This window comes from Phenylobacterium sp. (assembly GCF_004297125.1).
In the GTDB taxonomy this organism is placed as follows: domain Bacteria; phylum Pseudomonadota; class Alphaproteobacteria; order Caulobacterales; family Caulobacteraceae; genus Phenylobacterium.
Map to the genome: position 1 here is coordinate 1 of NZ_SCVD01000005.1, position 44,628 is coordinate 44,628.

A 44,628-nucleotide genomic window follows, 5' to 3' on the forward strand; every position below is an offset into this window, starting at 1 on the left:
GGCCGGCCGGCTGCGCAACTTGATCAGCTCCACCGCCCGGCCGCTACCGCCGGCGCTTGAGATCAGCTACCAACCCCCTGGGCTCTCATAATGATCGAGGGACCAAAGGGGGGCAGGTCAATCGGCAGGCGGGTAACTTGCGGCTAAGCTATGGCAGTCGCTCTCAGAGAGTCCGATGAACCTGCTGATCCCAGCGCTCCTCCTTGCCGTCAGCGCTCTGTGCCTTTGGAAGGCAGAGGCCATAGGCCGTGGACTGAAGCGGATGGATGGTGGCCGGCTCCAGCGTGACAACTACGACCTTGGCGGAGACGCGCGCAGCTACCCCTTCTTCGTTCGGATGGGCAGCCTCATGTTCGGGGCGATCAGCCTCGCTGGCTTGATCGGCCAGCTGGTGCACCGCTCGTAGTCAGGCCCTTTTTCAACACCATCGACTCATAGCTGACGTTGGGAAGGTCTGCTTTCTGGCGCTGGGTCGAGCGGGACCGCCGAGGGCCGGCTTCTGACTCGTCGCGAACATTGGTGGTGGCTGCTCCAAGGGGGCGAGCTGGTCAGGTTGTTGAGTGCAGTGCGGCTATCGCAAAACGGCCCGACGCAGTCCCGGCCAGGGCACCGAAGTTGCAAAGGAAATTGGAGCAGATCTGCCGCAGACGCGAGTGGCGGCCTGACGGTGTGGCGGTGGGCGCAGTCGGTACGTCACTTGTCTCCCATGGCCTGGGATGGTGGTCGCAGCGCGATCTGGATCTCGACGGTGCTGACGTTCCCGCGGACGCCGGTGACCAGCGCTTCAGCTGCAGATTCTGCGCTGACCTCAGAGGCCCGCGATGCGACTGGCCAGCGAGGGGAGGGTGCGATGGGCAAGGCGGACGTCCCTCGCGCGGTCCACGCCGATCACCGTCTCGACTTCGCCCCCTCGGCCGTAGCGCCAGAGCGGCTTCTCGCCGGCTTCCGCCTCGATCAGCTCAAGGTCGGGTGTCGGAAGGCCAGCGATCTGAATAAGGCGACCGAACTGGTCCGACCAGAACCAGGCTGGCTCGTCGTAGCCCAGGGGCTGCCCGACGATCGCCGCCGCAGCCAGCCTCGCCTGGGTCTCGGCGTGGCGCCAGGACTCGAGGCGCAGGCCTGCCCCGTCAGAGGACGCGCAGAGGCGCGCCACATCACCGATCGCGAAGATGTCGGGATCGGCCGTCGCCCCGCTGCAGTCGGTCAGCACGCCGTCGGCCGTGGCCAGTCCGGCGGCGGCGGCGAGCTCGTCGCGGGCGGCCAGGCCGATCGCCACGACGGCGAGGTCATAGGGCTGGGCGTCCGGCGCAAGGGTCAGGCCGTCTTCGCCGAGCGCGGGCAAGGCGCAGGCTCCGAGGCGCACGTCGACGCCGTGATCCCGGTGCAGCGCAAGCAGGTATTCAGAGAGCTCCGGCGGCGCTGAGCGCGCGCAGAGTCGCGACGCGGCCTCGGCAAGGGTCACCTCGCAGCCCTGCTGGCGGACCGCGGCGGCCACCTCCAGGCCGAGCCAGCCGCCGCCGATCACCAGCACGCGACACGCGCCGCGCAAGGCGGTGTGCAGCGCCAGGGCGTCCGACAGCGTGCGCAGCTCGAACACGCGGCGACCGTCGACGGCAAGGCCCGGCAGCCGCCGCGCTACCCCCCCAGTCGCGAGGACCAGGGTCTCGTAGGGGATCGCCTCGCCGGCGTCGGTCAGGACCTCGCGGGCCGCCCGGTCGATTTGCCTCACGCGGGTGGAAGTGGAGAGGGTCACGCCCTGCGCCAGTCGGGCGTCGTCGTCGAGAAGCCAAAGGGCGTCCGGGGCGCGACCCTCCAGCAGCACCTGCTTGGAGAGGGGCGGACGCTCGTAAGGCGGCTCCAGCTCCTCGCCGAGCATCCGTATGTCCCCGGAGAACCCCTGCTCACGAAGCGCACGGGCAAGAGCGGCCGCGGCCTGGCCGGCCCCGACGATGACCAAGGGGCCTGTCCTCGTTTTCACCGCCGCTGTCCTTGGAGGGTCAGGCGGGAAGGCGCGCGATGAAGTCCAGGGTCTGCCGGACGAACTGGTCCTTGCGCTCGATCTGCACCCAGTGGCCGCATCGGCCGAACACGTGGAGCTCCGCGTTCGGCACGTGCTGGGCGATCCGCAGGCTGCATTCCAGTGGGATCATCTTGTCCTCGCGCCCATGGAGTGCGAGCACCGGCGTCGTGACCTGGGCCAGGGTGGCCTCGGGCAGGCCGCGGACGGTTCTCTGCTCGCCAGCGGGACCCGGCTCGGGGAAGAGGGCGCGATAGGCGTCGAGGCCACCCGCCAGCACGGTGACTTCGTGGCGCGACGTGATCATCTCATCGGTGACCAGCGACTTGTCGTAGGGGAACTCGCGGAGCAGCGCGCCCATGTTTTCCACCGACGGTTCATAATACCAGGCGCTCGACCCGGAGGTGCGCGTGAAATCCCCCGCGGGCGTGCCCATCAGCACCATGCCCGACAGCTTGTCGGACTGGCGCGCGGCGTAGGCCAGGGACAGGCTGCCGCCAAAGGAGTTGCCGACCAGCACCGGCTTTTCGAGCTCCAGCGCGTCGATGAAGCCGCTCAGGTGCTTGACCCACAGCTTGATGTTGTATTCCGCCTCCTGGGGCCGCTCGGTGAAGCCGAACCCGACGATGTCGGGCGCCAGGACCCGGTGATGCTTGGCCAGGTCCGGCATGACCCCGCGCCAGTTCTCCCAGCCGGAGACGCCCATGCCCGAACCATGCAGCAGGATCACCGGACGGCCGGACCCCATCTCGTGATAGTTGGTCTTAAGGCCAGCGGCGACGACCGACTTGCCGATTGCGGGATGACTCAAGGTCTCGTTTCCTTCCAGGTTTCGGATCACGCCGCGGCGTGGATTTCGGCGAAGCCGAGGCCCGCCACCCAGTCCGGCTGGTCGTGGTAGGCGATCAGGTCGCCGGTCCGCCCGGGCATCGCGCCCATGGCGCAGACCAGGTTGCGGATCTCTAGGCCGCCGTTGCCGGCTTGGTGGACGATCTCGGTGTCGGACAGGGCGAGCAGGGGCGCGGGGTCGCCGCGGACGACGCAGTCGAGGACCATACGGTCGAACGCCTCGTTGTGATCGCCCATGCGCGACATGCCCACCCAGTGGCTGATGCCGCCCGACCCGATGACCACGACTCGCTCATCCGTCCCGGAGGCCTCTACCGCCGCGCGAATGGCGCCGCCGAGTTCATAGGCCCGCCGGATCGGGATCAGCGGCTCCACGCCGCTCGCCAGATAGACCGGGATGACGCCGGTGACCGAAGGGTTCGGCAGGGCGCAGATCCGCGCCGGCAGACCGACGGAATGATCGACCCGCAGCGACTTGGCCGCCGCCCAATCGAAGCCGTTCGCGCGGCCGTGGTCCAGGATGTGGCGGGCGAGCTCGCGGTTGTTGGGGATCTCGTCCTGGCCGATGCCCGGAAACCGCTCGTAGGGACCGGTCACGTCCCCGACGCCGATCAGGAAGTTGGGCAGGCACTGCGGCCCGAACAGCACATAGTGGTCGGCGCCGACCACGATGACCGTGGTGGCCCCAAGCTCGCCGATGCGGTCGCGGACCTTGTCGTACGCGCCGTGCACCTCGAGCAGCTCGGGCTTGGCGGCCTCCCGCGGCGTAAAGAACAGTCCGGGTTCATGCGGCAGGACGAAGCCGCCCACGATCGTGCCCATCGTTCGGCTCCTATTGTCCGGCAGCGCGTAGCTGGTCGAGGTAGTCGGTCCGGGATTTCCCCGGATGGTTCATCATCCAGAAGCCCATGGTCAGCAGCGGGCTGACGTTGCGCGCCTGCAGACCCGCGACGTCGAACTCGCGGATCATGGCGGCCTCCTCCGGGGCAAGGGCGTAGCGGGCGAGGAAGGCGTCTGGATCGCTGGCGAACCCGGTCCGCGCCTCGCGCTTAACGCCGAGGTCGTACAGGGCGACCTCCACGGCCTCTGAGCTCATCGGATTTCCTCCCGCGTCGCCGGACGGCTCGTTGCGCCGCGGGGCGCATCGGCAAGCTCGTCGGCGGCGTCTTGAACATGCAGTACTGTATGGATATGTCTACCGCGCGGGCTTGTCAAACCAACCTTCCGCTCGACGGAGGGGGCGCGACGGGAGAGCGGACCCGCGTGTCCTGGTTCAGAGGTTCGGACGATGCCGCATCCCCCCTGGTTCGAAGATCGTCCGCCGAGCGCCGAGTCATGCGTGGTCGCGACGCTGCTTGCGCGCCGCGCCGCGGAGAGCCCGGAGGCCATCTGCGCCACCTTCGCCGATGGGTCGCGCTGGACCTACGGCGAGGCGTGGACCATCGCGCGCCAAGCCGCGGCGGGGCTCGCGCAAGCGGGTGTCAGCGAAGGCGACCGGGTTCTGCTGTTCCTGCCGAACGGGCCGAGCTTCCTGCGCGCCTGGTTCGGGGCCAGCGCCCTGGGCGCGGTGATCGCGCCGCTGAACGTTGCGCTGCGCGGCGAGACCCTGCGGCACGCCGTGGTCACCGCCGACGCGGCCGTCATGGTGTGCCACGCGGAACTCGCCGAGCGGCTCGGCGAGTTCGACGCCGGGCGCCTCGACACCGTGATCCTGGCCGGCCCGGGCGCGGCGCCGGAACCCCTGCGCACCCTCGCCGAGAACCTTCTGCGCGGCGAGCCGGCCTTGGCGACGGCCTCGCCGCAGCCCTGGGACATCGGGGCGGTGCTGTTCACGTCCGGCACGACGGGCCGGTCGAAGGGCGTGCTCTGCCCCTATGCGCACCTGGCCGCCGCGGGGGCCGCCTCGCACGGCTATCTTGGACCGCACAACAGGATCTACATCTACACGCCCATGTTCCATACATTGGCGCTTGGCGCGGCGCTGTCGGCGCTGGCCGGCGGCGCGTCTATGCACCTGGCGCCGAGCTTCAGCGCCAAGACCCTCTGGGCCGACGTGCAGGCGGCCGGCTGCAATCGGCTCGTGGGGTTGCTGAGCTCGATCACGAGCTACCTGGCGGCCTCGGTCGACCCGGACGGCAAGGCGCCCTTCGACTTCACGATGATGTCGCCGATCACCCCGGAGACCGCCGCCTTCGCCAAGCGGCAGGGCTTCTCCTATTTCGCGGCCTTCAGCATGACCGAAGTTTCGGTTCCGATCCTCACCGCCGTCGACAGCCAGGCCTACGGGAGCTGCGGCCGTCCCCGCGACGGGATCGAGGCGCGCATCGTCGACGCTCACGACCAGGAGGTCGAGGTGGGCGCCGTGGGCGAACTGATCCTGCGCGCCAGCCAACCCTGGACCATGAACGCTGGATATCTGAACGACCCGGCCGCGACGGCGGCGGCCTGGCGCAACGGCTGGTTCCATACCGGGGACGCGTTCCGGCGCGACGCGGCCGGCGATTATTACTTCGTCGACCGGATGAAGGACGCGATCCGGCGGCGAGGCGAGAACATCTCGTCCCAGGAGGTGGAGCGCGAGATCGCCGCCTATCCGGGGGTGCTGGAGGTGGCGGTGATCGGGGTGCCTTCGCCGCACGGCGACCAGGAGGTCATGGCGGTGATCGCGCCGGAGGAGGGGGCGATCCTGTCTCCGGAGGCGCTGACGGAGTTCCTGGCGGCGCGGTGCGCGCACTTCATGGTGCCGCGGTTCTTCCGCTTCATGCCGGTCCTGCCCAAGACCAGCACCAACAAGGTCACCAAGGAACAGCTGCGCCGTGACGCCGTCACGGGCGACAGCTGGGACCGGGAGGCGCAGGGCCTGCGCCTGCGCGCGCGCACCCTGACGTCCTGAGCTAGCCGCCGTCCTTCAGCGCGCCGATCTGCTGATCGAGGATGTGCCCGCGACACTGGGCGATCTGCTCCTGGGTGATGACGTCCTGAAGCAGGGACTCGCCGATGGTGTAGGCGTAGCCGAGCAGCGCGAGGGACTGGGCGTCGGCCTCGCCCGCGCCGCCTTCAACCATCAGGCTGATCGTGAACTCCAACCGCTCGCGATCGACTTCGGAGACGATCCGCTTGGCGAGCTTGTCGCGGCGCGCCCAGGCGCGGATCGCCAGCTCCAGGGCCGCCGCGTCGTCTGCGCGCCGGTTGCCGCGCAGCGTTCTAAGCTGGGAGAGCTGCTCGCGGGCGCCCAGCCGGCGGTCCTGCTTGATCCGCTCGACGATCCGCCGGGTCTGGTTCTCCCGCCAGCGGCCCAGGATCGCCTCGAGCAGGTCCTTCCGGCTCTTGAAGTGCCAGTAGAAGCTGCCGCGGCTGACGCCGATCTCGGCCGCCAGGGGTTCGACCCGAACGGCTTCGACGCTCATGTTCACGAGGCGCTTCGTGGCCGCGTCGATCCAATCCTCGCGCGTCAGCTGACGCTTCGGCTCGCTAGTCGTGACGACCGCCGCCTTCTTCTTGATGGCGCCCAACTGCCCACCTCTTTGCCGGACCCGGGTCGGATCACATGATCGCCCACCACTGTTCATAGGATGGGACCACGCCCGGTGCGACCCCTCCGGGATCCGGAAGACCACATAACGCGATGCATGCAAAGCACGGCGTCGCGGCCGGGCGGGATTGCTCGATTGCGCGCGGCGGGCTGAGTCGATACGACAGACAGAACTGTATGTTCCGGCCAGCCGGGCGAGCTCGAGGGAACCCGCGATGGCGGACGACACTGCGCGAATGGCGCCGCCGGCGCACGAGACCGCCACGCCCGGAACCATGACCGCGGGCGAGCGGCGCTACGCGATGCTCCTGCTGCTGTTGATCTACACCTTCAATTTCCTGGACCGCCAGGTGGTCAACATCCTGGCTGAGCCGATCAAGCTCGAACTGGGCCTGGCCGACTGGCAGATCGGCATGATGACGGGCCTGGCCTTCGCCCTCCTGTACAGCGTGCTCGGCATCCCGATCGCGAGATATGCGGAGCATGGAGACCGTCCGCGGATCATCGCCGCCTCGGTGATGATCTGGAGCAGCTTCACCATCGCCTGCGGAATGGTGGTGAACTTCCCCCAGCTAATCCTGGCCCGCTTCGGCGTCGGGATCGGAGAGGCGGGTTGCACCCCGCCGGCCCACTCCCTGATCTCGGACTACATGCCGCGGGAGAAGCGCGCCTCAGGCCTGGCCTTCTATGCCATGGGGACGCCGCTCGGGACGCTGATGGGCATGGCCCTCGGCGGGATCGTGGGTGACGCCTACGGCTGGCGCGCGGCCTTCATTGTGGCCGGAGCCCCGGGCCTGCTGCTCGCGGCGCTTGCGGCCCTGACCCTGCATGAGCCCCGGCGCCGGCTCCGCGCCGCCCTGGCCGCCAAGGCGGCGGACCGGCCGACGTTCGCCGACGCCGCACGCGAGCTCGCCGGCAAGCGGACCTTCTGGCTGATCGCCTTCGCGGCCGCCGGGCAGGCCTTCGTCACCTACGGCCAGACGGCGTTCACCGCGTCCTTCTTCCTTCGCAACCACCCGGCGGAACTGGCTTCCCTGGCCGCCGGGCTTGGGCTGCAGCCGGCCGGCTTCCTCGGCCTGACCATCGGCCTGACGAGCGGCGCGGCGGGGATCCTCGGCGCCCTGCTCGGCGGCCGCCTCTCCGACAGGCTGATCGCCCGGGACCTGCGGGCGCACGTCTATCTGCCGGCGGTCTTCGCGAGCCTGGCGCTGCCCTTCGTCGTCTGGGCGATGCTGACCCCGTCCGCGCTGCTCGGCATCCTGTTGCTGGCGATCCCGGCCTTCCTCAACACGGCATGGTTCGGTCCGGTCTACGCCTCGATCCAGGGCCTGGTGCGACCTGGGACCCGGGCGACCGCGGCGGCGGTGCTGCTGTTCATCATCAACCTGATCGGCCTGGGCTTCGGCCCGCTCGCCGTGGGCGCGATTAGCGACGTGCTGGCGGCGGGCGGCCTGGGCTCCGCCGAAGGCCTGCGCTGGGCGAAGATCATCGGTGAATGCGCCGTGGTGATCTCCATCGGCCTGTTCCTCGTGGCGGCGAAGACGATCCGCGAAGAGACAGTCAGCTAGCCCGGCGAGGGCGGCGAACGGAGGACGATGTGGGACCTCTCGAGGGCTTGAAGGTCATCGACCTGGCGCGCTTCGTCGCCGGTCCCTACTGCGCCATGATCCTCGCGGACATGGGCGCGGAGGTCATCAAGGTCGAGAGCGGCGGCGGGGACAGCCTGCGCCTCTACCCGCCGGACCTGGGCGGCACGAGCCTGAATTTCCACGTCATGAATCGCGGAAAGAAGGGCTTGTCCCTCGATCTGCGCAAGCCCGAAGGCCAGGCGATCCTCAAGGCGCTGGTGGCCGAGGCCGACGTGCTGGTGGAGAATTTCGTGCCGGGCACGATGGAGAAGATGGGCTGCGGCTGGGACGAGCTCAGAGCCATCAATCCACGGCTGATCATGTCGCGCATCAGCGGCTTCGGTCAGGATGGGCCCTACGCCGCGCGCCCATGCTTTGACTCCGCGGCGCAGGCCATGAGCGGGCTGATGGACCTGACCGGCCCCGCCGACGGTCCGCCGGTGCTGATGGGGGTATTTGTCTGCGACCATGTGGCCGGCCTGTATTCGACGATCGGCGTCCTGGCCGCGCTGCAGGCGCGCGAACGCACCGGCCAGGGCCAGATGGTGGATATCTCGCTGCTGGAAAGCGGCGCGTCGCTGCTCATGACCGCGATTCCGAACCAGATCCTCAACGGGGTGACCATGGGCCGGAACGGGGCCCGCGGACGGACCGTCGCGCCGAGCAACGCCTTCCAGGCTGGCGACGGCCGCTGGGTGCTGATCCTCTGCGGCGGCGACGACATGTTCGCGCGGTTCCTCAAGGCGATCGACCGCCTCGAGCTGCTCGAGGATCCGCGGTTCGCCAGCAATGCGGCCCGGGTCGCCAACCTGGCGGCCACCGAGGCGATCGTCGCCGACTGGTGCGCCAGGCACGACAGCGCCGAGATCGAGGCGGCGATGGGCCGGGCGGGCGTCCCCAGCGCAAAGATCGCCAGCGTCGCGGAGATGGTCGACAATCCGCAACTCCGCCACCGGGGCTTCATCGTCGAGATACCCCAGGGCGGCGGGGTGAGCCTGCCGATGCAGGGCCCGGTCACCCGCCTGTCCGAGACGCCGGTGACGCCCCGCGGCCCGACCCCGCGAGCGGGCGAACACACCGAGGCGGTCCTCGAAAGCTGGCTTGGATACGACCCGGGGCGAATCGCAGAACTGCGTCGTGACGGCGTCGTTTGACGCTCAGCGGGCGAGCCGATTGACAGCTTGGGGCGCGGGGCATAGACCGTACAGAACTGTATGGATGAGAGTGTTGAGGCGTGCCCATGACGAGGCGTTGGCGGTGAGCGTCCATGACGAGGCGCCCGAAGGCATGACGCGGCTGATCGGGGCGGACGAGGTCCGCGAAGGCGACGTCCGCAAGGTGCGACTGGCCGGCGTCGAACCGATCGCGGTCTGCCGGATCGACGGGGGGTACTTCGCCACCCAGGACGGGTGCAGCCACGCGAAGGCTTCGCTGAGCGAAGGCTGGATCGAGGGCCACGACATTTGCTGCCCCGTCCATGACGGCCGCTTCGACGTCAGGGACGGCCGTCCCATGTGTTTCCCGGCGACCGATCCCATCCGGACCTTTCCGGTGCAGGTCATCGACGGAACGGTCTTTGCCGATCTGCGTGGCGCGCGGACGGACCAGGAGGTGTCGGCATGAGCGAGCAACTGGAAGAGGAGGTGTGGGCGCGTCCGTCTGCGGAATCGCTGCGCCAACTGGTCGACCTCCAGAAGGGGCGAATTTCTCCCCGGATTTTCTGGGACGACGCGATCTATCGGCTGGAGCTAGAGCGTATTTTCGCGCGCTGCTGGATCTTCGTGGCCCACGAGAGCCAGGTCGCCAGCCCCGGGGACTTCCTGACTACGACGATCGGCGAGGACGGCGTGATCGTCGCCCGCGGCAACGACGGGCAGGTCCGGGTGTTCCTCAACGCCTGCCCGCACCGAGGCAACCGGGTGTGCTTCGCTGAGGCCGGCAACGCCCGACGTTTCACGTGCAACTACCACGGCTGGGCGTTCGGCCGGGACGGCGCCCTGCTCGGCCTGCCGGCGGAGGAGATCTACGAGAAGACCTGTCCGGACTTCGACAAGTCGGAACTCGGGCTCATGCAGGCCCGGGTCGCCAGCTACAAGGGTCTGCTGTTCGCCACCTTCGATCCGGCGGCGCCGAGCCTCGACGACTATCTCGGCGACTATCGCTGGTACCTCGACGTCATCCTCGACACCGACGAGGGCGGGACGGAGTTCCTCACCGGCAACATCAAGTCCTGGATCGACTGCAACTGGAAGGTCCCGGCGGAGAACTTCGTCGGCGACGCCCTGCACGCCCAGTGGACCCACAACTCGGGCGCCGTGGCGATGCTGGGCAGTGGGGTCGGCAAGGCCAAGCAGGACAGCGTCTACCAGGCCAACACCAACGGGCACGGGATGCAGTTCGGCTTCGACATGGTGGGCAACATCATGACCCTCGGAGAGCCGGAGCTGGTCCAGTACATCCGCGAGCGCGAGACGCTGGTCGCCGAGCGGCTGGGAAAGGTGCGGTCGCGGATGGTCGCCGCGATGGGATCGGCGACGCTGTTTCCGCACTTCTCCTTCCTGGCGGGCCTCAACACCATTCGCACCTGGAACCCGCGGGGGCCGCATCGCACGGAGCTGCACACCTGGGTGCTGGTCAACAAGGACGCCCCGGCGTCACTGAAGGCCAAGTACCGGCGTGGCGTGATGCGCACCTTCTCCCCGTCCGGCACTCTTGAAATGGACGACGGCGAGAACTGGGAGAACGCCACGCGCACCGCCGCCGGCGTCGTGGCGCGCCGCCAGAAGCTGCACTACGGCCTCGGCCTGAACAGCAAGGTCGAGCACGAGGAGCTGCCCGGCAACGTCCACCTGCGCAAGTTCAACGATTCCAACCAGCGGGCCTTCTACGGCCGCTGGCTGGACCTGCTTTGCGCCGAGGACTGGTCGCAAGTTCCGGGGGGGCGTTGAGCGTGAGCCAGGTGCAAGAGCCACATCCCGCCGATGCGATTCGCTCGCCCAGGCCGCCGCAGTTTCCGGCCCTTCCCGACCCCCGTCTGGTCTTTGAGATCGAGCAGTTCCTGTACCGCGAGGCCAGGCTTCTGGACGAGGAGCGCTACGAGGAGTGGCTCGGACTTCTGACGGAAGATGTCCACTATTGGATGCCCGGGATCCAGGCCCGTTATCGCAACGACACCTCGGGCGGACCGATCAGCGAGCGCATGGCGTTCTATGACGACGATCTGCTGAACCTGCGCCGGCGGGTCACCCGGTTCATGCACGCCACGGCGTGGGCCGAGGACCCGGCGACCCGGGCCTGCCACATCATCAACAACGTCGAGGTGGAGCTCACCGACACGGAGGGCGATTACCGCGTGTATTCGACGTTCGTGAACTGCCGGGGTCGCAACGAGGCGGAGGAAAGCTGGCTGGCGGGCCGGCGCACGGATCTGCTTCGCCGCGACGCGGAAGGCGCGCTGCGGCTCGCCCGGCGCGAGATCTACATCACGCAGACGGTGCTGCTCGCCAAGAACCTCAACGTCTTCCTGTGATGGGGGCCTCATGAGCGGCTGGCTGACCGACCAGGTGGCGATTGTCACCGGCGCTTCAACGGGGATCGGACGGGCGGTGGTCGACCGCTACATGGCCGAGGGGGTCCGCGGCGTGGTCGCTCTGGACCGTGACGCTGAGGGACTCCAGGCCCTTGGAGAGGCCCATGGCGACCGCCTCAAGACCGTGGTCGGAGACGTGCGCGAATGGACGGCGCACGAGACGGCGGTAAGGACGGCCGTTTCCGCCTTCGGTCGGCTGGATATCGCGGTCGGCAACGCCGGTGTGTTCGACTTCCACCGCCCGCTGTCGAAGTACACGCCCGAGAGTCTCGTCGCGGCGATGGATGAGCTCTTCGCGATCAATGTGCGGGGCTATCTGCTCCTCGCCCTCGCCGCACGGGAGGCGCTGGTCGAGACCCGCGGGAGCCTGGTGTTCACCGCCTCGGTCGCGAGCCATGAGGCCGGAGGCGGCGGCGTCCTCTACGTGAGCTCCAAGCACGCGGTGCTCGGGCTGATCCGTCGGCTGGCGCTGGAGTTCGCGCCCGACGTCCGCGTCAATGGCGTCGGACCGGGAGCGACGCTCACGCAGTTGCGCGGAACGGAGAGCCTCGGACAGGCGCAGCGTTCCCTCGGCGCGGATCGGGAGGCCTCGGCGGCGCGCATCGTCCCGACGAACCCGCTGCGCCTGGCGCAGGAGGCCGAAGACCATGCTGGCCTGTATGTTCTTCTGGCCAGCCGCCGAGACTCCCGCGCGGTCACCGGGCAGGTGATCCTGAGCGACGGCGGCGTTGGTGTGCGTCCCATCGCGCCGTTCTAGGGCGCCAATTGACACCCCAATGGCTGTCGACTAACCAAACATAACTGTATGGAAATGTCGCGGTGGCGTTGACCGCGGATCGGCGTGGGAAGCGACCCGCCGCCAAGGGAGCGGGATCGATCATGGAGCAGGCGCAGATCGGCGAAGTCGCCCGGCGGCTCGACGAGGCCGAGAAGACCGGTCGGCCGATGCGTCAGCTCTCGTTGGAATATCCCGACATCACCTTCGACCAAGCCTATGCCGTTCAGGAGCAGTGGGTCGCGCTGAAGATCGCGGCGGGCCGGCAGGTGCGGGGCCATAAGATCGGGCTCACCTCGAAGGCGATGCAGCAGCTCGCCCGCATCGACGAACCTGACCACGGCGTCCTTCTGGACGACATGATGCTGGAGAGCGGCGCGCAGATTCCGATGTCGCGGTTCATCGAGCCGCGGCTGGAGGTCGAGCTGGCCTTCATGCTCAAGAAGCCCCTGGTGGGCCCGAACTGCACCCTCTTCGACGTCCTCGACGCGACGGCCTATGTGACCCCGGCCCTCGAGATCATCGACGCGCGCATACAGCGGGTCGACCCCGAGACCGGTGCGATGCGCCGGGTGTTCGACACGATCGCCGACAACGCCGCGAACGGCGCCGTGGTCCTCGGAGGGCAGCCGAAGCGGCCGGACGATCTCGATCTGCGCTGGGTCTCCGCGCTGATGTTCCGCAACGGGGAGATCGAGGAATCCGGCGTCGCTGCGGCGGTGTTGAACCATCCGGCGAACGGCATCGTCTGGCTGGCCAACAAGCTGGCGCGCTTTGGCGGGCGCCTGGAGGCCGGCGAGGTCGTGCTGGCCGGGTCCTTCACCCGCGCCGTTCCGGTCGCCGCCGGGGACACGTTCCACGTCGAGTACGGCCCGCTCGGGTCGATCTCCTGCCGGTTCGTCTGAGATGGACGACCTGCTCACCAACCGGTTCAAGGCGCGGCTGGCGCGCGGCGAGCTGCTGGTCGGCCTCTGGTCGGTCATGGCCGACCCGCTGGCGGCGGAGGTCTGCGCCGGCGCGGCTTTCGACTGGATGCTGCTGGATCTGGAGCATGGGCCGAACGACCTGCGCACCATCCTCAGCCAGCTGCAGGTTCTCGCGGCCTACGACACCCATCCGGTCGTCCGCCCGCGATCGGACGATCCGAACCTGATCAAGCAGCTGCTCGACATCGGCGTGCAGACCATGCTCGTCCCCATGGTGGAGAGCGGCGACCAGGCCGAGCGGCTGGTCAAGGCCGTGCGATACCCCCCGAACGGGATGCGTGGCGTCGGCGCCGGACTGGCCCGCGCTTCTCGCTGGAGCCGGATCCGGTCCTACCTGGGACGGGCCGACGCGGAGATCTGCCTCCTGGTGCAGATCGAGTCCCGTCGCGGCCTGGCGAACCTGGAAGAGATCGCCACGGCGCCCGGTGTGGATGGCGTGTTCATCGGCGCGGCCGATCTCGCCGCCGACATGGGCCACCTGGGCCAGCCCGGGCACCCTGACGTCGTCGCGGCGATGGAGACGGCGATCGAAAGGCTGCGGAAGCTCGGCCAGCGGGTCGGCGCCCTCTCCGTCGACGAGACCGTTGCGCGCGGGCTGATCGACAAGGGCTGCAGCTTCGTCGCCGTCGGAGCGGACGTGCATCTGCTCGCCCGCAGTGTGGAGCGGCTGGCGCAGGCGTTCCGGCCTGCCGCGCCGGACGCCGGCGCGGCGCCTGGCAGATAAGTCGGAATGCTCCGAGAAATTCCGAGGAAGTGTTGCAGGTCGAACACCCCCGATGCCGCCGCGATCGGCGAGCGGCGGGGTAGCTGCACAAAAACAATGGCTTAGGGGGAGCGTCGTGCGTTCCCAGCGGGCCTCGGGCCGAAATCATATGATTGCAAGATACGATAGCGTATGTTGTATATCGCGTAATCCCGCGAGCCCGGAACAGGGCCGCACAAACCGAGGGGGGATCTGATGAAGCTCCGACAGCAAGCCTATTTCTCGAGCGCGGCGGTCTGCGCCATGCTCCTCGCCAGCGTGCCCACCGGCGCGGCGGCGCAAACCTCTGGGGCGGGCGGCGAAAGCGTCGCGCTTGAGGAACTGGTCGTCACCGCGCGCAAGCGGGAGGAGACGCTGCAGGACGTCCCGGTGTCGGTTGCGGCCGTCACCGGCCAGGCCCTGCGCGACGAGAAGATCGTCAACCAGGTGGACCTGGCGATGCGGGTCCCGGCGTTCAAGCAGACCACCGCGGGCGTCAACACCTACACCTTCATCCGCGGCGTCGGTTCGGGCGGCAACCCCTCGTTCGAACAGTCCGTGGCGAGCTTCGTCGATGGCGTGTACGCGGGTCGCGGGCAACAGTCCCGGTTTCCCTATTATGACCTCGAGCGCGTGGAGGTCCTGCGCGGCCCGCAGGTCGCGCTCTATGGCAACAGCGCTATCGCCGGCGCGATCAGCGTGATCACCCGCAAGCCTGGCGACACCTTCGAGGGGGACCTGTCGGTCAGCTACGAGACCCAGCACCAGGAGACGGTCGTCCAGGGGGGCGTGACGCTGCCGGTGAGCGACCGTTTCCGTATCCGCGCCGCCGGGTACTACGCGGACCTGAACAAGGGCTGGCTGAAGACCCTTCGGCCGACGGGCGTCACGCATGACCCGCGGCGCCGCGACCGCGCCGGCCGCATCTCCGCCGAACTCGAACCGACCGAGGACCTGTCGATCGAGCTGAAGTACGACTCGTACTCTCTACTCGGCCTTGGCGGCACGAACCAGGCGACGGCCAATATCGGCAACGGCGCCGTGACGGAATTCCGTTTCGACCGCGTGCGGTCCTTCGGCAGCGGTCCGCCGCAGAACGGGAAGACCCAAGACACTGCGCGGATGAACAACCAGACCCTGCAGGCGACCGTGAACTACGACGTCGGTCTCGGGACCATCACTTCGGTCACGGCCTACACCTGGTACGGCTTCTCACAGGACACCGAGGGCGACATGAGCCCTCTGCCGATCTTCGATTACGATCACCATGAGCACTACAACCAGTTCAGCCAGGAAGTCCGGCTCACCTCCAGCGGCGATCAACGGCTGAACTACATCCTCGGCGCCTACTTCCAGAAGGACAACCTCAACCCTTCGGCGCAGAACAAGCTCAACCTGGCGGCCCAGCCTGCGCCGTTCGGATCGCCCCTCCCGCCGATCGCACGCCTCAGCTACCTGGATCAGCAGACGAAGAACTACTCGGTGTTCTTCGACACCAACTACCAGCTGACCGACAGCCTGAAGGTGAACTTCGCGGCCCGCTATATGCGCGTTGAAAAGGATGCTGAGCAGGGCTCCTATTCGGTGCGCATCAACACGACCACGCCCGATCCCTCGATCGAGCAGTCGCCCGCGCCGGGGGTGCCCTCGATCTACTCTCGGGTGTACGGCGTGCCGCACATCTTCCGGGACCTCGAGCTGTCGGAGTCCCACTTCATGCCGGAATTGGGCCTCCAGTACAAAGTCGAGAACGGCATGTTCTACGCCAAGGTGGTGCGTGGCGCGAAGGCCGGCGGGTTCGACTGGGTCTATGCCGGGGCGGACCGGAATGCGCTGAAGTTCCTCCCGGAAAAGGCGACCTCCTACGAGGCCGGCTACCGCGGCACGCTGGTGGACGGGCGGCTGTTCTTCGGCGCCACCATCTACCGGACGGACATCGAGGACCTGCAGGTCAGCGTCTTTGACGGCCGCACCAGTTATGTCGTGGGCAATGCCGCCAAGCAGCGGGCGCAAGGCGTCGAGACCGACTTCACCTGGCGTCCCACGTCGGCGCTGCGGATCAACGGGGCGCTCGCCTACAGCGACGCCTACTGGGTCAGCTATCCGAACTCCGCGTGCTACGTGGAGCAGCGTCTCGCGACGCCGGCGGGCACGGTCTGCCGCCAGGACCTCACCGGCAAGCCCGCGCCGGTCAATTCGAAGTGGTCCGCTTCGCTCGGCGTCAGCCACAAGGCCGACCTGGGGCCCTACGTTCTGACCACCCAGGCCAACTACAGCTACCGCACGAAGTCCAACCTGGGTCTGTCGAACGACCCGATGCAGATCCAGAAGGCCTTCGGCCTGCTCGACGCCCGCGTGGCGCTCGCCACCGCCGACGAGCGCTGGACCGTCGCGGTGTTCGGCAAGAACCTGACGGACGAACTCTACAGCGACTATGGCACCGACGCGCCAAGCGTCACGGGCGTTCGCTTCCGTGACACCCAGCGCACTCGCCAGGTGGGGGTCGAGCTCTCCACCCGCTTCTAGTCGCCACAGAAGCCCGCCCCGATCCTCCCCGGGGCGGCATAGGACTGGCCCCGGGCTCGCGCCCGGGGCCATTTTTCTGAGTGCGCAGGCGGAGCGGCAGTCTTGCCCCGGCCGCGCTGCGGCCGGGGATCGGCAGCGGCCGGCTATTCGGCGGCGATGCTGTAGGCGGTCGTGAGGGCCGCCAGCAGGTCGGCGCGGGCCTGCTGCGTTTCAGCCACCCTGGCGGCCTTGATATGGCCGTAGCCATAGATCTCGGCGGGGAGTTCGGCGAGCTTGACCGCGACGGCCAGGCTCTCGGGCGTCAATTGCTCGATCGCGCGTTCGATATCCGTGCGGTAGGTGCTGATCAGCTCCCGCTCCATGCGACGTTCCTCGGTCAGGCCAAAGGGATCGAACGGCGTCCCGCGCAAGCCCTTCAAGCGGGCGAGAACCTTGAAGGCGGTCATCATCCACGGGCCGAAGGCGAGCTTCCGCGGCCGGCCGCTGTCCGGATCACGGGGCGCGATCACCGGCGGCGACAAGTGGAAGGTGAGCTTCAGGTCTCCGTCGAACTGCGCCTTCAGCTTCTCGGCGAACGTGCGATCGGCGTAGAGGCGGGCGACCTCGTATTCGTCCTTGTACGCCATGAGCTTGAAGAGGTTGCGGGCGACGGCGGTGGTCAGGGCCGCTCCGCCGCTCGACACCGCCGCCTCCGCCCGCTGCACGCGGCCGACGAACGCCCGGTAGGCTTCCGCATAGGCGCGGTTCTGATAGGCGGACAGGAATTCCACGCGCCGTTCGACGAGCTCGTCCAGGGAACCGGACAGCGCGAGGGAACCCGTCGCCTGGGCGGCCGGCGCAGGCGCCGCAAGCCTCGCCAGCGCGTCGGGGTCGACCGCGGCCCAGCGGCCGAGGGAGAACGCCAACTGGGTCTGCTCGACCGAGACGCCGTTCAGCCGGATCGCTTCCTCGATCGAGGCCCGAGCGACGGGCAGGAGACCCAATTGGCAGGCCGCGCCGAGGATCATCATGTTGGTGGCGATGGAATCGCCGAGGAGGCGTTCCGCCAACGCGGTGGCCGGCAGGAATGCGCTGCGCTCGGGGTTGAGCACCTCGCGGAGCTTCCGCGCCGTCTGGGCTTCGTTGAAGTTGACGGTCCGGGTGAAGGTGAAGGCGGCAGTCGGCGTCACATCGCTGTTGACCACGCCCGCGGTCAGGCCGGGCTGCAGCATCTGGGCGGCCTCGCCGCCGCCGGCGGTGATCATGTCGCATGCCAGCAGCAGGTCCGCCGAGGCGACGTCCACGCGCGCGGCGTACACCTCGTCCACGCTGGGCGCGATCTTGAGGTGGCTCATCACCGCGCCGTTCTTCTGCGACAGCCCGGTCATGTCGACGATGGAGCAGCCCTTGCCCTCGAGGTGGGCGGCCATGCCGAGCACGGCGCCCACCGTGATCACCCCCGTGCCGCCGATGCCGGTGATCAGGATGGAGCTGGAGCCCTCAACCTGTGAGGGCTCCGGGAGGTCCGGGATGTTCACCCCGCCCGAAACGGGCGTGCGTGCGCGGGGCTTGCCGCCCTCCACGGTGACGAAGGACGGGCAGAACCCCTGGATGCAGCTGAAGTCCTTGTTGCAGGACGACTGATCGATCTTCCGCTTGCGACCGAACTCGGTCTCCAGCGGCTGGACGCTGACGCAGTTCGATTTCACGCCGCAGTCGCCGCATCCCTCGCAGACCAGATCGTTGACGAACACCCGGCGCGGCGGATCGGGAAACTCGCCGCGCTTGCGCCGGCGCCGCTTCTCGGCGGCGCAGACTTGGTCGTAGATGATGACGGTGACGCCGGGCACCTCACGCAACTCCTTCTGGATCGCGTCGAGGCGCTCACGGCCATAGAGGGGGATCTCGCCGAGCTGAGCCTTGAGCGTGTCGTACCGGCTCGGGTCGTCGGCGATGATCAGGACGCGCGCCGCGCCCTCCGCCTGCAGCTCGGCGGCGATCTGCAGCGGCGTGAGCGTGCCCTCCACGGGCTGGCCGCCGGTCATCGCCACGGCGTCGTTGTAGAGCAGCTTGTATGTGATGTTCACGCCGGCGGCGATCGCGGCGCGCACCGCCAGGACGCCGGAGTGGAAGTAGGTCCCGTCGCCCAGGTTCTGGAAGACGTGCTGCGTCCGCGTGAACGGGGCGGCCCCGATCCAGTTCGCGCCTTCACCCCCCATCTGCACCGGCCAGGCGTGCTTGCGGTGCGGCATCAGGGCGGCCATCACGTGGCAGCCGATGCCGGACAGGCCGACGCTGCCCTCCGGCACGACCGTCGAGGTGTTGTGCGGACAGCCGGAACAGAAGAACGGCGCCCGCGCGTGCTCGGTCATCGGGGCGGTGATCACCTGCGCCCGGCGGGCCCGGACCGCCGTGATACGGGCGCGGAGCTCGTCGTCCACGAGGTCGTGCGCATCGAGGCGGTCGGCCATGGCGTTGAGCACAGAACCGGCGGAAAGCTCGCCGAAGCCGGGCAGGAGCGGGGCGCCCTCGGGCGTCGCCTTGCCCGAAACACGCGGCCGGCGGTCCGCCGAGAGGTGGTAGAGCGCCTCCTTCACCTGCGGCTCGATGAAGGCGCGCTTTTCCTCGATCACGAGGATCTCGCGGCGGCCCTCGGCAAAGCGGCGGATCGTCTCGCCGTCCGCCGGCCATGTGAGGCCGAGCTTCAGCACAGCCACGCCCAGCTTGCGCGCGCGCCGCTCGTCGACGCCCAGGGCCGCCAGCGCCTCGCGGACATCGAGATAGGCCTTGCCGGCCGTCACGATGCCGATACCGCCCGCAGGCGCCTCGAAGATCACCCTGTCGAAGTTGTTCGCGCGCGCGAACGCCTGGGCCGCAGGCAGCCGGAACTGGACCGTGCGGCGCTCCATGCTGAGCTGGGATTCCCCAACCAGGATGTTGAGGCCCTCCGGCGGCAGGGCGACGTCGTTGGGCCTGTGGAAGCCGCGCGGCACGGTGTCCAGGCGCGCGCTCATTGTCGCGTCCGCCGTGTCGTTCACGCACTTGAAGCCCGCCCAGAGGCCGGTGAAGCGCGAGAGCGCATAGCCAAATGCGCCGAACGCCAGGAACTCCTCGACGTTGGCGGGATAGAGCACGGGGATCAGCGCTGCCGCCAGCGCTTGCTCCGACTGATGGGCGGTTGTCGAGGACTTGGCGGCGTGGTCGTCGCCGGCGAACACCAGCACGCCGCCGTTGCGGTGAGCGCCGGCCAGGTTGCCATGCTTCAGGGCGTCTCCCGCCCGGTCCACGCCCGGACCCTTGCCATACCAGGCCGCGAAGACGCCGTCGTGCTTGGCCCCCTCGAAGATGTCGAGCTGCTGGGACCCGTAGACCGCGGTGGCGGCGAGTTCCTCGTTGACGCCGGGCTGGAACACCACGCCGTGGGCCGCGAGCTGCCTGCGGGCGCGCCAAAGGGCCATGTCGAGGCCCCCGAGCGGCGAGCCGCGATAGCCGGAGATGAAGCCCGCCGTGTTCAGGCCCGCTGCGGCGTCAGCCCGCTGCTGAGCCAGCAGCACGCGCGTGAGCGCCTGGGTGCCGGAGACGAAAACGCGACCCTCTTGGAGTTCGTACTTGTCTTCGAGGGTGAGGTTCTGCAGCATCGACAAGCCCTTGCACTAGCTCTGGCGCAACCATTCGGGACCGTATGTTCTTCGCCGGGCAAACGGCCGTCGGTCTGGGAAGGGCTGGCTCCAGGTCCTGGGAGAGAGATTTCTTGAGAGTTTCGGTTTCGGCGGAGGGGGCGACCAGCGCCTCTCAGCCTGCTCGTCAGCCTAGGTCGCGCTCGGCGGCCGGTCAATACGGTGGCGTATGAACGTTGGCCTCGAACCGCGCCGCCGGTTGGATCGTGACGACTGGGTGAAGGCGGCGCTGGAGGTCCTGGTGGACCAGAGCGTCGAATCCGTCGGGGTGGAGCCGCTCGCCCGCTCGCTGAGCGTCAGCAAGGGAAGCTTCTACTGGCACTTCAAGGACCGCGAGGATCTCCTGGCGGCCGTCATCGAATATTGGCGCGACAACTCCACCCGCAACGTCATCCGCTACGTCGAGGCGAAGGGCCAGGACCCGCTGCACAAGCTGCGCCTGCTCTCCAAGATCGCCATCGACATGTCCCCAGCAAACGCCCTTGCCCGCATGGAGGTGGCGATGCGCGCCTGGGCCCGCCGCGACGCGCGGGTGCGGGCCGTCCTCACGGAGTGCGATCGCGAACGCATGGACTATCTCGCCCAGCTCTTCCGCGACTGCGGCTTGTCGGAGCGGGAGGCGGCCGCGCGCGGCGCCCTGTTGTTCGGCTTCGCCGTGGGCGAGCGCAACATCTTCCGCGATGAGCCGAAGCGGGCGCAGCACAGTCGCCTGGAGAGCCTCCTGCAGTTCCTGATCGACGAGCCGGTCCAGGCGATATCCGCAACGCCAGCGCCGCCGTCCGATCCGACGGACCAGGCGCCGGCCGCGGCCAAGCGCAGCGCGCCGGCCAAGGCGGCCTCCCGGCCAGCGCGCCGCGAGAGCTAGTCCGCCCTCTTCAGGGATGCAGCGCCGGGCGTTAGGCCCAGTCCTGCTCCCCATCAATACGCGTGCGTATTGTCATGCCAGTGGGGCTCAGCTAGCGTCGTCAGCCGGCTCCAGTTCCGCCGGGACCCACGGCCGGGCGGTCGTAGGCGCCCCCGGACGGCCGGCGGAGGAACAGGCGCATGTCCCAGGACACCCGATCGAAGGCTCCGTCCACCCCCGAGGAGGCTGTCGCGCAGTACGCTGCCGCACCCTGGCGGGCGCACTACGGCGACGCGGCGCAGCGTGCGGACCGCCTTCGGCCCTTTCCGCTGTTCGAGATGCTGGCGTGGGCTGAGCGGCACTTCCCGGACCGGCCCTATGTGACGTTTCGCGGCCATACGGTCACCTATGCGGAAGCCCTCGAACTGGTGGAGCGGCTGGCCGCCGGCCTGACCTCCCTCGGCGTGGGCAAGGGGGACAGGGTGGGCTACTGCATGGCCAACCATTCCGCCTTCGCCCTGCTGCACTACGCGCTGTGGAGGATCGGCGCGGTGGCGGTGAGCATGAACCCCCTCTATCCGGCGGACCGGCTTGCGGCCCAGGCCGCGGACGCCGGCGTGACGGCGATCCTGGTCACGGACCAGCCCGACGAAGCGGATCGGTTCCTTCCCCTCGCCGAGGTGGAGCCGCAACGGCCGCGGCTTATCCTGGCGCGGCACGACTCAGGAGACATCCGGGAGCCGGCGCGCCTCCCGGAGGCGGCGCGCGCGGTGGGGGCGGTGCGGCTGTCCGACCTCCTGGCGGAGGCCGACGCGCCCCCGGCGCACGTGGATCCGGAAGACGTCGCGGCCCTCGCCTATACCGGTGGGACCACGGGCGCACCCAAGGGCGTCGTACTCACCCACGCCAATCTGTCGATGAACTGCCAGCAGATGAAGAGCTGGTATCCGCAGCTCACCGCAGGGATGGAGGCGACCTGCGTGGGGGCCCCGATGACCCACATCGCGGGCGTGAGCCCGATCCTCAACTTCATGACCCTGATCGGGGGCGAGATCATCATCCAGCCGCGGTTCGATCCCGATGGCCTGTTGCGGGATATCGACGAGGGTCGCGCCACCGTGCTGCTGTTGACCCCGACCATGCTCGTGGGCCTGCGCGACCTGATGGAGCGGCGCCCCACGGACTGGTCCCGGGTCAAGCTGATCCAGTGCGGGGCTGCCCCGCTCACGCCAGAACTGATGCGCGCCTTCCAGGCGGTCACCGGCCAGCCCATCGTCAATCTCTTCGGGATGACGGAGACCTCGCCGGCGGTCGTCTACGGTATGCCCGAGGTTCCCGGCGGCGAACTGGCGACCGGTTGCCCGCTGCCGCTGACGCGGGTGCAGGTCCGCGCCAAGGATGATCCGGGCCGCTGCATCCCGCTTGGCGAGGCGGGGGAGCTGTGCTTCGCCGGCCCGCAGGTCACGCGCGGCTACTGGCGGCGAGAGGAGGAGAACGCAACGTTCTTCGTCGACGGCTTCTTCCGGACCGGCGACGTCGGCTTCGTCACCGAGCAGGGCTTCGTCCACGTCATCGATCGGCTGAAGGACGTGATCATCGCCGGCGGCAACAACATCTATCCCGCCCAGGTGGAGAACGTGCTGGCGGAGCACGAGGCGATCGCCGAAGCCGCCGTCATTGGTTCGCCGCATCCCTACCGCGGGGAGACCGTGAAGGCGGTGGTGCGGCTGCGCCCGGGCGCCGAGCTCACCCTGGCGCAGCTGCAGAACGACCTGGCCGGCAAGCTGTCGCCGGTGGAGATGCCGAAACTCCTGGAAATTCGCGAGGAGCTCCCGCGCACCCCGAGCATGAAGGTCTCGCGCCAGGCGCTGCGCGAACGCGAGCGCGAGCTGATGGGGGTCTCGGGGCCCGGCGCCGCCGGCTAGGCCGGCGGCGGGCGCTGCGCGCGACTCCGGCTTGACAAGGCCGACCCGCAGCGACATTCAATCCATACGGTAGCGAATGTTTTTGGGTCGAAGTGGGGACGGGCGATGAGAAGCCGGCAGGGGTCGTTCATTACGGTCGGCAATGTGCGCACGCACTTCCACGAGGCCGGCTCCGGGCCGCCCGTGATCCTGCTCCACGGCTCGGGTCCCGGCGTCAGCGCCTGGGAGAACTGGAGCGGCGTGTTCGAGCGGCTCGCCGACAGCTACCGGGTGATCGCTCCCGACATGGCGGGCTTCGGACTGACGGAGATCCTGGACGGCCAGCCTCTCGACATGAAGCTGTGGTTCGCGCAGCTCACGGGCCTACTCGACGCCCTGGACACGGGTCCGGCGGTGCTGGTCGGCAACTCCTTCGGCGGCGGCTTGTCGTTGGCCACCACCTTCCGCGATCCTGCGCGGGTGCGTGGGCTTGTCCTTATGGGCACCCCGTTCGGCCGGTTCGAGCAGACCGCGGCCCTACACCAGGGAACGGAGTACACGCCGTCCCTGGAGAACATGCGCGGGGTGCTCGCCAAGTTCCCCCACGACCCCTCGATCATAACCGCCGACATGGTGCAGGCCCGCTACGAGATGAGCCTGCGCCATCCCGACAACGCCGCGTTGCGCGCGCTCATGCCCGAGAGACCGACCGACGGGCAGCCGGTCATCGTACGCGGCGCGCCCCTCGAGCGGCTTGCCGAAATCCGGCAGCCCACCCTGATCCTCCACGGGCGGGAAGACATCGTCATTCCCATGGAGGTGGCGGTGAACGCCGCCCGCCATATGCCCGACAGTGAGCTGCACCTGTTCGGCCGGTGCGGCCACTGGGTGCAGCTCGAGCGGCCCGACGCCTTCGTCTTGCTGACCCGCGACTTCCTGGCCCGCCGGATGCCCGAGGCGGCGGTCGCTTGAGCCCCCAGCCTTCAGATCGGAAGGCGGCGACATATCCCGGCGACGGCGGCGAGGTCGAGCGAGGCGCGGGCCCTCTCCGGGCTCCGCTTCGCATGAGCCCGCCGCGGTCTCGACACACCCTCTACCTGCACGGACATTCCCATGGCTGACATCCTGCAAGCGAAACCGGCGCCGCCGGCGGCGACCCTCGACTACCACCGCCTGGTCGATGTGGAGAACGGCTGGATCGATCGCCGGATCTTCTGGGACGAAGGCATCTACCAGCTCGAGCTCGAGCGGATCTTCGCCCGCTGCTGGGTGTTCGTGGGCCACGAGTCGCAGTTCGCCGCGCCGGGCGATTTCGTGACCACCTACATCGGACAGGACGCGGTGATCGCTGCGAAGGACCGTCAGGGCGCGATCAACGTCTTCCTGAATTCCTGCTCGCACCGGGGCAACCGTGTGTGCTTCGCGGAGGCCGGCAACACCCGGCGGTTCACCTGCAACTTCCACGGCTGGGCCTTCGGCCTCGACGGCGGCCTGCTGGGCGTCCACGAGGAGGAGCAATATTCGGCCTGCGCGACATTCGACAAATCGAAGCTCGGCCTGCACCGGGCCCGCGTCGGAATCTACAAGGGCCTGGTGTTCGCCACGTTCGACGCCGAGGCGCCGTCCCTCGACGAGTACCTGGGCGACTATCGCTACTACCTGGACGTCCTGCTCGACAACGACGCGTCGGGGACGGAGTTCATCGAAGGCAACGTCAAGTCGCGGCTCGGCTGCAACTGGAAATTCGCAGCGGAGAATTTCGTCGGCGACGCCTATCACGCCGGCTGGACCCATGCGTCCGCGGCCGCGGCGATCTTCAAAAAGGACGTGAAGGTCAATATCGAGCGGTCGTACCAGGCCAACGTCAACGGCCATGGGACCGAGTTCGGCCTCGACCTGATCGGCAACGCCATGGGCCTCGCCGAGCCTGAGGTCGTCGAGTACCTGAAGGAGAACGAAGCGCGGTTCGCCGAGCGCCTGGGCAAGTTGCGCTCGCGCATGGTCGGCGCGATGAGCTCGTCGAACGTGTTCCCGAACCTGGCCTATCTCACCGGGTTCAACACCTGGCGGACCTGGACCCCGAAGGGCCCGCACGAGATCGAACTGCACACCTGGGTGCTGGTGAACAAGGACATGCCGGAGCGGTTGAAGGAAGCGTACCGGCGGGGGGTCTCGCGCACGTTCTCGCCGACGGGGATGTTCGAGTCCGACGATGGCGAGAACTGGGAGCATTGCACGCGCTCGAACGCCGGCGTCGTCACCCGCCGCCAGAAGCTGCACTACGGCCTGGGGATGGACTCGCGGATGGAGCACGAGGAGTTCCCGGGCGCCGTCCACAGAGTGCAACTGAACGACGCCAACCAACGCGCCTTCTATCGACGCTGGGCCGACCTGATGTCGGCGGCGAGTTGGGCCGACGTCTCCGATCGGTCGGGAGCCACGCGATGAGCGTCAACGCTGTTGAACAGGCGGTCGCCGCCCCGCGCCGTGCGTCCCTGCAACTCGTCCATGACGTCCAGCAACTCCTCTACCGGGAAGCGCGGCTGCTGGACGAGCAGCGCTACGACGACTGGTTTGAGTTGATGGAAGACGACTTCCGTCTCTGGATCCCTGTTCCACAGTCCCGCTATCGGCGCGACGGGCAGGGGATCTACGAACCCCGACGGATGGCGCACTTCGACGACAGCCTGTCCGAGTTGAAGTTGCGGGCCTCCCGATGGAAGGAAACCACGGCCTGGAGCGAGGATCCGCCGACCCGGCACGTGCACTATGTGACCAACATCGAGGTCGAGCCCGCCGAGGCCGCCGCGGAATGGCTCGTCCACTCAGTGGTCATCAGCCTGCGCAACCGCAACGAGGACGAGGAGAACTGGCTCGGCGGCCGCCGTGAGGACGTGATCCGGGAGACCGCAGCCGGCCTCAAGCTGGCGGGGCGCAAGGTGTTCGTCACCCAGTCCGTGCTGATGGCGAAAAACTTCAATACATTCCTCTGATGGCTTTGCCACAGGAGATGCGGGCCTGGGTCCTTTCCGGCTTCGGTGACCGCAGCAACCTGAACTATTCGGCGTGGCCCGTGCCGGCGATCCGCCCGGGCGAAGTCCTCGTCGAGGTTCGCGCCGCGGCAATGAACTTCGCCGACGGCCTGATGATCGCCGGCCGCTATCAGCTGCGGCCCGCTCCGCCCTTCGTCCTGGGGGCGGAGCTCGCGGGCGTCGTGGTCGCCACCACGCCGGGGTCCGCCTTCCGGGAGGACGACCGCGTCGCAGCCCAGGTCTTGACCGGCGCCTACGGCCAGTACTGCGCCGTGGAGGAGGGGCGCCTGATCCGGCTGCCGGAGGGCCTCAGCTTCACGCAAGGCGCCGCCCTGCCGGTCTCCTACACCACCGCCCACGTCGCCCTCTTCCACGATGGCGGCCTGACCCCCGGGCAGACGGTCCTGGTCCATGCTGGCGCCGGCGGCGTCGGCGTGGCGGCCATCCAGCTCGCCAGGGCCGGCGGCGCGCGGGTGATCGCGACGGCGAGCTCCGACGAGAAGCTTGCGATCGCCGAGGCCAATGGCGCCGAGGTGCTCGTCAACTATCGCCACCCGGGCTGGATGGATGAGGTGCGGCGCGCGTGTCCGGAAGGGGTCAACCTGATCATCGACCCGGTCGGCGGCCAGACCACGCTGGACAGCCTTCGCCTGCTGGCCTGGCGCGGGCGGATCCTGCTGATCGGCTTTGCGTCGGGGGCGCCGGCGCAGCTTCCCGCAAACCGCCTGCTGGTCAACGCCGCCGCCGCCATGGGGGTCTACTGGAACTACGAGAAGGACCGGTCCCTGGTGACCGCCATCCAGGCGGAACTCGCCCAGCGGGCCGCCGCCGGAGAGCTCCGCCCGCGCATCGGCGCCTGCCACCCCTTGAGCGACCTGCTTGCGGCGCTCGACGCCCTGGAGAGCGGCCGCACCACCGGCAAGGTGGTCCTCGAGGTCTAGTCCGACGCGCCGGCTCAAAGCGGGGCGCGGCGCGACGGCGGGCAACTCTCCTCATGAGACAAAATCGGCGTTGTGAACCTATAAAATGTCTCATAAAGTTAGGTGATGGCGTGCAGCACAGATCCTGACGGCGGGGACGAGGCGGGGGCGGGAGACGAAGCGCTCGGGGAGCTTCGCTTCGCGGTGCTGGCGGCGACCCAATCGGGCAACGCCCTGCTGGTCGCCGACATGGTGGCGGAGCGGCTGATCCGGCGAGGCGCCAAGGCGGCCTACGTCCTGGACGAAGGGCGATATCCGGGCGGCGACCTGGCGGACTGCGACGTGCTGGTGGCCTGCGTGGCGAGCCACGGGGAGGGCGACGTCCCGGACGGATTCCGCGAGGTCTATCAGGCCCTGATCGCGGGGCGGCCGGACCTGTCGCACCTGCGCTACGGCCTCGTCGGTCTGGGGGACCGGACCTACGCGACGTTCTGCGGCGGCGCATGGAAGGTCGACGCGCTGCTCCAGATGCTCGGGGCCCGTCGCATCGGCGAGCCCTGCACGATCGACGCGTCCCTCCAGCCCTTCCCCGACGAGGAGGCGCTCGCCTGGCTGGAGGCGTGGCTGCCGGAACTCTGGCGCGCGCCACCTCAGGAAATGCGCGCGAGCGCCGGACTAACGGGCAGGAGATGAGGGTGGACACGAGCACGACGGCCGTCGCCGCGGACGGCGACGCGGGGTCGGCCGCCAACGTGGCGCAGGTGTTCCAGGCCCTGGCGCTGGCGGGCGGCGACGGCCTGGTGTTCCGGCGCCGGCGCGCCGGCGGCTGGCAGGACCTGAGCTGGTCGGCGTTCGCCGCCGAGGTTGGCGAGATCGGCGCGGCGAACCTCGCCTTCGGCCTCGGCGCGGGCGATGTCGTCTGCGTCCTGGCCCGCACCCGCCCTGAATGGCTCGCGGCGGATCTGGGGGCGGTCACCTGCGGCATGGTCTGCGCGGGGATCTACCCCACCGAGCCCGCAGACAAGGTGGCGTACGTGCTCAACGACTGCGGCGCGCGGGTGGTGTTCGTCGATGACGCGGAGCAGGTGGAGAAGCTCAAGGCCGCCCGCGGCAAGTGCCCGAAGGTCGAGGCGGTGGTGGTCATCGAGTCCACGGCCATGCCGCCGGGCGATCCTTGGTTCATCAGCCTTGCGGAATGGCGGCGCGCCGGACGCGAACTGATCAAGACCCGCCCCGCCGTGCTCGCGACGGCCGCGGCGTCCGCCGGGCCGACCACGCCGGCCATACTAATCTACACCTCAGGCACGACCGGCCCGCCCAAGGGCGCAATCATCACCCACGGAAACATCGCCTATCAGCTGGCGCATGCGCCGGCCGTGATCGGGCTGCAGGCCGGTTGGCGGCGGCCCTCCTTCCTTCCGCTGTGCCACGTCGCGGAGCGGCTGTTCACCTACATGGCGATGGCGGGCGGGATGATCTCGTGCTTCGTCGACGGACCGACCGAGCTCCTCGCCGCCATGCCGGAGTTGCGCCCCCACTTCATGCTGGCGGTACCCCGGGTCTACGAGAAGCTCCATGCCCAGGCGACGGCCTGGCTGGCCGCCCAGCCGGAGGACGTGCAAGCCGAGATCCGCCAAGCGGAACGGCGAGCCCTCGAGGCTGTGCAACTGGACGCGGCCGGCCAGTTGTCAGAGGCGGCCGCGGCGGCATGGCGGCAGGACCAGGATGGGCCGCTCAGAACACTCCGTGCGGCGATCGGGCTCGATCGCGTGGCCATGCTGATGTCGGGCGGGGCGCGCTTTCCGGTGGCGCTGGGGCAGTGGCTGCACGCGATCGGGGCCCGCGTCGACGACATCTACGGCATGACCGAGTGCGGTACGATTGCGTTGAACCAGGACCACCGGACGACGCCGGGGCTGGTCGGCCGGCCGTTCTCGCACGGTGAGGTCACCCTGGGGGCCGAGGGCGAAATCCTCGTCCGGGGACCGCACGTGTTCGCGGGCTATCTCAACCTGCCGGACAAGACCGCTGACGCGTTCCAGGGCGACTGGTTCCGCACCGGTGACGTCGGCCGGTTCGACGAGGCCGGGCGGCTGGTGCTGCTGGACCGCATCAAGGACATCATCATCTCGTCGAGCGGCAAGAACATCACGCCGTCGGAGGTCGAGGGGGCCTTGAAGGCCGCCTCGCCCCTCATCGCCGATGCTGTCGCGGTCGGCGACGGCCGCAACTACGTCACCGCCCTGATCATGATCGATGCGGCGCTCGCACAGCAGACCCTGGCTGCGCGCGGGGAGCAGTACGAGAGCTTCGCGCAGCTGGCCGCGGCGGAGAGCACCCGGACCCTCGTCGCCGAGGCCGTCGAGGAGGCGAACCGCCACCTTTCTCGCGCCGAGGGCGTGAAGGCTTTCCGGATCATCCCTCGGCAGCTCAGTCCCACCGACGAGGCGATGACTCCGACACTGAAGCTCAAGCGGCGCGTGCTGATCGACACCTACTCGGATCTGGTGGAGGACATGTACCCCGCCTTTCGAAAGGCGTAGGCGCCATGGCGCTCAACCTTGAGCGGCTGACGCCGTTCGAAATCCATGCCCCGGAGGCGGCTCTCGTCGATCTGCGCGCGCGGCTTGCGAGTTATCGGCCGCCTCGGGAGCCCGCGGACGCAGGATGGCGCTTCGGGGTCGACGGCAGCTATCTGGAGGCGCTGATCGCCTATTGGCGGGACGGCTTCGACTGGCGGGCCGCCGAGCGTCGGCTGAACGCCCTGCCGCACTACTGGGCGACGCTGGACGGGGGGGATGGCCCGCTCAAGGCGCACCTGATCGTGCAGCCGGCCGCGCGCCGGGACGCGCCGGTGGTGTTGCTCACGCCGGGGTGGCCCTCAAGCCTCCTCGAATTCCACGAGGTGATCCAACGATTGACAGCGCCGGAGCGCTACGGCGGCGACCCGGCCCAGGCCGTGACCGTCGTAGGCGCCGAGCTGCCGGGGTTCGGGCTGTCCCAATCGCCGTCGCGGCCGATGTCGCCGCGCGCGGCCGCCGGCCTTTGGCGCCAGCTCATGGTCGAGGTGCTGGCGGCGCCGAGGTTTATCGCCCATGGCGGCGACTGGGGCGCAGTGGTCAGCTCCTGGCTGGCGCTGGACCACCCGGACCTGCTCTCCGGGCTGCACCTCAGCATGCTGGGGCTGCGGCCTGGTCTCACACGCGGCGATCCGCTCAGCGAGGCGGAAACAGCCTGGCTGGGCGAAACCAAGCGCCGCCTGGAGCTGGACGGCGGCTATCGCGAGCAGCAGGCGACGCGGCCTACAACCCTCGCCGTCGGGCTTTCGGACTCGCCGGCGGCGCTTTGCGCCTGGCTGGTGGACAAATACCGCAGCTGGTCCGGCGCGGGCCCCGACGACCCCCCGCCCTTCGACCGCGACGCGATCCTCACCTCGGCTACGCTCTACTGGGCGCTCGGCGACCTGCCAGCGGCCAACTGGATCTACTGGGCCGACCGGCATGAGGGTGGCATCGGCCTGGCTCCGGGCGAGCGCATTGCCACGCCCACCGGCTTCGCACTGTTCGACCGGGGCTTCTTTCCCGTTCCGCCTCGGGCCTGGGCCGAGCGGGCCTATGCCGTGCGCGGTTGGGATGTGCACCCCTATGGCGGGCACTTTCCGGCGTGGCTCACACCTGAGCCCCTGTCGGACAGCCTGCTCCGGTTCGTGAACGACGTGGCGTGAACCGGCTCACCGCGGCGATCGTCGGCGCCGGACCCGCCGGGCTCTTCACCCTCGACGCGCTGCTGCGACAGGCGCCGGGCGTCCGGGTCGATCTCTACGAACGGCTGCCCACGCCCTTCGGCCTCATCCGCAGCGGCGTGGCGCCCGACCACCAGGGCGTCAAGGCGGTGGTGCGCCAGTTCGACCGCGCCTTCGCCCGCGAAGAGGTGAGGCTCATCGCGGATTGCGAGGTCGGCGCAGCGCTGCCGCTCGAGCTTCTGTGCGAGGCCTACGACCTCGTCTTTATGGCCACCGGCGCTCCGCTCAGCCGCAGACTGGGCGTCCCCGGGGAAGACCTCGACGGTGTCTATCCGGCCGCCGCATTCATGGCCTGGCTCAACGGCCACCCCGACCACGTCGATCTCAACCCGCAGGTGGGAGAACAGGTTGTCATCGTCGGCGGCGGAAACGTCGCCCTCGATGTGGCGCGCGTGCTGGCCAAGACCGAGGCGGAGATGGCGAACTCCGATCTTTGCGCCCATGCGCGAAGGATCACGGGAGCGGCCCGCGTCATCACGCTGGCGGTGCGCGCGATGCCCGACCAGGCGCGGTTCATCCCTGCGGAAATCGCCGCCCTGTGTCGCCTCGAGGCGGCGCAGGTTGGGTTCGAGCTGCCGGCGGGCGCCGATCGGTCCGCGCCGGTCGCCGCCGCGCTCTCCGCGGCGCCACAGCGGCCATCCCCCGCCCGGGTAAGGATAGATTTCCGCTTCGGCCTGGAAGCCATCGAGGTCGAGGGCCGGGACCGCATCGAGAGGGTCCGGTTCCGCGGATCGGATGGCCTCCACGACTGCGTGCCCGCCGACACCCTGATCGTTGCGGTCGGACAGGAGGCCGGCGCGCCTGCCGTGAAGGCGCGGACCTATCCGGTAGGCTGGGCCGCGGGCGGTCGGGGCGACATCCCCGCCGCCCGGGCGGAAGCGGCCGCCGCCGTGCGCAGGGCCTTGGCCGAGACCGCGCCGCAGCCCCGAGAGGCGGCGTACGCACAGCTTGAGGGACGGCTGGAGGAGACGGGCCGCGGATTTTTGGACTGGGCCGCGTGGCGTCGAATCGACGCCGCGGAAAGGGCCGCCGCGCTGGGGTCGCGGCCGCGCGAGAAGCTCGTGTCCCGGGGCGCGCTCCGCGAGGCGGCCAGATTGTATGAAACAGAATGACATGATATCATCCGAATATTGTAGTACGTGATTGACGCCGGAGCGCCGCGATGAAGACCTATGAAAAGGGTGACGAGCTGCCCGCCGACTACCGCAAGGCGCTCCTGCACCTGCTCACGTTCCAGGCGGACTCGGAGTACGCCGGCGCCCAGCGGGTCGGCGAAAACCTGCAGTTCGCGCCCCGCCCGGAAGAGGCGTACCGGCTCGCAAAGAAGACGATGGAGGAGTACGGCCACGCCTTCTATCTGTGGACCCTGGTCGAGGACCTCGGCGTCGACGTGAAGTCGCGGATGGAGGAACTGCGGGACAATCCGGAGAACCCCGATCCCGCCAAGGTGAACATCATCAACGGCTTCCGCCGCTCGTACTGGCAGGACCAGTTCCAATGCTGGGAGGACGTGGCGATGATGTCGTGCGTGGCCACGCCGGCCGCGGTGATCTTCCTCGGCCAGTACACGAAATGCTCCTATCTGCCGTGGGCCCGGGTCTCGGAGAGGATCGCCCGCGAAGAGGTCGGCCACATGGGCTTTGGCGTCTGGGCGGTGAAGCGGATCATCGAGTTCGGCGGCGAGGAGGCGCGTGCGCGGCTCCAGCGCCGGGTGCCGAAGTTCATCGCCATGGGCATGGGGATGTACGGTCGCCCCTCCGAACCCGGCACGGTGCAGTCGAAGTACTTCGACAAATACTATGACATGGGCCTGAAGATCATGAGGCCCGAGGACTGCCAGGCGCAGTACCTGGAGCTCGTCCAGCAGCGGCTGCAGGACGTGGGGCTGGAGTACGTGGCGGCCGTGACGCCCGACTACGACCAGCGCATCGGCTACGCCATGGACGATGCGGAACTTGAGCTGCGGGTGGCCGGCGCGGCCTAGGGCGAGGGCGGCGGGCTCAAGCGGCCTGCCACACCCGCGGCGTGAGGCCCCCGAACCGCTCGTACAGATCCGGCGAGGGCCGGCGCAGCGGCCCATCCGCCGTGCGCACGACACTGGCGAGGTAGGCCTCCGACGGCTCCAGGACCGCTTCGTAGATGTTCCGGCAAAGCCCGAAGGCCATCTCGCCTGCCCAGACCGCCGGCAGGTGGTCGCGCGGCAGGCGCGGGTCCCGCAGCGCGATCCGGCGATATTCCATCATCAGCAGGGCGCGTGTCGTGTAGGCCGCTTCCGGAGGGAGAGATCCGCTTCCCTCGATATGCGACCAGACTGGCCGGAACCTGGCGAGGAACTCCTGGTAGCTTTTCTCCAGCGCCTGCACGTTCCAGGCGTCCGCAACGATCGAGCGCATCAGCGCGGGTCCGTCCGGCGAGGTCGCCGTCGCGTCCAGGATCTGGATCCGGTCCAAAAACCCCGCCGTCTTCAGCAGCGCCTGGAGCGGCGCCAGGTCTTCCGCGGCGCTGATGAACACGTGCGGAGCCACTTGGCCGACGCCGCTCCAGAGCAGGTTCCGCCGCAGCGTGGCGTATTCCTTCGCGTCCAGCCCGGCGGCGCCGGTCAGCAGAAGTCGCCAGACCGCCGAATGATTTCCCGACGGCGGCGCATAGACGCGGGGATAGTAGGCGATCACGCTGCGCACATGCTCTTCGGTCATCGAATAGAAGCTGAGCTTGCCGACCCGGGTGGGGTGCAGCCAGCCGTCCTTCACGAGGCGCAGCGCCGTGGTGCGGGACAGATACTCGGCGATCCCGAATGGCTCGGCCATCTTCACGAGGCTGCCGAGCCATACCGTGCCGCCATGCGGGACCAGCATGTCGCCATAGATGGTGGCGATCAGGTTCTTGGGATTGATCCGAAGCGTTGCGAGCAACTGCTCGATGGGCTTCCTGCTGGCGCCGCGGGCCATCGGAACTCCGTACAAAGTCAAGAAGACGCGCGCGGCGGTCCCGTCGCGTGGTCAGGGTAACGATAAGCGGGAAACCTAGCCGAACCGCAAGATATCCAGGGCGGCCTGCACACGCACGCGCAAAGCGCCGAAATCTTCCACAGCGTCCTCGTAGGCGTCCCTGTCGGAAGCGTAGGCCTCCACGAGGGCCGGCTGCGGGCCTTCCTCCAGGATGCGCAGATGGGCTGCGTCGCAGGCGTCCATGAGGCGGTCGAGACGGGCGCGCTGTTCGATATAGGCGAGCGCAGACTCGCGCACGTCGGGGTGAAGCTGATCCAGCGGGAGCGGCCCTTCCTCGCGGCTTGCGAAATCGGCGCGGAGCAGGTCCCAGGCCGCTTGCGGGTCCGCAATGGGAGCGGGCTTGTCGCTGGCCTGGTAGCCGAATCTCCGCAGGACCCCGCGGCGTCCCTCCTCGTTGGCGACGGGTCCGGGTCTCATGCGTTGTTCTCCACTCTCATCGATTGCGGAACACCGGCGCGCGACGCTCGGCAAACGCGGTCATCGCCTCGGTCTGGTCTTCCAGCGCGAACGTGGCGTGCAACATGCGCCGCTCGAAGCGCAGCCCTTCGGCCAGCGGCGTCTCGAAGGCGCGGTTCACGCTTTCCTTGATCATCATGACCACCGGCCGGGAGTAGCCGGCGATATCCTCCGCCAACTGGACGGCGGCGGTGATCGCTTGGCCCGTGGGTACGAGCCGCGCAACGATGCCGATGCGCTCGGCCTCATGGGCGTCGATCAGCCGCCCGCTGAGGCAAAGCTCCATCGCCTTGCTCTTCCCCACCAGGCGGGCGAGGCGCTGGGTGCCGCCCCCGCCTGGGATCGTACCCACCCTAACCTCCGGCTGGCCGAATTTCGCCGTCTCGTCGGCCACCACCAGGTCGCACATCAGCGCCACCTCGCAGCCGCCGCCGACCGCGTGGCCGGCGACCGCCGCCAAGATCGGTTTGCGGCACTTGGGGATCACCTCCCAGTCGCGGGTCACGAAGTCCTCAAGATAGGCCTCCGCGAAGGTCTTCGAGGTCATCTCCTTGATGTCCGCGCCCGCGGAGAACACGCGCTCGCCGCCGGTCAGGACCACCGCGCCGATCGCCTGATCGTCCTCCAGCGCGAGCAGCGCATCGCCCAGCGCCTTCATCAGGGCGCTGCTCAGGGCGTTGCGGGCCTCTGGACGGTTCAGGGTGATGATGGCGACGCCGCCGCGCCGCTCGACCAGGATGGGTTCGGAACTCATGCGATCCCTCGAAACTGCGGCGCGCGCCGGGCCTGAAACGCGGCGACGCCCTCCGCATAGTCCGGGGTGCCGGCGAGCTCGCCCTGGATCCGCGCTTCTTCGGCGAGCACGCCCGCAAGGCCGAGCGTCTCGCTGGCGCGGATCAGGGCCTTCTGCGCCCGGAACGCGGTCTGCGGTCCGTCGGCGATCCGGTGAGCCAGGCTCTCCGCCGCGGCGAGGAGCAGGCGGTCGGGCGCGAGCCGGTCCACGAGCCCGAGCCGCAGCGCCTCGGTGCCCTCGATGACGTCGCCGGTGTAGATCATCTCGAACGCCCGGCCCGGTGTCAGGCGGCGAGGCAGGAAGTAATGCCCGCCGCTGTCGAGCGCCGCGCCGAGACGGGCGAAGGGCGACGCGAACCGGGCGCTCTCGGCGGCATGGACCATGTCGCAGGCCAGGGCGATCCCGAGGCCGATACCCATCGCTGCGCCGTTGACCGCCGCGAGAGTGGGCTGGGGCAGCTCGTGGAGTTTCCGGAGCATCGGATTGACCACGTCCGCGAGGATTGCGGCGGCGTCCTCGCCCGGGACGGCCGCGGAGATGTCCCGGCCGGCGCAGAAGGCGCGACCCGAGCCGGTGATCAGGACGCAGCGGACCGCGTCGTCCTGCGCAACCTCCTCGAACAGCCTCCCAAGGGCGCGGCAGTCGTCGTCGGCCAGGGCGTTCATCTTGTCGGGGCGGTTCAACCGCACCCGCAGCACGCCACGGTCCAGCGCCCGCTCGTAGGCCGGCTGCGCGACGTCAGGCTGAGGCATGGGAGGGCCGGCTGAACATTGCGCGGATCGCGTGGCGCGAGAGTTTCGCGTTCTCGGTCTTGGGAAGGACATCGAGGATCTCGAGCCGCTTGGGCATCTCGATCGGCGACAGCTTTCCGCGCAGGAAATCCTGGAGTTCCGGGAGCGAGAGGGTCGCGCCAGCCCGGAGCGTCACCACCGCCAGCACGGTCTCGCCGCGATAGTCGTCTGGAACGCCGAGCGCTACGGTCTCGGCCACGGCGGAGTGCTCCAGCACCGCTTCCTCGATGTTGCGCGGGTACACATTGTAACCGCTGCAGATGATCAGGTCCTTCAGACGGTCGACCACGTAGAGCACGCCGTCCTCGCTAAGATACCCCACGTCTCCGCTTCGGAAGAGGCCGTCCGGCGTCAGCTCCTGATCCGTCAACGGGCGGTTCCAATAGCTGGCGATGACGTTCGGGCCGCCGAAACAGACTTCACCGGCCTCGCCGCGGGGCAGGCTGCGGCCAGGGTCCTCGGGGGAGCGGATCTCGATCGTCATGTCCGGCATCGGCACGCCGGTGGCGTTCTCGTGGCCGGCCAAGGCGATGTTGGGCATGGCCACGCCGCTGCCCGAGGTTTCGGTCATGGCGTAGCCCTGCTGGGGCCACAGGCCGGTCAGGCCATGGAAGCGCCGCGCGAGCTCGGCCGGCACCGGGGCCCCGCCGACCAGCACATGGATGACCCCGCTCCAGTCCAGCTCGCCCGCATCAGGCTCGGCCACGATGGCGCTCAGCATGGTCGGGATCGCCGTCAGGATCGTCATGCGGTCGCGTCGGACCAGATCGAGCAGTTCGCGCGGCGAGAACCGCTCGGTGAGGATCGCTTCGCCGCCGACGATGGCGGGCTCGACGACGTAGTTGATAAGGCCGGTGATGTGAGAGAACGGAGCGGCCGCGTACCAGGCTTCGCGCCCTTCGCGGATCTTGTGCAGCCAGTTGCGGATCTGATGGGCCGCGTACCAGATGTTCCGGTGGTCCAGCATGGCGCCCTTGGGCGCGCCCGTGGTGCCTCCGGTATACTGGATCATCGCAAGGCTCGCGGGATCGATCTCGAGTCGGTCCCCGCCCGGAGAGGTCGCGAGGAGTTCGCTGAGCGCCACTTCGCCGGGCTCCGTCGCCGCGGCCGCGCCGCCGGCCAGGTCGGAGCCGTCGGCGCGGGTGACGATCAGCCGAAAGTTCAGCTCCGCGGCAAGCTCGCGCAGCTTTCCGATGACGGCGGGATGGTCCGAAACGATCACCCACTTCGCGCCCGAGTCGCTCGCGATGCTGCCGAGCTGGCGCGGAGAGTAGAGGGGGTTCATGCCGACGCCGGCGGCGCCTATTCCCCAGAGCGCGAAACAGGCGAGGGGATACTGTGGCAGGTTGGCCATGCAAATGCCGACCCGGTCGCCGGCGATCACCTCAAGGGCCTGCAGGCCAGCGCCGAGCCGGACTGCCAGGTTCTGGGTTTCGCAGAACGTCCAGGTCCGATCCTGGAAGGTGAGGTGGGGCCGCTCGGGGAAACGGTCCGCGGCGCGCGCCAGCAATCGCGCCAGGGGCTCCGGCGCGGGCGTACGCCGCGTGAACTCGACGAGTTGGGGAGGCTGGGCCAGCTTGGTCGGTGCGTGCTGCATGATGTGCGCGTGTGCCTTAGTCTTGGGTTCAGTATGCGTCAAATTTTAACGTCGCGACAGAAAAAATGTAGTTCATAGATACGGTGCTGTATGGATCGGCAGGACCCTCGTTCGGCGGTTCCCTCCATGACGCGGAACCTCTACAGGTCCCGTCATCTGGAGACAGTAGCGTATGGTGATGGCAAGCGCTAAAGCAGCCGCGCCGCCTTTGGAGCCGGATCTCACCATGCCCCTCGACACCGCCGCCGAGCAGAAGACCTACCGCTGGGACGACCCCCTCGACCTCGCCTCGCGCCTCTCCGAGGACGAGCGGATGGTCTGGGAGGCGGCCCGCGCCTACGCCCGTGAGAAGCTGCTGCCCCGCGTGGTCTCGGCCTATGCCGACGAACGCTTCGATCGCGAGATCATGACCGAGATGGGCGAACTGGGGTTCCTCGGCCCGACGCTCCCCGAAGCCTATGGCTGCGCTGGCGTGAACCATGTGGCCTACGGCCTCATCGCCCGCGAGATCGAGGCGATCGACAGCGGTTACCGCTCGGCGATGAGCGTTCAGTCGTCCCTGGTCATGTACCCGATCTACGCCTTCGGCTCCGAGGAGCAGCGGCAGAAGTTCCTGCCTGGCATGGCCCGCGGCGAGATCATTGGTTGTTTCGGCCTGACCGAGCCGGACGGCGGGTCGGACCCGGCGTCGATGCAGACGGTGGCGAAGAAAGTCGACGGCGGCTTCGTCCTGAATGGGGCGAAGATGTGGATCACCAACTCTCCGATCAGCGACGTGGCGCTCGTCTGGGCGAAGCTGGACGGGGCGATCCGCGGCTTCCTGGTCGAGCGCGGGTCGAAGGGGTTCGAGACGCCGAAGATCCAGAACAAGCTGTCGCTCCGGGCCAGCGTCACCGGCGAGATCGCGCTGTCGGATGTGTTCGTGCCGGAAGACATGATGCTGCCGAACGTCTCGGGCCTGCGCGGGCCGTTCTCCTGCCTGAACAAGGCGCGCTACGGCATCGCCTGGGGAGCGATGGGCGCGGCGGAGTTCTGCTTCCATGCGGCGCGCGACTACGTCTCGTCGCGGTCGCTGTTCGGCCGGCCGCTGTCGGCGCGGCAGCTGGTGCAGAAGAAGCTGGCCGACATGTCGACCGAGATCGCGCTGGGCTTCGAGGGCGCGCTGGCGCTCGGCCGACTGATCGACGAGGGCGCGTGGATCCCCGAAGCGATCTCGATGCTGAAGCGCAACAACTGCGGCAAGGCGCTGGATATCGCCCGCGTCGCCCGCGACATGCACGGCGGCAACGGCATCTCCGGCGAATACCACGTGATGCGGCATGCCTCGAACCTGGAGACCGTGAACACCTACGAAGGCGCCCACGACGTCCACGCCCTGATCCTCGGCCGGGCGATTACCGGCGAGAACGGGTTCTAGACGCCGAGACGATCCAAGACCTGGCGGGACGGCAGGCCCGGATGCACTGCCTTCGGGGAATCCAGATTAGGCGCGGACCGCTGCTGACTCGTTGGCGAAGTTCGGAAGGTCTTCCTCGACGACGGCCGCATCGAGATCGACAACAACATCGTCGAGCGCTCCATCCGGCCCCTGGCCCTCAGCCGCAAGAACAGCCTCTTCGCCGGCTCAGACGGCGGCGCCGAGCACTGGGCGGTCCTCGCCTCGCTGATCGAGACCGCAAAGCTCAACGATGTCGATCCGCACGCCTACATCGCCAGCGTCATCACCCGCATCGTCGCCGGACATCCGCAGAGCGATATCGATCAGTTGCTGCCCTGGAGCCATCAGGCCAAGCCCGCCGCCGCCGCCTGAGAAGGCTGCCTGACCGCGGCGCGATCCAACGTCTGCTCTCGGGCATGGAGTCGAAGACGGTTCGCGACCCGTTGCGGACATTCCGCGGTTCCCGATAGTTCGCTCATGGCCGTCGTCGAACCCGGATTGCGCTTGTCTGCGCAACGCGCGCTGTTGGGCGCCGTGCATCCTGGGGTTCGCTTGGTGAAGGTGCGTCGCGACGGCAACTGCATCGTCCTAACCACTATCTGTGATGGCCCTTTTGAGGACGACCTTCTGGACGCGCTATCCACGGCTGCTGCGGAAATCGCCGCAGACTATCCCGACTGCGATGTGGACGAGCGGATCTCAATCAGCACCGATCCACTCCCCAAAGAGGATATCTTAGCCGAGGGCTGGATCTTTCAGCGCGCAGAGCCGAGCGTCCGCCAACCATCGATTGTGTTGAAGAAGGCCGTTTCCGGGCCGCTGATGGCGTAGTCGGATGTGGCGAAAGCTGTGGCTCCGCCGCTCAGGCGGGCGCCAGGGGCGTAGGCACCGGGATCAGTTTGGCGAGTTTGCGCAGGTTCTGCGCGGTGGCGGCGAGGAGAAACTCGTCTCGGGCGCCGCAGGGACCGCGTAGACGCAGGCGGTCGAGCTTCAGGATGCGCTTCAGGTGGGCGAAGAGCATTTCGACCTTCTTTCGCTGGCGCATGGAGGTCCAGTAGGCGTCGGTCTTGGCGATCTCGCGGGCTACTTCGCGGGCGGCCTCGTGGATGGAGCGGGTCACCTTGCGGGCCGGAGCCTTGGGGCAGCACTGGCTCTTGAGGGCGCAGGCGTCGCAGTCGGACTTGCTGGCGCGGTAGCGGTGGGTGTCGTCGGCCGGCGGCCCGGTCCGCGGAGACGAGAAGGCGCGGCGATAGCGCTTCAGCTCGTGGCCGCCGGGGCAGCGATAGAGGTCGGTGGCCGGGTCGTAGGTGAAGTCCTCGCGGGAGAAGGTCCCGTCCTCGCGCTTGGACTTGTCGAAGACCCGGATGTGCGGGGCGATCTCCTGGTCGTGGACAAGCCATTCCAGCATCTCGGCCGAGCCGTAGGCGGTGTCGGCGGTCAGCCGCTCCGGGTGCAGCCCGAGCCGCTCGTCGGTGCGCTCGATCATCGTACGGCAGGCGGCGAGCTCGCCCTGGCGCACCGCGGTGGAGGGCTCGACGTCGACGATCACCGCGTGCTCGAGATCGATCAGATAGTTGGTGCAGTAGGCGAAGCTCGCCGGGCCCGCCTGGGCCGCCGTCCAGCGCGAGGCGGGGTCCGATAGAGACAGATACTTGGGCGTCACCGGCGTGGCGGCGCCGAAGGCCTCCTCATCCAGCGCCGCCAGGTACTCCTGCACCGCGCGGCTCGCCGCCTCTGGCGGCAGGCCGACCGCACCCTCGACGGCAGTCCTATGCCGGCTGGCGTCCGCACGGATGATGCTGGCGTCGACGGCGAAGCCCTCGCCGCCCACCAGACCCTCGGCCATGCAGCGCCGCACCACGCTCTCGAAGAGTTCGCGCAGCAGATCGCTGTCGCGGAAGCGGCCGTGGCGGTTCTTGGAGAACGTCGAGTGATCCGGCACATCACCGTCCAGGCCCAGGCGGCAGAACCACCGGTAGGCGAGGTTGAGATGGACCTCCTCGCACAGCCGCCGCTCCGAGCGGATGCCCAGGCAGTAGCCGACCAGCAGCATCCGGATCATCAGCTCCGGATCGATCGAGGGGCGGCCGATCGGGCTGTAGAATGGGGCCAGATGCGCCCGCACTCCTTCCAGGTCCACGAACAGGTCGATAGCCCGCAGCAGGTGGTTTTCGGGGACGTGACGCTCCAGCGAGAACTCGTAGAACAGCTTCGCCTGATCTACCCGCCGCTCGCCCATCATTGCCACGCCCTCCCGCCTCAAGCAGGAGTGAATCAGGCCGGAGTCACCGCTTCAACGAGCCATTTCGATCGTGATAGGTGGAAAGTGAAGCTTGGCTCTGCCACGCTTCAAGGATGGGCCGATTTGCGATGCTGATCCTGGTTGCCGGGCTCCTGGGCTGCTCCCGAGACGTGGAGCCCGTGGCTGGTGACGCCGGTCTTCCGTTGCCACCGGACAGAGTGTCCCGCCTGGAGGGAGCGGCACGATCCGGCGACGTCGCAGCCGCGAACACGCTGGCGGTCCACTACTCACACCTGGGCGACACGGAGCACTACGAACAATGGCTCGTCCAAGCCGTCTCGCTCGGCGACTGTGCCGCGGTCGAGGTGTTGGGCGATAGCCATCGCGTCAATCGCCCTCTCAGCCCCGCCAGACTGGCAGAAGCTAAGCGTGCGGCGGCAAAGCGCGGATGCTCAGTAGCTCCGCTTCCCGCGACGGCCGCTCCGTAAACCAGGCCTGATCGGCGGCTTTTTTCAACACCATCGACCCTTAGACGACATTCGGGCGAACGCGCTTCCAAACACTGAGCCTGGCGAGAGGTCGAAAGCCGCGTCGCGCGGACTGCTCGACTGGAACACCCGGCTCGTATGCGACGATCGCTCCAGACGAAGTCCAGTGACAGACAGCTCCGAACAAGCCTCGTGCTGCGCCAAACACGTTTGTCAGACCGACCACGCCGCCTGATTCGAAGGTGACTGCGCCTGCTACGATGCGCTGATCGGGATCAGTGCGGGCTAGGATCGTGACGCGACCATCCTCTAGCAGCGCCCTCCGAAATATTCCCGTTGCAGCTGAATCATCGCCCGCCCACGCCGTCTCCCACTGGTCAAGCTCGTTGACCGAAACGGCTCGCCAGCCGTGCTGAGGCTCGCAGCCTTCACTGCCCAGGTCTTTCAGCAACCAGGAGGCGGAGAAGGAGCGCACGAAACCTGCTGCTCCAAGGGGCAGGCGGTCGAAGCTATCCTTCACGCTGAACTCGAATTCAGCGTTCTGGCTGAGCTTGCGGATCAGCTCGACTTGCGCGCCTGGATCAGACCACGGGTCCACAGTGACCACGTTTGGATAAAAGCGCGGGGTCGCGGACCTGCAAAACCAAAGCCCTTCGCTCCGCTCGACCGCCAGTCCGTGCGAACGCCAGACGGATGCACACCACTCCGCGTTGTTCACGGCTGCTATGAGGCTAAGCTCGTCGGGATCTGCGGTGCTCACGTTGGCAGGTTACGGCAGAGAAGCTCTTCAACAACCCCCGATCCCCGCCTTCCCACCCTCGACCCGAGATCAGGACGTCGGCTCGCCACCCATGGCGGACCTACGCCTCCTGAGCCCATGAATCGCGCCAGATCAGGTGCGCCGTGGCCAGGACGAAGACGAGGAATGCGGCCTGCATGGCAACAGGCCAGACCATGGCGTCGTACGTCGCCACCGCCCAGACATTGTGGCTGACATCCGACAGAATGATCGCGAGCGTGGAGAGCACTCCGAGCCGTGGTCTCCAGAACAGGAGCGTGGCCGCCAGGGGATCGAGGACCGTTAGGGCGTTCCAGAAGACGACCGTGCCGAGCGGATAGCCCGGGTAGGCGCCACCCGACCGGAAGAAATCCACCATGTGGAACCCTGTCCCGATGAGGAGGCAGATGGCCCAAACAAGGCGGACCACCTTGGCCGACGATGTCACCATGCTTTCCAGGCCCTGCGCAGTCGAGTGGAGCAGCTCAGCAATTGGGTGGCGGAATGTCAGCAAGCCACCCCCTGCTGACGTCCCGGAGGTCTGCTTGCGGGAGTGATGATGCCGCCGTCGGCATGATCGACCTGGCGGAGCGGAGTCGGCGCGGGAATCAGCTGGACCTTGGCGCTCCCCTCACTGCATTTTCGCGAACACCCAGTCGCGGTAACTTAACGCGGCGAGCTAGTGAAACTGTGTGAATCTCAGAAATCAAGATCGGCAGAAGGCCAATAAATTCAACTTAGTTCGTTCTCAGAAACTAGAGGCACCGACACCCGCCAGACTGGCAGAAGCTAAGCGTGCGGCGGCAAAGCGCGGATGCTCAGTAGCTCCGCTTCCCGCGACGGCCGCTCCGTAAACCAGGCCTGATCGGCGGCTTTTTTCAACACCATCCATCCATTGCGGGCGTTGCACAGAGAGAAGCTGAACCATAGCCTCATTGGCATGGAGCCTTCATATCCCTCCGGCTGGGCCGGGCTGCGTGACCTGCCCCCTTTCCGATCCCTCGGTTTGAGTGAGAGTCCGTCACCCTGAGGAGACGGACGTGAAGAAGAGCAGGTTCAACGAAGCGCAGATCATCGGCGTGCTGCGCGAGCAGGAGGCCGGGAGCCCGACGGCGGAGGTGTGCCGGCGGCACGGGATCAGCGAGCAGACCTTCTACCGCTGGAAGGCGAAGTACAGCGGGATGAGCGTGTCGGACGCGCAGAAGCTGAAGACGCTGGAGGACGAGAATCGGCGACTGAAGAAGCTCTTGGCGGAGTCGATGCTCGATGTGTCGGCGCTGAAGGACCTGCTGGGAAAAAACTGATCGGGCCTGCAGCGCGCCGCGACGCCGTGCTCCGCCTGATGGCGGAGCGCGGTTTCTCGCAGAGGCGCGCCTGCGGGCTGGTCCAGGTCGATCCGAAGACGGTGCGGCGCGTGGCCCGGCCGGGCGACGCGGAGGTGCGCGAGCGGCTGCGGGGGCTGGCGGCGGAGCGCCGCCGCTTCGGCTACCGGCGGCTCGGCATCCTGCTTGAGCGTGAAGGCGTCAGCATGAACAAGAAGAAGCTCTTCCGGCTGTACCGCGAGGAGGGCCTGGCGGTGCGAAGGCGGCGCGGCCGCAAGCGCGCCACCGGCACGCGGGCGCCCATGGCGCTGCCGGATGGCCCGAACCAGCGCTGGAGCCTGGACTTCGTGGCCGACACGCTGAGCTGGGGCCGGCGCTTCCGGATTCTCTGCATCGTCGACGACTTCACCCGCGAGGCCCTGGCGCTGGTGGTCGACACCTCGATCAGCGGCCATCGCATGGCCCGCGAGCTGGACGCCCTGATCGCCCGGCGCGGCCGGCCTGCGACCATCGTCAGCGACAATGGGACCGAGATGACCAGCCGGGCCATGCTCGAATGGACCAACCGCACCGGGATCGACTGGCATTACATCGCGCCCGGCAAGCCGCAGCAGAACGGCTTCGTCGAGAGCTTCAACGGTAAGCTGCGCGACGAGTGCCTGAACGAAGAGGTCTTCGCCAACCTCGCCGAGGCCCGCGCGGTGATCGAGCGCTGGCGGCTCGACTACAACCACGTCAGGCCACACTCGGCGCACGGCGGGCTGACACCGGAAGCGGTGCGGCTGAACCCCGCGGCCGGCCGGCTGCGCAACTTGATCAGCTCCACCGCCCGGCCGCTACCGCCGGCGCTTGAGATCAGCTACCAACCCCCTGGGCTCTCATAATGATCGAGGGACCAAAGGGGGGCAGGTCA

General features: G+C 68.3%; 39 protein-coding genes and 1 pseudogene. 26 read left to right on the forward strand and 14 right to left on the reverse strand.

Annotated elements, in window-relative coordinates; genetic code table 11:
• Positions 1-175 precede the first annotated feature (175 nt).
• Entirely contained in the window at positions 176-406 is a 231-nt protein-coding gene (locus EPO51_RS02810) for a hypothetical protein (RefSeq protein ID WP_293345765.1), read from the forward strand.
• A 402-nt stretch (positions 407-808) separates the two neighbouring features.
• Here EPO51_RS02810 and EPO51_RS02815 read toward each other — a convergent pair whose 3' ends face one another.
• The 4 genes from EPO51_RS02815 to EPO51_RS02830 are packed head-to-tail and all read right to left on the reverse strand — an operon-like array spanning position 809 to position 3,962.
• Complete coding sequence (locus tag EPO51_RS02815) at positions 809-1,957, reverse strand: NAD(P)/FAD-dependent oxidoreductase (RefSeq protein WP_293345767.1); 1,149 nt, start codon at positions 1,955-1,957, stop codon at positions 809-811.
• Between the two features lie 40 nt (positions 1,958-1,997).
• Positions 1,998-2,828 carry an alpha/beta fold hydrolase gene (locus EPO51_RS02820; protein WP_293345769.1) on the reverse strand — a complete coding sequence of 277 codons (831 nt, stop codon included), beginning with the start codon at positions 2,826-2,828 and terminating at the stop codon, positions 1,998-2,000.
• 26 nt (positions 2,829-2,854) lie between these two features.
• Positions 2,855-3,688: a DODA-type extradiol aromatic ring-opening family dioxygenase gene (locus tag EPO51_RS02825; RefSeq protein WP_293345771.1), complete on the reverse strand. Its 834-nt coding sequence runs from the start codon at positions 3,686-3,688 to the stop codon at positions 2,855-2,857.
• A 10-nt stretch (positions 3,689-3,698) separates the two neighbouring features.
• A complete protein-coding gene (locus EPO51_RS02830) occupies positions 3,699-3,962 on the reverse strand; it encodes a hypothetical protein (RefSeq protein ID WP_293345774.1) in 264 nt (87 codons plus the stop codon).
• A 243-nt stretch (positions 3,963-4,205) separates the two neighbouring features.
• On the opposite strand from EPO51_RS02830, the gene EPO51_RS02835 reads away from it, so the two are divergent.
• Positions 4,206-5,759, forward strand: coding sequence for an AMP-binding protein (locus EPO51_RS02835; RefSeq protein ID WP_293345776.1), 1,554 nt, complete (start codon positions 4,206-4,208; stop codon positions 5,757-5,759).
• Between the two features lies 1 nt (position 5,760).
• Here EPO51_RS02835 and EPO51_RS02840 read toward each other — a convergent pair whose 3' ends face one another.
• Complete coding sequence (locus EPO51_RS02840; protein WP_293345778.1) at positions 5,761-6,378, reverse strand: TetR/AcrR family transcriptional regulator; 618 nt, start codon at positions 6,376-6,378, stop codon at positions 5,761-5,763.
• A gap of 235 nt (positions 6,379-6,613) precedes the next feature.
• Between EPO51_RS02840 and EPO51_RS02845 the strand changes: the two genes are divergently transcribed.
• The 9 genes from EPO51_RS02845 (at position 6,614) to EPO51_RS02885 (ending at position 16,644) form a co-directional block, all read left to right on the forward strand.
• Positions 6,614-7,966 carry a spinster family MFS transporter gene (locus tag EPO51_RS02845; protein WP_293345780.1) on the forward strand — a complete coding sequence of 451 codons (1,353 nt, stop codon included), beginning with the start codon at positions 6,614-6,616 and terminating at the stop codon, positions 7,964-7,966.
• A 29-nt stretch (positions 7,967-7,995) separates the two neighbouring features.
• Positions 7,996-9,180, forward strand: a complete 1,185-nt coding sequence (locus EPO51_RS02850; RefSeq protein ID WP_293345782.1) for a CaiB/BaiF CoA transferase family protein — start codon at positions 7,996-7,998, stop codon at positions 9,178-9,180.
• 73 nt (positions 9,181-9,253) lie between these two features.
• Positions 9,254-9,649, forward strand: a complete 396-nt coding sequence (locus EPO51_RS02855) for a non-heme iron oxygenase ferredoxin subunit (protein WP_293345784.1) — start codon at positions 9,254-9,256, stop codon at positions 9,647-9,649.
• Positions 9,646-10,974, forward strand: coding sequence for an aromatic ring-hydroxylating oxygenase subunit alpha (locus EPO51_RS02860; protein WP_293345786.1), 1,329 nt, complete (start codon positions 9,646-9,648; stop codon positions 10,972-10,974). Before EPO51_RS02855 ends, EPO51_RS02860 begins: the two co-directional genes overlap by 4 nt.
• Positions 10,975-10,976: 2 nt before the next feature.
• Positions 10,977-11,555 (forward strand): 3-phenylpropionate/cinnamic acid dioxygenase subunit beta, encoded by a 579-nt coding sequence (locus tag EPO51_RS02865; RefSeq protein ID WP_293345788.1) that lies wholly within the window; start codon positions 10,977-10,979, stop codon positions 11,553-11,555.
• A 10-nt stretch (positions 11,556-11,565) separates the two neighbouring features.
• Positions 11,566-12,372 (forward strand): SDR family NAD(P)-dependent oxidoreductase, encoded by an 807-nt coding sequence (locus EPO51_RS02870; RefSeq protein ID WP_293345790.1) that lies wholly within the window; start codon positions 11,566-11,568, stop codon positions 12,370-12,372.
• 122 nt (positions 12,373-12,494) lie between these two features.
• A complete protein-coding gene (gene hpaH / locus EPO51_RS02875; protein ID WP_293345792.1) occupies positions 12,495-13,295 on the forward strand; it encodes a 2-oxo-hept-4-ene-1,7-dioate hydratase in 801 nt (266 codons plus the stop codon).
• A 1-nt stretch (position 13,296) separates the two neighbouring features.
• Positions 13,297-14,100: an aldolase/citrate lyase family protein gene (locus EPO51_RS02880; RefSeq protein WP_293345794.1), complete on the forward strand. Its 804-nt coding sequence runs from the start codon at positions 13,297-13,299 to the stop codon at positions 14,098-14,100.
• A gap of 234 nt (positions 14,101-14,334) precedes the next feature.
• A complete protein-coding gene (locus EPO51_RS02885; RefSeq protein ID WP_293345796.1) occupies positions 14,335-16,644 on the forward strand; it encodes a TonB-dependent receptor in 2,310 nt (769 codons plus the stop codon).
• Between the two features lie 143 nt (positions 16,645-16,787).
• On the opposite strand, the gene EPO51_RS02890 is transcribed toward EPO51_RS02885, so the two are convergent.
• The gene (locus EPO51_RS02890; RefSeq protein ID WP_293345798.1) at positions 16,788-20,261 is read right to left on the reverse strand and encodes an indolepyruvate ferredoxin oxidoreductase family protein; all 3,474 of its coding nucleotides are present in this window, start codon (positions 20,259-20,261) and stop codon (positions 16,788-16,790) included.
• Between the two features lie 208 nt (positions 20,262-20,469).
• Between EPO51_RS02890 and EPO51_RS02895 the strand changes: the two genes are divergently transcribed.
• From EPO51_RS02895 to EPO51_RS02945, 11 genes are all read left to right on the forward strand, one after another.
• A complete protein-coding gene (locus tag EPO51_RS02895) occupies positions 20,470-21,165 on the forward strand; it encodes a TetR/AcrR family transcriptional regulator (RefSeq protein WP_293345800.1) in 696 nt (231 codons plus the stop codon).
• A gap of 179 nt (positions 21,166-21,344) precedes the next feature.
• The gene (locus EPO51_RS02900) at positions 21,345-23,069 is read left to right on the forward strand and encodes a class I adenylate-forming enzyme family protein (RefSeq protein WP_293345802.1); all 1,725 of its coding nucleotides are present in this window, start codon (positions 21,345-21,347) and stop codon (positions 23,067-23,069) included.
• 105 nt (positions 23,070-23,174) lie between these two features.
• Positions 23,175-24,020: an alpha/beta fold hydrolase gene (locus tag EPO51_RS02905; protein ID WP_293345804.1), complete on the forward strand. Its 846-nt coding sequence runs from the start codon at positions 23,175-23,177 to the stop codon at positions 24,018-24,020.
• Between the two features lie 141 nt (positions 24,021-24,161).
• Positions 24,162-25,496 carry an aromatic ring-hydroxylating dioxygenase subunit alpha gene (locus EPO51_RS02910; protein WP_293345806.1) on the forward strand — a complete coding sequence of 445 codons (1,335 nt, stop codon included), beginning with the start codon at positions 24,162-24,164 and terminating at the stop codon, positions 25,494-25,496.
• Complete coding sequence (locus tag EPO51_RS02915; protein WP_293345808.1) at positions 25,493-26,041, forward strand: 3-phenylpropionate/cinnamic acid dioxygenase subunit beta; 549 nt, start codon at positions 25,493-25,495, stop codon at positions 26,039-26,041. Before EPO51_RS02910 ends, EPO51_RS02915 begins: the two co-directional genes overlap by 4 nt.
• On the forward strand, positions 26,041-27,021 hold the full coding sequence (locus EPO51_RS02920) for an NADPH:quinone oxidoreductase family protein (RefSeq protein ID WP_293345810.1): 981 nt from the start codon (positions 26,041-26,043) through the stop codon (positions 27,019-27,021). The genes EPO51_RS02915 and EPO51_RS02920 overlap by 1 nt, the downstream gene beginning before the upstream one ends.
• 105 nt (positions 27,022-27,126) lie before the next feature.
• The gene (locus EPO51_RS02925; RefSeq protein ID WP_293345813.1) at positions 27,127-27,693 is read left to right on the forward strand and encodes a flavodoxin domain-containing protein; all 567 of its coding nucleotides are present in this window, start codon (positions 27,127-27,129) and stop codon (positions 27,691-27,693) included.
• A gap of 2 nt (positions 27,694-27,695) precedes the next feature.
• Positions 27,696-29,543 carry an AMP-dependent synthetase/ligase gene (locus EPO51_RS02930; protein WP_293345815.1) on the forward strand — a complete coding sequence of 616 codons (1,848 nt, stop codon included), beginning with the start codon at positions 27,696-27,698 and terminating at the stop codon, positions 29,541-29,543.
• A 5-nt stretch (positions 29,544-29,548) separates the two neighbouring features.
• Positions 29,549-30,724, forward strand: coding sequence for an epoxide hydrolase family protein (locus tag EPO51_RS02935; protein WP_293345817.1), 1,176 nt, complete (start codon positions 29,549-29,551; stop codon positions 30,722-30,724).
• The gene (locus EPO51_RS02940) at positions 30,721-31,914 is read left to right on the forward strand and encodes an FAD-dependent oxidoreductase (RefSeq protein ID WP_293345819.1); all 1,194 of its coding nucleotides are present in this window, start codon (positions 30,721-30,723) and stop codon (positions 31,912-31,914) included. Before EPO51_RS02935 ends, EPO51_RS02940 begins: the two co-directional genes overlap by 4 nt.
• 50 nt (positions 31,915-31,964) lie before the next feature.
• Entirely contained in the window at positions 31,965-32,786 is an 822-nt protein-coding gene (locus EPO51_RS02945) for a Phenylacetic acid catabolic protein (protein ID WP_293345821.1), read from the forward strand.
• 16 nt (positions 32,787-32,802) lie between these two features.
• Here EPO51_RS02945 and EPO51_RS02950 read toward each other — a convergent pair whose 3' ends face one another.
• The 5 genes from EPO51_RS02950 to EPO51_RS02970 form a co-directional block, all read right to left on the reverse strand.
• Positions 32,803-33,750: a PaaX family transcriptional regulator gene (locus tag EPO51_RS02950; RefSeq protein ID WP_293345823.1), complete on the reverse strand. Its 948-nt coding sequence runs from the start codon at positions 33,748-33,750 to the stop codon at positions 32,803-32,805.
• A gap of 75 nt (positions 33,751-33,825) precedes the next feature.
• Complete coding sequence (locus tag EPO51_RS02955) at positions 33,826-34,227, reverse strand: hypothetical protein (RefSeq protein ID WP_293345825.1); 402 nt, start codon at positions 34,225-34,227, stop codon at positions 33,826-33,828.
• Between the two features lie 16 nt (positions 34,228-34,243).
• Complete coding sequence (locus EPO51_RS02960) at positions 34,244-35,020, reverse strand: enoyl-CoA hydratase-related protein (RefSeq protein WP_293345827.1); 777 nt, start codon at positions 35,018-35,020, stop codon at positions 34,244-34,246.
• A complete protein-coding gene (locus EPO51_RS02965; RefSeq protein WP_293345829.1) occupies positions 35,017-35,811 on the reverse strand; it encodes an enoyl-CoA hydratase/isomerase family protein in 795 nt (264 codons plus the stop codon). Before EPO51_RS02965 ends, EPO51_RS02960 begins: the two co-directional genes overlap by 4 nt.
• Positions 35,798-37,447, reverse strand: coding sequence for an AMP-binding protein (locus EPO51_RS02970; protein WP_293345831.1), 1,650 nt, complete (start codon positions 37,445-37,447; stop codon positions 35,798-35,800). The genes EPO51_RS02965 and EPO51_RS02970 overlap by 14 nt, the downstream gene beginning before the upstream one ends.
• Positions 37,448-37,673: 226 nt before the next feature.
• On the opposite strand from EPO51_RS02970, the gene EPO51_RS02975 reads away from it, so the two are divergent.
• The 3 genes and pseudogenes from EPO51_RS02975 to EPO51_RS02985 all read left to right on the forward strand — a co-directional run bounded on the left by EPO51_RS02975 (position 37,674) and on the right by EPO51_RS02985 (position 39,716).
• A complete protein-coding gene (locus EPO51_RS02975) occupies positions 37,674-38,864 on the forward strand; it encodes an acyl-CoA dehydrogenase (protein WP_293345833.1) in 1,191 nt (396 codons plus the stop codon).
• Positions 38,865-38,975: 111 nt separating this feature from the next.
• Positions 38,976-39,257 (forward strand): annotated as a pseudogene (locus EPO51_RS02980) (transposase domain-containing protein); the annotation flags it as partial.
• 105 nt (positions 39,258-39,362) lie between these two features.
• Positions 39,363-39,716 carry a MafI2 family immunity protein gene (locus EPO51_RS02985; RefSeq protein ID WP_293345835.1) on the forward strand — a complete coding sequence of 118 codons (354 nt, stop codon included), beginning with the start codon at positions 39,363-39,365 and terminating at the stop codon, positions 39,714-39,716.
• A gap of 31 nt (positions 39,717-39,747) precedes the next feature.
• On the opposite strand, the gene EPO51_RS02990 is transcribed toward EPO51_RS02985, so the two are convergent.
• From EPO51_RS02990 to EPO51_RS03000, 3 genes are all read right to left on the reverse strand, one after another.
• On the reverse strand, positions 39,748-41,127 hold the full coding sequence (locus EPO51_RS02990) for an IS1182 family transposase (protein ID WP_293345837.1): 1,380 nt from the start codon (positions 41,125-41,127) through the stop codon (positions 39,748-39,750).
• A gap of 528 nt (positions 41,128-41,655) precedes the next feature.
• Positions 41,656-42,375, reverse strand: coding sequence for a hypothetical protein (locus EPO51_RS02995; protein ID WP_293345839.1), 720 nt, complete (start codon positions 42,373-42,375; stop codon positions 41,656-41,658).
• A 100-nt stretch (positions 42,376-42,475) separates the two neighbouring features.
• Positions 42,476-42,907, reverse strand: a complete 432-nt coding sequence (locus EPO51_RS03000; protein WP_293345841.1) for a hypothetical protein — start codon at positions 42,905-42,907, stop codon at positions 42,476-42,478.
• Positions 42,908-43,433: 526 nt separating this feature from the next.
• On the opposite strand from EPO51_RS03000, the gene EPO51_RS03005 reads away from it, so the two are divergent.
• Positions 43,434-44,599 (forward strand): IS3 family transposase gene (locus EPO51_RS03005; RefSeq protein ID WP_465246587.1). Its coding sequence is split into 2 segments (ribosomal slippage): positions 43,434-43,692 and positions 43,692-44,599, totalling 1,167 coding nucleotides; the frame shifts between segments, so codons are not numbered across the junction.
• Positions 44,600-44,628 lie beyond the last annotated feature (29 nt).

Coding starts and splice junctions, on each gene's coding strand:
- EPO51_RS02810 (WP_293345765.1), top strand. CDS start 176: ATGAACCTGCTGATCCCAGCGCTCCTCCTTGCCGTCAGCGCTCTGTGC.
- EPO51_RS02825 (WP_293345771.1), bottom strand. CDS start 3,688: ATGGGCACGATCGTGGGCGGCTTCGTCCTGCCGCATGAACCCGGACTG.
- EPO51_RS02830 (WP_293345774.1), bottom strand. CDS start 3,962: ATGAGCTCAGAGGCCGTGGAGGTCGCCCTGTACGACCTCGGCGTTAAG.
- EPO51_RS02845 (WP_293345780.1), top strand. CDS start 6,614: ATGGCGGACGACACTGCGCGAATGGCGCCGCCGGCGCACGAGACCGCC.
- EPO51_RS02860 (WP_293345786.1), top strand. CDS start 9,646: ATGAGCGAGCAACTGGAAGAGGAGGTGTGGGCGCGTCCGTCTGCGGAA.
- EPO51_RS02870 (WP_293345790.1), top strand. CDS start 11,566: ATGAGCGGCTGGCTGACCGACCAGGTGGCGATTGTCACCGGCGCTTCA.
- hpaH (WP_293345792.1), top strand. CDS start 12,495: ATGGAGCAGGCGCAGATCGGCGAAGTCGCCCGGCGGCTCGACGAGGCC.
- EPO51_RS02880 (WP_293345794.1), top strand. CDS start 13,297: ATGGACGACCTGCTCACCAACCGGTTCAAGGCGCGGCTGGCGCGCGGC.
- EPO51_RS02885 (WP_293345796.1), top strand. CDS start 14,335: ATGAAGCTCCGACAGCAAGCCTATTTCTCGAGCGCGGCGGTCTGCGCC.
- EPO51_RS02890 (WP_293345798.1), bottom strand. CDS start 20,261: ATGCTGCAGAACCTCACCCTCGAAGACAAGTACGAACTCCAAGAGGGT.
- EPO51_RS02895 (WP_293345800.1), top strand. CDS start 20,470: ATGAACGTTGGCCTCGAACCGCGCCGCCGGTTGGATCGTGACGACTGG.
- EPO51_RS02900 (WP_293345802.1), top strand. CDS start 21,345: ATGTCCCAGGACACCCGATCGAAGGCTCCGTCCACCCCCGAGGAGGCT.
- EPO51_RS02905 (WP_293345804.1), top strand. CDS start 23,175: ATGAGAAGCCGGCAGGGGTCGTTCATTACGGTCGGCAATGTGCGCACG.
- EPO51_RS02910 (WP_293345806.1), top strand. CDS start 24,162: ATGGCTGACATCCTGCAAGCGAAACCGGCGCCGCCGGCGGCGACCCTC.
- EPO51_RS02915 (WP_293345808.1), top strand. CDS start 25,493: ATGAGCGTCAACGCTGTTGAACAGGCGGTCGCCGCCCCGCGCCGTGCG.
- EPO51_RS02920 (WP_293345810.1), top strand. CDS start 26,041: ATGGCTTTGCCACAGGAGATGCGGGCCTGGGTCCTTTCCGGCTTCGGT.
- EPO51_RS02925 (WP_293345813.1), top strand. CDS start 27,127: ATGGCGTGCAGCACAGATCCTGACGGCGGGGACGAGGCGGGGGCGGGA.
- EPO51_RS02935 (WP_293345817.1), top strand. CDS start 29,549: ATGGCGCTCAACCTTGAGCGGCTGACGCCGTTCGAAATCCATGCCCCG.
- EPO51_RS02945 (WP_293345821.1), top strand. CDS start 31,965: ATGAAGACCTATGAAAAGGGTGACGAGCTGCCCGCCGACTACCGCAAG.
- EPO51_RS02950 (WP_293345823.1), bottom strand. CDS start 33,750: ATGGCCCGCGGCGCCAGCAGGAAGCCCATCGAGCAGTTGCTCGCAACG.
- EPO51_RS02955 (WP_293345825.1), bottom strand. CDS start 34,227: ATGAGACCCGGACCCGTCGCCAACGAGGAGGGACGCCGCGGGGTCCTG.
- EPO51_RS02960 (WP_293345827.1), bottom strand. CDS start 35,020: ATGAGTTCCGAACCCATCCTGGTCGAGCGGCGCGGCGGCGTCGCCATC.
- EPO51_RS02965 (WP_293345829.1), bottom strand. CDS start 35,811: ATGCCTCAGCCTGACGTCGCGCAGCCGGCCTACGAGCGGGCGCTGGAC.
- EPO51_RS02970 (WP_293345831.1), bottom strand. CDS start 37,447: ATGCAGCACGCACCGACCAAGCTGGCCCAGCCTCCCCAACTCGTCGAG.
- EPO51_RS02975 (WP_293345833.1), top strand. CDS start 37,674: ATGCCCCTCGACACCGCCGCCGAGCAGAAGACCTACCGCTGGGACGAC.
- EPO51_RS02985 (WP_293345835.1), top strand. CDS start 39,363: ATGGCCGTCGTCGAACCCGGATTGCGCTTGTCTGCGCAACGCGCGCTG.
- EPO51_RS02990 (WP_293345837.1), bottom strand. CDS start 41,127: ATGATGGGCGAGCGGCGGGTAGATCAGGCGAAGCTGTTCTACGAGTTC.